This is a genomic window from Clostridium caldaquaticum, assembly GCF_023806125.1.
GTDB classification, from domain to species: domain Bacteria; phylum Bacillota; class Clostridia; order Clostridiales; family Clostridiaceae; genus Clostridium_AT; species Clostridium_AT caldaquaticum.
The window spans coordinates 1-57671 of record NZ_JAMSKT010000011.1 but is presented as its reverse complement, the minus strand read 5'-3'; the positions used below and the strand labels follow the sequence as shown (position 1 = coordinate 57671).

The window sequence follows — 57671 nt, the reverse complement described above, 5'->3', positions numbered from 1 at the left end:
ATCAGAACAATTCGTTACAGAAACTAAACTATTTAAAGGTGGTTCAGGAACAGGAACAAACTTTTCTTCACTTAGAGCTAAAGGAGAGAAACTTTCAGGAGGCGGTGTATCCTCTGGACTTATGAGCTTTCTGAAAGGACTTGATCGAAATGCAGGCGCAATAAAATCTGGAGGCACAACAAGGCGTGCTGCGAAAATGGTATGCTTAAATGTAAATCATCCTGAGATTTTAGATTTTATAACCTGGAAAGCTAAAGAAGAAGACAAAGTGAGAGCTCTTGGTAAAATGGGCTACGATACAGACATAGACGGAGAAGCTTATGAAACCGTTTCAGGACAAAACAGCAATAATTCTGTACGATTCTCTGACGAATTTATGACAAAAGTTAAAAATCTACATACAAATCCAAACGAAAAGATTGAACTAAAAGGAAGAATTGACAGTAAATTTGACAGCACTATAAAAGTTAGTGAACTTTGGGATGCCTTTAATGATTCTGCATGGAAATGTGCAGATCCTGCACCACAGTTCGATGACACCTTTAATGCATGGCATACCTGCCCAGCTGGAGAAGATGGTATATACAATGCACCTTATAATAGAATTAATTCTACGAACCCTTGCGGAGAATATGCTTTCTTAGACGATTCCTCTTGTAACCTGGCTTCAATAAATATATTTAAATTTTATAATCATAGCGATAAAAGCTTTGACATAGAAGGCTATATTCATTTTATTGGCCTTGTTCAGCTAGCACTGGAAGCTTCTATACATTGGGGACAATATCCAACTGAAGATATAGCAAGAAAAACTTACATGTTTAGAACTACAGGACTTGGAATTTCAAACTTAGCTGCACTATTTATGGTAATGGGCTACCCTTATGATTCAGAAGAAAGCAGAGCTTTAGCTTCTTCTCTTATAGGAATAATGACAGGACACTCCTACTACGTTTCTTCTTTAATGGCAGAGAAGATAGGCGCTTTTAAGAAATACGATATAAATAAAGAGTATATGTTAAGAGTTATAAGAAATCATGCTAGAGTTGCAGGAGCATTAACTACTTCTTATGAAAATTTAAATTATGAACCTGTTAAAATAAACCATGAGCTTCTCCTACAACTAAATTTAGGTTATTTAAGCCAAAGAGTTAAAGCTGTGTGGAAAAATGCTTTAGAGTATGGTGAAAAATACGGCTATAGAAATGCTCAAGTAACAGTAATAGCTCCTACTGGCACCATTTCTTTTGCTATGGATTGTTCTGCTACGTCCATTGAACCATTCTTCAGCCATATAGTATATAAGAAACTTGTGGGCGGCGGTTTTATGACTGTTGTAAATCCTGTTATAGAAATGTCTCTTGAAAATTTAGGATATACAAAAGAACAGATTGAAGATATATTAAGTTACGTACTTAGAAAAGAAAAAGTTGTAGAAAACGGCTATGAGTATGAAAAAATATTAGACGGTAAAATTGAAGGTGCTCCTCACCTTAAAAATGAACATCTTCCTATTTTTGACACAGCAAATAAATGCGGAAGCGGTACAAGATACATCAAGCCAATGGGACATGTGCTTATGGTAGCTGCAATTACGCCTTTAATTTCAGGTGCTGTATCTAAAACTGTGAATTTACCTAAAAATGCAACAGTAAATGATTTTAAAGAAGTAGTATTAACTTCCTGGGAGCTTGGTATAAAAGGAATAACTTTATATAGAGATTCTTCAAAAGCAGCACAGCCTTTAAATACTGCATTAATGTCCGAATCAGATGAAGTAAATCTTGAAAACCTAACTTATGCACAACTTCTTAAAAAAGCAAAAGAGCTTCAAGCAGAAAGACATTATTCAAAACGCGATAAACCTGTTGGAATAAGATATGGTACAACTCACCCTGCTCAAATAGAAGATGTTAAAATTTATACAACAGTTAACAGGCGTGAAAATGGAGAAATATCTGAAATCTATATTACAACAGATAGAGAAGGTACTATTATTACAGGACTTTTAAATTCTCTATCAAAGTCTATATCTGTTATGCTTCAGTACCATGTTCCACCAAAGGATATTGCAAGAATGTTAAGAGGTCAAAAATATGAACCTTATGGTTTCGTACAAAAACATCCTTATATAAAATATGTAACCTCAATTTCTGATTTAATAAGTAAAATTATTGATATAGAACTTGGAGATTATTCCAGATGTCAGGTTAAACCAGAAGATTACGAAAACATAACAAAAGAAAAAAGCCCTTTTTCTCTGCATCCTGCGAACAATGCAATCAGTGAAGCAGCATATACAGAACCTTTAATCCCTCATAAACATGAAACAGAAGGAGAAAAGCTTTATGGAGAGACTTGCCCTAACTGTTCTGGAACAAGAATGATAAGAAATGGTACTTGCAAAGTTTGCCTTGACTGCGGCTCTACTACTGGATGTAGTTAATTTTTTTACTAGTTGTCTAAACAGTAAATAAATGTCTAAAATATAAATAGGGACTATTAATATAGAATGTGTGGTGGCAACAGGCATTTTATATTATCTAATAATATTAAAAACAAGAGTGAAAAGCTTAGTATGCTTTTACACTCTTGTTTTTAATTATTTTTATTTTTAACTCTGTTTGGTTTTGCCTTAGGTTTTATTACTATATCTTTTTTCTTATCTTTCTTCCCATAGCCAGTATATGTACTTGAAGCTGAAGCGTTTTTTCTCGTTTTATTGTTCCATCCGCTCAGGTCTACAAACCATAAGAAAAAAATAATAAATATTCCTGATGAACCATATATCCATACTGGATTATTCTGTACATCTATATTTAAAAATGCTCCTAAGAAATTTGATATAATAAATATAACAAATGCTATTGCAAAAACAATCCATTTGTTAATCTTAATTTTTGATAATAGATAATACTTTAAAATATTATAAACTACCAAAATAATTACAGCAAAGGCTACAAATTGTAAAATTAACTTTATCCAGTTCATTTCATTCCTCCTCTATAAAATACTTCTCTATAATATTATGATATATTTTTATAAATATATCAACTATTTATAAATATGAAGATTATATGGTTTATTTAGAAAGTTTAAATAAATTTAAACTTTCTATTGTTACAAAATTGTCAGAAACTGATTTTACTGATATAATATAAAATATGTTTTTAATACTTTATTTTTATATAGGAGGCTTATTATGGATACGACTAGTAACCTTCAATTAGACGATTTAGATATTCAAATACTTAGTATACTTTTTAATGATTCAAGAACTCCTTATCTTGAAATTGCAAGACATTGTCATGTAAGCGGCGGTACAATCCATGTAAGAATGAAAAAAATGGAGGATATGGGAATAATAAAAGGAACTAAGATTGTTGTGGATAATTCAAAACTTGGCTATGATATATGTTGCTTTGTGGGTATTAATCTGGATAAATCATCCTCTTACCCTTCTGTATTAGAGGAGATAAAAAAAATAAAAGAAGTTGTTGAACTTCATTATACAACAGGGCAGTTTTCCATATTTATTAAAGTTATATGTAAAAATATTTCTCATCTTCAAGATTTGCTTATGAATAAACTTCAAGCTATAGATGGAATTCAAGGAACTAATGTGTTTATATCACTTCTTCAGCCAATAGATAGAAACATCCAATTGTAAAGAATCTCTCAACAATGAGATTCTTTAATACGTTTCTTCTCCTTCCATAACCTTTTCATAGCTTTCGCCGATAGTATTTGTTATTGTAAAATCCCCAATAGTATTTATAATCTTTATTGTAGTATAAGGATAAGTTACTGCTTGACTAACTATACTGCCTGGCTGAGGAGACTTTTCCTCTACTAATATGTTTATTTTTCCCTTATTTTCCTCAACAGATAGGATTCGTACACTATATCCGCCTGTATTTTTCTTTCCTGAAAAAATAGTTATATAATAATATCCGTTCTCATCATATAATATATATCCCTTATTAGCTTTTAAAACATTAATAGAATATCTCATATTTTGCGGAAGTTTATTTTCATCCTTTATTTCTTCAAAATTAATTTTATTTACTGTAATAGTTTTGTCTTTAATGCTATCTTTAGCAGAAACGGAACTATTATCAATTGAGCTTTTATAACTATTGTCTTTATTATCTTTAGTACTGCAGCCAAATAAAAATATAACAAAAAATATTAAAATAAAAAATCTATTTATCTGTTTCATAAAAAATCCCCTTTTAAATTTTTCCATATATATATTATTTTATCCATAACATGTAAAAATTATTAATACATGTATAAATATTCTCATTTACTTAAATTATATACCAAAGGCAAAGTTTTTGTTAATAATTTTAATAAATATGTAAATACTATATTCGTATAAATTAATAAAAAGGAGATGTAAGTATGAGATTCTTAGATACATTGTCGCTTATACTGGTTATAATTGGTGCAGTAAATTGGGGCTTAATAGGATTTTTTGATTTCAATCTAGTATCAGCTCTTTTTGGCGAAATGTCAACATTATCAAAAATTATATACGTTCTAGTTGGCATTGCTGGTTTATACTCCTTATCCTTCTTAGGAAGAGACCGATATGAAAACCAAACTGATGACGCTGTTAGATAGTTATTCTGCATTAAAATTTTTACACTTAAAATAAAGCTGCAGATTTTATTTATCCGCAGCTTTATTTCTAAAAAGATAAATTGTATCGTTCTTTTTGAAATATATCCTTTAAATTATACTGCTTTACTAAAAGATTTATATATTCAGTTTGTTTTATTTCATTTGACATAATACCTTTTTCTAAGGCTGTAGCCTTATCTTTATATAATTGAATATATTCTATTATAATTTGTTTTTTAATAATAAACAGTTCTTTTGTAACTTCATCACCTTTTTTCCAATTAAAAGAATCATAAAGTTTTTCCAATTCGTTAGCATATTTATAAAGATTAATTATTAATTTTTTTTTACTTATCTCATTTGAATAGTATTTATTAATACTACTATCTACATTGTTCTTTATTTCTTCAAATCTTTTGTCAATTTTGCTTTCATAAACTTTATATGCCTTATAATTTCCTTTATCACTTCCAGGCAGAAACCAAATTAGACAAAACAATAGTATTATAACTAAATATATAACTGTTATCCAACCTAATACACTATTAATATAAATTTTCCCGAACTTGTAGATAGACTTTTGCAAGCAAGTCCACTCCTAAAAATTGTTCATATTAATATTTATAAAGTAAAAATATACAAAAGAACTATTTTATAAAGATTTAATAATTTCAAAAAGCCTTATAGCTGCATTCTTCGGACCTTCTTTCTCTTTTCCTGCAATTCCTAAGCATGTCTTTATTTGTCCCACCTTTACTCCAGTATTAAACATATTATTAAAGTATTTAGTCAAAAGCACATCTGTTTGTTCTTGTCTCTGATGTGATCCAAACGGATTAGCAAAATAGGATTCAACCAATCCTTTTTCGGAAGTAGTACCCTTTGCCATTCTAGCACCAGCTCTAAACACCTTAATAGCTTCTTCAGGGCTACTAAAGTATTCTATTTCAGATTCTCCTTCCTTTACATCTTCATAATTATTTGCATAGAGAAATAAATCTACAGGATAACCTTTTATAATTTCTTTATAAGTTGCTACAGGCATAACAAGTCTTGCATTAATTTTATCAGGATTCATAAATATACTTCTATCTATTTCCTTAAAAGCATAACCTTGATCCAAGTCATCTAAACGTACAAATGCTCCAATTTCTGTTCCATAAGCCAGTGGCTTTCCATTTTCATTAAGTTTAATTGCACCCATATCGTCAAATACAATAGTCATATCGCTTATATAATCCTCACTTAAACCTCTAAAAGCTTCAAGGCTCTCAGATTTACCTGCACCACTGTCTCCCATTATTATTACATTAGCAGATTTTCCATTTTTCATAACCATATTTACCATAGCGCCATGAATAGGAAGATATCCTTTTTTAATCATAAGAAGATTATGAAGTGTCAAAATCATCTTTTTCATGTAACCGAAATAATCAATAGCATCACCATAGTTTACATAGCCAAGCATTATTCCATTTTTATCATCATCGTAAAATAATGTTTTTACTTCTTCGCTACCATCTCTTGCACCAAATACATACACTATATCTGGTTTAACTCCCTCACACTCTTCTTCTCTAGCCATTTCAAAAAGATTGCATAATGTAACTCCATGAGACATAAAGTCCCTATGAAAATATATATAAGCAAGAAAATTTCCAACCTTTGCTGGATAACAGAAAAAATGATCCTTGTTTATATTGCAATTTTTTAATGGGTTTTCAAAGGTTTCCTTAAAGAACCCACTTCTTGTATTTTTTTTAGGATAAGAAATAAAAGGAGGATTAAGAAGTATAGATGTTATAAAAGGAATATTCTTAAGTATTAAATAATCTTCTGGAAGATCCCATTTATTATTATTAACTATTAAAGCTGCATTTCCTCCAGCTGGAAGCTGCCTATATACTGCAGGCTTATAACCTATAACATGTTCTGCTATTCTTCTGTATGTATTTAATATAAGCTTAGAGAAATTTGCATTAGCATCTATAAAACTTACACTTTCGTATCCTTCCCCATCATTAACCTTATTACTGTGTACTACAGTATATCTTTCAAGCTTTCTCCAAAAACCATACAAATCTTCAATTAAATCTAAAAATTCTTCTCTATTTTTAAGTATTTTCTCATACTTTGAGTTAATCTCAATAACTTCTTCTGCTCTTTCTATAGTTAAAAGCTTGAGAAGCCTTATAATATCTGCTGAATACAGTTCATTTTCCTTGCTTCCTAAACTTTCTTCTATAAATCTAAATCTGTTTGTACGTCTCATTTTAATTCTATCTAAATATGCACGTACTACTCTTTTAAATCCGTTGCTGTCGATGAGCTTTTCCATAGTTTCACAGTACTTAACTGTAAAATTTATCATTACCTTATCATTGCTTAAAGAAAATTCTTTTTTCATATTATCATGCAACCCTCCATTATGAAAATTTATAAATGTAAAAACTTCAAAATAATCACTACAAATTATACTTTAACACATATTTTGAATTTTTCATACTAGAAATCATTCATTTTCACAATAATTTTAAATTTATAGCAATTTTATCTTGCAACAACAGGCTGAAGTATTTCGATTGAGCTGTTTTTGCAATTCAACTTGGCTTTTGCTCCAACTGGCAAAGTATATTTAGGATTGTCATGTCCGCACATGAAATTCATTAAAACCGGTTTATTCAAACTTATTACTCTGTTTTCTATAACCTGCTGTAAACTAAAGCTATCTTCTTTTTGCTCTCCTTTACAGTCAGTAAACTGACCTAAAATAAAACCTGAACACTGCTGAAGCTTCCCAGCTAAAAAAAGCTGAGTTAACATTCTATCTATTCTATACGGTGCTTCTCCCACATCTTCAATAAACAGTATTTTATCTTTAGTATCTATTTCATAGGGTGTACCTAAAGTACTGCATATTAAAGTTAAATTCCCCCCTACAATTCTACCCTCTGCATTTTTATTAGAAACACTTATCATTGGATTTTCAGCAGGATTTTCTATGATATAAGGTTCAAATCCTTTTGTAACTGTAAATAAAAAACTCTTTAAAGTATATTCATTATCTAAATCGCTAGTTAGCATTGGTCCATGAAAAGTAATAAGACCTTCTTTTTTACAAAATAGGTTTAAAAGTACAGTTATATCGCTATATCCCATAAAAATTTTAGGATTCCTTCTTATTTTGTTGAAATTTAAATAAGGAAGAATCCTCATAGAGCCATAACCACCTCTTACGCAAAGTATCATATCTACTTTATCATCTTCAAACATATCCATTATATCCTGTGCTCTCTCTTTATCTTCTCCTGCAAAGAACCCCCACTTTTTATATATATTTTTTCCTTCTTTTACCTTGAACCCTAACTTTTTTAATCTCTCAATTCCTATGCTTATTTTTTCAATGCTTTCTATTCCAGCTGGAGCAACTATACCAATAGTATCACCTTTAAATAATCTTTTTCCTATCACATAATCATCCCCCTAATATTAACAATAATTTTTATAAAAAATATTCTTCTATTTTTATTCTATGTCTATATACTTTATAATAAACTATTTATATTTATCCAATAAACTAGTTAATATATATATTTTTATTAGCAAATATTTTAAATACTTATATCAAAACAGATTGCTCTAACATAATATATACAAGAATACTTTTTTATTATAAATACTATGAGGAGGATTTAAATGTATTACAGATTCAACCCTGAGTACTACGATTACATGTACAGAGAAGAACTTTCCAAAAGAGAAAACGTACTTGATTTGATAAAAGAAGCTATGAAAGATGAAAGACATGATAGAATAAAATATAAAAATATGATGGAAATGGCTAATGAGGAAAAAATAAGAAAACAAATAGAATTTGCTTATATAGATGAAGGTAAACATTATAAAATGTTTCAGCAAATCTATTATATGTTAACTGGAAAAACTATTGACGTACCCGCTCCTGAAGTTGAAAGCTACGATAAATTAATAGATGCTGTTGAAACAAGCATAAATGGAGAATTAGAAGCCGTAGAACTTTATAGAAAAATACAATCTATGCTTCCAAATATGAATCTTAGAGATATGCTTTTTGAAATAATAACTGACGAACAGGAACATGCTACAAGATTTGTGTACGTATTCTCAATTATTAATAAGTAATTTCAAATTATAAAACTAAAACGAACCTATCTTATATGGTTCGTTTTTTTATTAATGATTTGTGCATATTATCTTATATATATATAAATACTATTTTATGAGAACTCAAATTTAAGATATAATTCATTTTTAGGAGGAATAGTATGGTAATTGATAGAGCACTAGAAATATTTAATTCAACAGACGAAAATATTACAGTATTATATGCAAATAAGCCTGTATGGATAGAGAGCATAGATAAGTCTAACGGAACTGCTGTCATCACCGTTTTAGGAACAAATCAGACAGAGACAGTGCCTATATCCAGTTTAACAGATACTGGTTCTAAAATGTAGTTTTTTCTGATTGAAGTTAAAAAATTAGATAGAACTTGTAAAACAATAAAAAGAAGGTTTTCTTTAAGAATTCCTTCTTTTTACTTTATGCTATCTCTTAAAACCTCTCATAACTAATGAAAAAGAAGTCTCATTAAATTCTTCTTCACCAAAGTCACCGTAAACCTCTATATCCTTAAAGCCTGATTTTTCAAACATAGATAATAATTCATCCTTTTTTAGCGCTATTAAATCCACAGAGTTTTCAAATCTATCTTCTATATCATTTTTAGAAATTATAAGCTCAGTCTGAAATTCTACTTTTTCTTCATCTTCCTTATAATTATAATTTCTTACAAATTTAACCCCTTTTTCTGGTCTATCAATTGTTGGAAGTGATTTCACATCATATTTGATAATTCTATCATAGTTTACAATTTGCACTACTAAAATACCTTCATCATTCAATGCTTCATAAATGTTTTTTATAAATTCTTCAATCTTTTCTTTACTTTTTAAATGAACAACAGAATTTCCTATACAAAAGGCCAAATCATACCTCTCCATTGGAAAATGTTCTTTAAACTTAGTCATATCTCCAACAACAAAATTTGCATAAAGTCCTCCCTTGGACTTAGCCAATTCTATCATCTCTACACCTAAATCTATAGCATCAACTCTATGACCTCTCAATGCCAAGGCTACAGAATAATTTCCAGTACCGCAGGCTAAATCTAATACCTTTGAATTTCCTTTTAAATCCTTACACAAAAACTTAAAGGTTTTATCATCCTTAGGAAAAACAATATCATACACTTTGCTTAATTCCTTATAAAATTTCATAATTTTCTCCTTTACTCTCTAATCACAAAAATTTAATACTTTAGTCATTCTGTCTTCTCCTAAAATAGTCTCTTTAAAGATTTCTCTAGTTTTATCTATGTATTCATAAGGATTTATTAAAGAAGGGCTATAATGAGTAAGCCACAACTCTTTAACTTTTCCCTTTTTTGCTAAGTTTGCTCCTTCTGAAAAAAGCATATGTTTATAAAGTACAGCCTTAGGCAAATATTTATCATCACCATACATTCCTTCACAAATAAAAAGGTCTGCTTCTTTTATAAAATCTATAAGCTGCTCTACTGGTCTTGAATCAGTACAGTAACTTACCTTTATTCCTTTTCTAGCTTCACCTAGTACTAAATCCTTAGTTAAAACCCTGCCGTTATAATTAATCGTTTCTCCATTTCTAAGCCTATTCCAAAATTTAATAGGTATATTTTCACTTTCTGCTTTTATTCTATCAAACTTTCTTATTCTCTCAACTTCTATTGAATAAGCTAAACATGGCAGTGTATGCTCTACAGGCAGTGTATTAATTGTAAAACCCTGAAATTTAAAACTGTTTATTTCTTTATCGCTTATCTCCATAAGCTTTAATTCATAGGGCAAATTCTGAGCAATTACAGTTAGCCCCTCTACCACTTCCTTAAGACCGGGAGGTCCAATAACTGTTAAAGGCTCTTCTCTTCCAGAATTAGCAATAGTAAGCAGCAATCCAGAAAAACCTACAACATGATCTGCATGATAGTGAGTAAAACATATAATATCGATATATTTAAAGCCCCATTTTAAAAGTTTCAATGAGACCTGGGTGCCCTCACCACAATCTATTAAAATCATTTTACCATTATAAGACGCAAGCATAGAAGTAAGATATCTGTCAGGTATAGGCATACTTCCCCCGCAGCCGAGCAGTGCAATATTTAACATTTTATTCTACCTCATTACTGGAATATATCTATGGCAATTATTCCTATATAATTATAACCATAAAATATAAAATTATTATAAATGTTTTGTTATAAATTACTTTAAATTAAAAAGTCCATCTAGAAAGTAATCATTTTCAAAAATACGACTACTTTCCAAATAGACTTCAAATTATAAAGCTTTAATTTAGTAATAAAAAGCTATTTATAGCATTTACTCCTGTTTTTATAATTTTATACTATTCCTTGTGCTATCATAGCATCAGCAACTTTTAAAAAGCCTGCTATATTTGCACCTGCAAGAAGATTACCTTTAAAGCCGTATTCTTCTGCTGTTTTAGCACTTTGTGTATGTATATTAACCATTATATCTTTTAATTTTTTATCAACTTCTTCGAAAGTCCAAGATAACCTCATACTGTTTTGTGACATTTCAAGTGCGGAAACTGCTACTCCGCCTGCATTGCTTGCCTTAGCTGGAGCAAAAAGCACACCATTATTTAAAAACACATTAATAGCTTCAAGAGTCGAAGGCATGTTAGCTCCTTCCCCTACTGCTTTTACTCCATTCTTAACTAACGTAAGAGCTGATTCTTCATCAATTTCATTTTGTGTTGCACAAGGAAGAGCTATGTCACAAGGTACAGTCCAAACTTCAGAACAATTTTCATGATATTCTGCAGTTGGATGATACTTAACATATTCGCTTATTCTGCCTCTTTCAACTTCTTTAATTTTCTTAACAGTTGCTAAGTTTATTCCATTTTTATCATAAACATAGCCATTAGAATCGCTGCAAGTAAGCACAAGTGCTCCAAGCTGCTGAAGCTTTTCTATTGCATAAATAGCTACATTACCAGAACCTGAAACAGAAACCTTCATACCTTCCATTTTTAAATTTTTGCTCTTAATCATTTCTTCTACAAAATAAACTAAACCATAACCAGTAGCTTCGGTTCTAACAAGGCTTCCGCCATAATTAAGACCTTTACCAGTTAAAACTCCTTCGTATAAACCTTTTATTCTCTTGTACTGACCGTACATATAGCCAATTTCTCTTCCGCCTACTCCTATATCTCCTGCAGGAACATCCGTATCTTGACCAATATGTTTATAAAGCTCAGTCATAAAGCTTTGGCAAAATCTCATGATTTCTCTATCTGACTTGCCTTTTGGATCGAAATTTGAACCTCCTTTACCTCCTCCTATTGGAAGACCTGTTAAAGAATTTTTGAATATCTGCTCAAATCCAAGGAATTTTATAATACTAAGATTAACTGTAGGATGGAATCTAAGGCCTCCTTTGTAAGGACCTATAGCACTGTTAAACTGTACTCTAAATCCCCTGTTTACTTGAACGTTTCCATTATCATCAACCCAAGGTACTCTAAACATTATTTGTCTTTCTGGTTCAATAATACGCTCAAGTATACCTTCCTCCATGTACTTTGGATTTTTGTCAAATACAGGCACTAAAGTTTCTAAAACCTCTTTTACTGCCTGGAGAAATTCAGTCTGCTCAGGATTATTTTTTTTCACCTCAGCCAAAACTTTTTCAACATATTCTTTTCCTGTCAAAATAGCCACCCCTTTTTAATATGCAAATTAACAATATTATTATTGCATTGATTTACCAATTTTGCAATATTATTTATAAAAAAATAAAAGTTATATGCTGTCAACTTATATTATTTCTGCATATAACTTTATTTTATTTTTATTTAAAGTCTTTCTTTTTTTTGTATATTAAATCTATTGTTCCTCCACCTAGACAAATTTCTCCCTGATAAAATACCACTGCCTGGCCTGGAGTTACAGCTCTTTGAGGTTCATCAAAAACTACAATACATCTATTATCTTCCTTTACATTAACTGTTACCCCCTGATCTGGCTGCCTGTATCTAAACTTTGCAGTACACCTGAAAGTACCCTCAGGTTTATTATTACTTACCCAATTTAAATCAGAAGCTTCTAAACCATACGAGAAAAGTGCCGGATGATTTTCACCTTGAACTACATATAAAATATTTTTCTTTAAATCTTTATCTACTACAAACCATGGCTCACCTGTACCTATACCTCCAATACCAAGACCTTTTCTTTGACCAAAAGTATAATACATAAGACCATCATGTTTTCCTACTACTTTGCCCTGAAGAGTTCTTATTTCACCTGGCTGTGATGGCAAATAATTACTTAAAAAGTTACGGAAATTTCTTTCTCCAATAAAACAAATACCTGTGCTGTCTTTTTTATTAGCTGTTTTAAGTCCATGTTTAGCTGCAATTTCCCTAAGCTCAGTTTTTTTCAAATGTCCAACTGGAAAAAGAGTTTTAGACAGCTGATATTGTCCTAGCTGACACAAAAAATAAGTTTGATCTTTATTTGAATCAGCTGCTCTTAAAAGTTTATATTCTCCATCTGTATAATCTACTTGAGCATAGTGACCAGTAGCAATATAATCTGCCCCTATTTTTAATGCGTAATCTAAAAAAGCCTTGAATTTTATTTCTTTATTGCACATAACATCAGGATTAGGAGTTCTTCCTTTTTTATATTCCTCTAAAAAATAAGTAAATACTCTATCCCAATATTGTTTTACAAAGTTTACAGTATAATATCTTATTCCTATTTGATCACATACTCTTCTTACATCTTCATAATCATCAGTTGCAGTACATACCCCATTCTCATCTTTTTCATCCCAATTCTTCATAAAAATTCCTATAACATTGTATCCCTGCTCTTTAAGAAGCAGTGCAGCAACTGATGAGTCTACACCTCCCGACATTCCAATTACAACTGTAATATCCTTTGGTTCCTTTTTCATATATATCAACAATCCTTTCTAATTTCTTTATAGTAATTACAATAAGCAGCTACTGGACATTCTTCACATTTAGGCTTTCTTGCAGTACATGTTCTTCTTCCATGAAAAATAAGAAGATGATGAGCCTTACTCCAACGCTTAACTGGTATAACTTCCATTAACTGTTCTTCTGTTCTAGTAACATCCTCACTGTTTGCTAATCCTATTCTATTTGCTACTCTAAACACATGAGTATCAACAGCAATGGCAGGAACACCAAAAGCATTGCTCACTACTACATTAGCAGTTTTTCTTCCTACTCCCGGTAGCTTAATTAGTTCTTCTTTAGTTGCCGGAACTTCACTATTATACTCACTAATGAGCATTTTGCAAAGTGCTATTATATTTTTAGCTTTATTTTTATATAAACCTATTTCTTTTATTTCTTTTTCAAGTTCCTCTTGATTTAAAACAGCAAAATCTTGTGGAGTTTTATATTTAGCATAAAGCCTCTCAGTAACCTGATTAACTTTTTTATCAGTAGTCTGAGCACTAAGTACTGTGGATATAAGAAGCTCAAAGGAGTTTTTATGAATAAGCTCGCATTCAGCCTCTGGATATCTTTTTTCAAGTATATCTAATATTTCATTTGAATAGTTTTTTATCATCTATCTCTGCTTCACCTCTATCAATATTTAATAAACTATCTATTACAGCCAATATTTTTATTTTACCATATACTTTAAAACAATATAATAAAAATACAGCCAAAAGGCTGTATTTTTATTATTTATATACTCCTCTATATTCTTCAGGAATAAGCACTGCTATAGCTTTCATAATAGTAGTTAAAGCTCTTTCTTCGTAAGAAAGCTTATCTTCTCCCTGATTTTTTTTAGGCAATTCCATCTGCTTACCTATTCTTACTCCTATATCAGCATAATTAAAACTTTCTGAATCCATATTGCCGCTGTTATTTATTGGCAAAAACTTTTCTGTTCCCCATATTCCAATTGGTATAATTGGCGCACCAGTAATCCGTGCAATTAAAAGAAGACCTTTTTTAGCCTCTATCATGCTGCCTGTTCTACTTCTTGTTCCCTCTGGAAAAATCAAAACATTATTGCCATCTTTTATAAGGTTTATGAGTTTAGTAAGTCCTTCCTTATCCGCAGAGTTAGGTTTTACAGTTGTTGTTTTTACAAGCCTCACGCCTAAATTAGTAGTTGCATTTTGGCTTAATTTAATTCCAGCTACATAAGTTACATCCTGTTCTTTTAATACCTTATCAAGTATAAGAGCATCTGAATTACTTAAGTGATTGCAAATAAATATAACTGGTTTTTTTATGCCCTGCAGATTTTCTTCACCTTTGATATCTAAACTAACATATTTTTTTATTATATAGTCTACAACCTTTCTGCAAAAAAAGGTTACAAGCCTCTCTGGAAGGTAATCTAAAAGCTTTGCAACTTTATGAGAAATCACCTTATGTCTCCACCTTTCTTAAATTAATCTAAATATATTATAATTGCAAAGCCTTCAAAAGTCTATGGTAATAATCCTCTACATAAGGTGACTTAATGGATTTAATATCTATATTCATATTTTCAGTTTTTAACGCTTTATAAATCAATGCATTTCTCTGAAGTATATTTTTCCCCCGCCATCCACAGGAGGTGTTTGCATATTTTTCTTTAAATATTTTATTATCTATATTCAAAAGTTCATCTAAACTTACATTTTTCATAAATTCATAAGGTTCAAATTCCTTTATTTGAGAAAGTTCAGCCTCTTTATTATAGGGGCATATATTTTGACAACTATCACAGCCAAACAATCTTCCATCCAGCTTTTTAAGCCAGCTATCTTCAATATGCTTTTTTTGAGTTATATATGAAAGACATACATTAGGACAACTTTCCCCTTTATTTATAGCCTTTGTTGGACAGGTTTTTAAACATAAGGTACATTTCCCGCATTTTTCCATAACAGGTTCATCTGGTTCTATAAATAAATCTGTAATTATTTCACCTAAAAAAACATAAGAACCATATTTTTCTGTAATAATCATATTATTTTTTCCTATGAAACCTATACCACATAAATAAGCTATATATCTTTCCGGTAATTCATTACTATCCACAAAATATATAGCTTTTCCTCCTAAAGTATTTATAAAATCACATATTTTCTTAAGATAATAGGAAACCACCAGATGATAATCTTTTCCCCAAGTATATTTTGAAAAATAAACATTACCGCTTTGGCTTAAATCATAAGCATATGGAAAAGCTATAGAAATAATTGTTTTTCCATCCCTCATTAAAAGCAAAGGATTAATTCTTTTATCTATATCTTTTTCCTCAAATTCATTTTCCAATCCATTTATTTTTCTGTTTTCAAAAAAAGTTTTTAGTTCATAAAAAATTCTGCAGCTGCAAAAACCTATTATATCTAATCCTAGTTCATTACAAAAACTTACAAGTTTACTTTTATAATTCATATTGTTCAATCCCTTATATAATTAGATCATATGACCATTTCGTTGTATATTTTCTGTTTTCTACCCTTATAGTCACTTATTTCTATTATAGTATTAGGCTTTGGTGATATTATTTTAGCAGGTATACCTACAGCTGTTGAATTGCAAGGTACGTCCTTAAGAACTACTGCATTAGCCCCGATTTTAGTTCCGCTGCCTATATAAATTGGACCTAAAACCTTAGCACCTGCTCCTATAACTACATTATCACCTATAGTGGGATGTCTTTTCCCTTTATCTTTGCCAGTTCCCCCTAGGGTAACACCGTGGTAAATAGTTACATTATCGCCAATTTCTGCAGTTTCACCTATAACCACACCCATTCCGTGATCTATAAATAATTTTTTTCCTATTTTTGCACCTGGATGTATCTCAATTCCTGTAATAAATCTGCCAAACTGAGATATAATTCTTGCTGCAAGAAACAATTTTTTCTTATAAAATGCATGTGCCACTCTGTAAATTATAAGCGCATGTACAGAAGGATAAAGAAGAAAAACTTCCAATTTACTCTTTGCTGCCGGATCATTCTCTAGTATATTCTCTAAATCTTGTTTTAAATTCTGAAACATATGATAACCCCCTATTCTTAAAATATTTTAATACTGATAGAAGAACGAAGCTCAAAATTCTTCATTCTTCCTTTAACTGGTTATTCAAATAACCCCATTGATAAATACTTCTCTCCTCCATCTGGAGCCACAGTTACTATTTTCTTGCCCTTTCCAAGTTCTTTAGCAAGTTTAAGCGCTATGGAAACATTAGCACCTGAAGATATACCTATTAATATTCCTTCTTTCTTTGCTACCAATCTTGCAGCTTCAAAAGCTTCTTCTTCGCTAGCTGTAAGCACTCTATCAACTACATCTTTATCATATATATCTGGTATAAAGCCAGCTCCAATTCCTTGAATTTTGTGTGGTCCAGGCTGTCCTCCTGATATAACTGGTGATTTTTCCGGCTCTACAGCAACAACTTGTATATCCTTCTTAAGTTCCTTTAATCTCTTTCCAACACCTGATATAGTACCACCTGTACCTACTCCTGCAACAAACATATCTAAATCACTTATATCTTTAATTATTTCCTCAGCTGTTGTAGCGTAATGCTTATTAGGGTTAGCTTCATTCATAAACTGCTGTGGTATATAAAAACCTTTTTCTTTTTCAGCTATTTCCTGTGCTTTAGCTATAGCACCCTTCATTCCTTTAGCCCCTTCGGTAAGTACTAGCTCAGCTCCGTATGCTTTTATCATATTTCTTCTTTCTACGCTCATTGTTTCAGGCATTACTATTATAACTCTGTAACCTTTTAATTTTCCAATCATAGCCAAGGCAATTCCAGTGTTTCCGCTAGTTGGCTCAACTATTGTGTCTCCTTTTTTTATAAGACCTAATTCCTCAGCTCTTTCTATCATACCAAGAGCTGCTCTATCCTTTATACTTCCTCCTGGATTATACTTTTCAAGTTTTACGTAAACCTCAGCCATATCTTCCTTTACAATGTTGTTAAGCTTAAAAAGCGGTGTATTTCCTATCATTTCTAACGCATTATTAAATATCATTCTTTTTTCCTCCTTGAAAATAATATTTTACTTTATATTAAAATAAAAACTCCGCCTCTTATAACAAATAAGAGACGAAGTATAACTCCGCGGTTCCACTCTAATTGGATATAATAATCCCACCTTAATCAAGCACAATCTTATGCTTTATCACTATAACGGGTGAACCCGATGATTCCTACTTTATAAATGCTGCAAACACCTATATTTCAGTTCACAACTCCGAAGGGCACTTCACATAAACTACTTCATAGAAACCCTCTCAGCTATGGGTATCCTCTCTGTATGTGTCATATATGCTACTTTCCTTCTTCATAGTATTTCCGAGCAATTTACTATGATTTATATATTAATATTATATGATTTTGATAGGATTTGTCAACTATATTTTAAAAATATTTTATTTGCAAAATTTATGCTTTCCTATAACCTTTATAACAGGTCTAGACCAAATCCATTTATTTGTTGTTTTAGCTGGATTATAGTAAAAAACTGCTCCTCCAGAAGGATCCCATCCGTTTAAAGCATCTCTTGCTGCTTTTATGGAACTTGGATACATTTGTGCATGTATCTGTCCATCTACAATAGCTGTAAAAGCACCTGGCTGATATATTACTCCGGCAATTGTATTTGGAAACCTGGGATCTCTAGTTCTATTTATTATTACAGCCCCAACAGCAACTTGACCCTCATAAGGTTCACCTCTTGCTTCTCCATTAATACATCTTGCTAAAAGCTGAACATCTTTTTCATTGCTATTGCTGACCTTTGCTGTAGTTGTATTCCCAGCTGTATTGCCTCCTGTATTCCATTGTCCTGCATTTATACCAAGAGCATTAAGCGTTCTATCTCCTGCTATTCCATCAACTTTCAATCCATTTTTTGCTTGAAAGCTTCTTACAGCTAGATATGTCCTGTACCCGTATACTCCATCTAAACCTCCGTTATAGTATCCCCATGCTTTTAATCTTCTTTGAATTTCAGTAACTATAACCCCTTTAGAGCCCCACCTGTATGCTACAGCTCCAACTGTATTATTTAAAGGTGACAAATAAACAGAACTAATTACATATGTAGTCATAATAACGCACAAGTATAAAGCTACTCTTTTCAGGTTAAATAACCTTTTTATCACATTTCTCCCTCCTATATTTTTTAATGTATACAAATTTAGTTTGTACTTATAATAAAAAATAATACACACAAAAAATAAAGAAACCCTGACAGCAAATGCCATCAGGATCTCTATATTTATTTTTAACTAACCTTTTTTGTTTTTCTTCTCCAAGTTGGAAGAAGCACTTCATCAATAATATCGCTAAGAATTACAATTCCGCAAAGCCTATCTTCCTCGTCTACAACAGGAAGTGAAAGAAGATCATATTTAACTGCAAGCTCTATTGATTCCTCTATTTTCTCGTTATCTCTTATCTTTATAACATTTGTATCCATAATATCTCTAAGCTTGCTGTCTGGAGAAGAAACTACCAAATCTCTAAGAGAAACTATACCTTGAAGCTTTTCATCTTCATCTACAATATATATATAATAGGCTACCTCATTATCAGGCTTAAGTTCTCTTAAAAGCTCTATAGTTTCCTGAGTAGTTATATTTACATTAAAAGCTATAAAGTCTTTATTCATTATACTTCCTACTGTTTCATCCTCATACTGCATTAGTTCTCTAATTTCTTCAGCATCTTCCTTTTCCATACTCATAAGTATTTTTTCAGCAGTTTCTTCATCTACTTCATCAAGAATATCTGCAATCTCATCATTAGGCATACTGTCAAATACTTCTGCAGCCTTCGATTCGCTTATGCTCTCAAGCAAATCTTTTTGAATTTCAGGCTCTATTTCTTCTAATGTATCTGCTGCAAGATTTTCATCAAGGCTTTCAAAAACCTTAGCTCTATAATCATCATCCATTTCTTCTAAAATATCTGCCAAGTCTGCTGGATGAAGCTTTGATAGTTTTTGATATGGAACTGAGAGCATTAAATTATTATTTACCATTTCAAGAGATTCTACATTGTCCCACATTATAAGACTATCTGAAACCTCTTTTTTCATTATAGTACAGAAACCCTTCACTAGCTTTTCCATATGTGTTCTTCTACCTAAAGCAAGTACTCCTGTATCAACTGCAAGCACTCTAAGCTCCCCAGCTATCTCTCCCATCCTTAAATCATTAACCCGCACAAGCTTTTTGCCGTTTATATCTACAATCTGCTTATCTAAAAGATGTTTAGATAAAAGATAAGAAAAACTTCTTGGTATTATTTCTTTAGCATCTTTAACCTTAATTGAAACCTTGCTATTTTCTTCATAGAAATCTATATTTCTAAACTCATAATTAAACATCTCTCCATCTTTTTTAATCTTGTAACCTATAGCCTTAGGATAACTATCCTCAGTTGTTACATATATATCCCAAAGCTTTCCTAAAAAATCTCCATACTCATCGTATACTTTTTTATAAAGTATGCTGCTTAGAAAGAAACTGTTTAACTTTTTCATATACATTCCTCCTTCTTGCAGAGGAATGCTTAAGATAAATTAAGAAGCATGCCTCTGCGTATATTAAGTTTTCTCATAAAATTTGTCCTCTCATATCGAGGGGCACCTTCCATTCATCTCACCACCTGAAAAATTTAAAATTAAAAGAGCCTAAAAAAGGCTCCTAAAATTCAACAACAGCTTTCGTTGAGTTTTAGCACTATACAGCGTATGACTTATGTCCAGCTACATTAGATAAAACCTTAATTCGGTAGTACCTGTTGACCGTATTGGCATCTCTCGATGTTTCACGGCAGTAGCGTATGTCTATATAGGAGCCTCACCTAACAAAGTATATTTTCTTTACACTATAATTATATTATAAAATCTTTAAAATGCAACTATATTAAATATAAATATTTATTATACTACCTTCCTTCTCTAATTGTGTTAATATATAATAGATTTTAATCTACTATCTTAAAAAGGAGCAAACTTAATGAAAAAACAATCTCAGAATATAAATAATAAATTTCTTCCTATCTCTAAAAAAGATATGGAAAAAAGAAACATAGAGCAGCTTGATTTTGTATTTATAAGCGGCGATGCTTATGTAGACCATCCTTCCTTTGGAACTGCAGTTATTTCTAGAATTCTTGAAGATGAGGGATTTACAGTTGGAATTATAGCTCAACCAAACTGGAATAATGTAGAAGACTTTAGAAGACTTGGTAAACCTAAACTTGGTTTTTTAATTAATTCTGGAAACATTGATTCTATGGTAAATCACTATACTGCTGCAAAAAAAAGAAGAAGCGATGATCTTTATTCCCCAGGAGGTAAATCAGGCTTTAGACCAGATAGAGCGGTAATTGTTTATGCCAACAGAGCAAGGGAAGCTTATAAAGATGTACCTATTATTTTAGGAGGCATTGAGGCGAGCTTAAGAAGATTTGCTCACTATGATTATTGGGATGATAAGGTTAGAAGAAGCATACTTATTGATTCCAAAGCGGATCTTATAGTTTATGGAATGGGAGAAAAAACTATAATTGAAATTGCTAACCTATTGAAATATGGAATGCCTGTAAGCAAGATGACAAATATAAGAGGTACAGTTTATGTTTCTAAAAATATAGACTCACTTAAATCTTTTATAAATATTCCATCTTTCGAAGAGGTATCAACAGATAAAAAAGCTTATGCTGAAAGCTTTAAATTAGAATCTTATGAGCAGGATACCATAAGAGGTAAAACCTTAGTGCAAAAACATGGAGACAGATATATAGTACAAAATCCTCCAGCACTCAGCTTATCTCAGGAAGAAATGGATAGAATATATAACCTTCCTTATGCTAGAACCTATCATCCAATCTATGAAGCTGATGGAGGAATTCCTGCCATTAATGAAGTTAAATTTTCTATAACCAGCCATAGAGGCTGCTTTGGAAGCTGTGCCTTCTGTGCTCTTACTTTTCATCAAGGCAGAACTATACAAAACAGAAGCCAGACGTCCATTTTGCAAGAAGCAGAACTTTTAACAAAAGATAAGGATTTTAAAGGTTATATACACGATGTAGGTGGACCAACTGCAAACTTCAGACATAAAGCCTGTAAGATACAAGAAAAAAATGGTGTATGTAAAACCAAACAATGTCTGCACCCATCACCCTGCAAAAACCTTATCGTTGACCATAATGAGTATTTAGAATTGCTTAGAAAAATGAGAAAGCTCCCTGGAGTTAAGAAAGTATTTATTCGTTCAGGAATAAGATATGACTATTTAATTTACGATAAAAACGAGGAATTTTTTATAGAACTATGCAAGCATCACATAAGCGGTCAGCTAAAGGTTGCACCAGAGCACATAAACAAGAAGGTGCTGTTTCAAATGAGAAAACCCACAAGGGATGTTTACGAAAAATTTGTTAACAAATATAACAGCATCAATAAAAAGCTGAATAAAAAACAATATTTAGTACCATATCTAATGTCCAGTCATCCTGGCAGCGATTTGAATGCAGCAATAGAACTGGCCTTATATATAAAAGAAATGGGCTATACTCCAGAACAGGTTCAGGATTTTTATCCCACCCCTGGAAGCCTTTCAACAACTATTTATTATACAGGAATAAATCCTTTTACAGGTGAAAACATATATGTTCCAAAAACTCAAAAGGAAAAAAATATGCAAAGGGCACTGCTGCAGTTTAACCTTCCCGAAAATTATAATATTGTGAAAGAAGCTTTAATAAAAGCAAACAGAAAAGACCTTATTGGCATTGATAAAAAGTGTCTTATACCTCCTACCCCGCCTAAAAAAAAGGTAAATAAGACATTCAGAAAATAATGTAACATTTATTAAAATTTGTTATAATTGTAAATATAAATACCAAGTATTTAGATCATTGAGGTGAAAAGTGGTGAATGCAGCTGGAAACGAATATTTTAATAATGCCAGAAAACTTGCCATAAAAGAATACAATAAATGTGTTTCAAAAGGGGAGATAGGTTATCTCCCTTCTCTTGAAGGGATACTTAAAGATACTGAGATAGTATCTCAGGTAGATTTAGGGCTTATTGAAATTCCCCTAAAAAAAATTATCGGTACTTATACTCACCTTAGAAGCCTTTCCTTCTCTAAAAACTTTATGCCTTTATTAGATATGGAATTTAGAGATAAATGGTCTTCCCTTTGCATAGCTCACATTAATGAAGGTATAAGAGATCCAATCAAAGTTTTCGAATATCTTAATTGGTTTTACGTTATTGAAGGAAATAAGCGAGTTAGTGTTCTTAAATTTTTTGATGCTTACTCAATAAGTGCTAAAGTTACAAGGCTCATACCTAAGTATAATGAGGAAGATAAAGACATCAGACTTTATTATGAATTTCTTAAATTCAATAAAAAAACTGGTATATATTCCATTTGGTTTTCTAAGGAAGGAAATTTTGACAAACTACTAAATCTTTTAGATGAATTTAATTATGAATCCTCCATGTTCTATGACAAATACAGATATTTTGAAATATATATATATAATACCTTTTCAAAAATATATTCTTCAGCTGTTGGTAACAGACTTTCCATAACAACCGGAGATGCTTTCCTTGAATACGCTAATATTTATGGAATGCCGAAAGAAATAGATGAAGAACAGCTAAGTCATAGAATGACTGAGTTTATAAAAGAGCTTGAGTCCCTATCTGAATATGAAAATTTCAGTTTATCTACTGCTCCTGAAGAATTTAACCAAAATAAAGTAATAAATACAATTACTTCTTTCGTAATACCGAAGAGAAAACTTAAAATTGCTTTTGCCTATGCAAGAACCATTAAAAATTCTGGATGGACATATGCTCATGAATTAGGGAGGCTTCACTTAGAAAAAACCTTAGGTGAACAAATAAGTACTTCCTTTGTAGAAAATGTACCAGAAAATACTGATGCATATAAAGTATTTAAAAAATTAGCCAAAGAAGAAAATGATATTATATTCACAACAAGCCCTATTTATCTAAATTCTACATTAAAGTGTGCTTTAGAGTTTCCACAGATTAAATTTTTCAACTGTTCTGAAGCGCATCCTTATAAGCACGTCAGCAACTACTATGGAAGAACCTATGAACCTCGTTTTTTGACTGGTATTATAGGCGGAGCTATGACAAAAAACAATATCATAGGCTATGTAGCTACAAGCCCCACTCCTGAGGTGATAAGTTCAATTAATGCCTTTGCTCTTGGTGCTAAAATGGTAAATCCCTATGCAGTTATAAAAGTTGCCTGGACAAAAGAGTGGAACAGCAGAGTAAAGTTTAGTGATGCAGGAAACAAGCTTATAAAACTTGGAGCCGATATAATATGTAATCGTACCTTGGAGGTTCCTCATCCTGTTTCTACTGATTTTGGAGTATATTCTATGCTTTGCAGCATAAACATGGAAAAAGGAATACCTGATAAATATCTTGCTACTCCAATATGGAATTGGGGCATATTCTATGAAAAAATAGTAAAAAATATTTTAAACGATACTTTTAAGACAATTACAGATATATTCGGTGGAACTTCTAAGCTTATAAACTTTTGGTGGGGCATTGATACTAAAGTTGTAGATATATTCTATTCCAAGGACGCTGTACCAAATGAAACTCAGAAACTGGTTGATCTTATGAAAAAAATGATTATAAATAATTCATATCATCCCTTTACTGGACCTATTTACGATAGAGCCGGAAACTTAAAAATAGAAAGAGATGAAAGTGCCTCCTATGAACAGATTTTATCTATGGATTGGTTTGTAGATAATGTAGAAACTGAAAATATAGAATAAACAAAAACGCTGTAGTGAAATTAAATACACTTCAGCGTTTAAACTTCTACTATGTAATATTGAAAAGCGTTTATTATTTTTGTACTTTTGTATACATTAATTCTAGGTTTTAATCCATAACTTAAATGCACATGTCCATGAAAAAAATATTTCGGGGAATATTTGTCCATTAATTCCTCAAAACATTTGAAGCCTCTATGACAAAAACTCTTTTCATCCCCTATACTATAACTTGGAGCATGAGAAACTAAAATATCAAAACCTTTGTTAAGCCATATCTTAGGTTTTAGTTTGCTTATTCTTTTTCTCATTTGTTTTTCTGTATATTGGTACTTACCTAAACTGTACTTGTGTGTCCCTCCAAGTCCTAGTATTCTCAGGCCTTTATAGCTTACAAGCTTTCCATCTATACAGCTGCATCCCTCTGGAGGATTAATCATATAGTTCGTATCATGATTACCAGGTACATAAAATAAAGGTGCTTTTATCATAGTAACCAAAAATGAAAGATAATCAGCTTTCAAATCTCCACAGGATATAATTAAGTCTATATCTTTAAATTTCGACGGATCAAAATAATCCCATATAAATGAAGTTTCTTCATCAGAAACTAATAGTATTTTCACAATAAATTCCTGCCTTTTCATTTGTATATAAAATCTTTTATTTTTTTAGTTTAAGTAAAGCATAGCCTATAGTTAAAATCCAGAACAAATCACCTAAAATAAATGCTGGAAGTATAAAAAAACCCATAAACTTTAAAATTATTTCACAAATTTGCAGCAAGCTTGAAAACAATACCATACATAAACCTTGTTTATTAACATTCTTCATACCTAAAAACAATATAGATATTAATAAAAATATAGTATTAAATATAATATATATTCCATATATCAAACTTTCATTTGTAAAAGTCATTAAATATCCTAAACTTCCTATAGATTTAATACTAGCTGAATTTTTGACTATTATCAAAATATAAAAAGATAACAATAGTCCGCACACTATTAAACAATAATTATACTTAATTTTATCATTTCTCACAAATATGTATATTGAAATCAAGGCTAACATGGGCAAAACTAATATATTCAAGAAAACTAAAGGTTTTAAAAAATATAAGTATTTTATATTTTTTGATATTAAAAATATCAGTAAAGCTATATACCTTAAACTTCCAATCATAAGTACTAATAAGCTGAACGTTCTTACCTTAATAAAAGGATATTTTAAATTTTCGCTTATTATACTGTAAATAAGCATAAACATAAGTAATAACAATAATAAATAAATACAATATATAATCATACCTTCTCCACATAAATTGTTACTACTTATATTTATTATTTAAATATTTTTTTTATTCTAATTACTAATATTTTATTTATTCTTTAAACCTAAAACCTTAAGTCCTCCTTTAATACATTCAATTGTAAGCGGAAAATCCGGTCCCCTTTCACCATCTATGTCTGTTACAATATCTTCATGACATTCTACATAGAGTTTATCCGTCTTAAAATATAAAAGATTATGTGTATCCTCAAGATGTTCTCCTTTAAGCATTTTTATAAAAAGCGCACTCATTTCAACAATTGTTCCTGCTTTTATTATTATAACATCTAAATATCCATCATCTAATTCCGCTTTATAAGCAAACTTTAAATTACCTGCGGTTCGACCATTAAACACAAGAAGCAGATACATATCCCCATCAAAATTTGCTTCCTTAGATAAAACCTTAACTTTAAGCTTTTTAAAATTAGGGAGAGCTTCAAGTCCTTTAACATAATAAGCCAGCTTACCCATCGTATTTTTTAATGCAACACTTGTCTTTTGAGATATATCTGTAAATAATCCAGTACTAGCCACATTTACGAAATACTTGTCATTAATCTTTCCTATATCTACACTTTTTACTTCGCTGTTTAGAATTTGTTTACAGGCTCTATCTACCTCTTGAGGTATTCCTAAAAATTTAGAAAAGTCATTAGCAGTTCCAACAGGAAGAACAGAAATTGGAAGATCTATGTTTAAATTTTTCATATGGTTAACCACGTTATCTACTGTTCCATCTCCCCCTGCTATTAAAATATAACTATATGTATTATCAATATCTTGAAAAGCCTCTGAAATATCATACTCGAAGCTTATTCTAAAAGGTACAACCAAATATCCATACTTTTGATGTACTGCAATTACTTTATCAATGTCCATAATTATAGTGTTTTCACCAGAATAAGGATTATATATGAACTTAACTTTTTTCATTTTATTTCACCACCGATACTAAAATCTTATATTTAATTATATGCTCTATGAATAAAATCCACAAGAAATTTTATTAATATCTTGTGGATTTTACAATTTATTCAAATTATTTGTTTGATTTATATATTTGGTGAACTTGGCTCTGAAATACTGCTTAAAGCGTTTTCTGCATCATCTCTTAATTTTGAGTCAACAGCTATATCTCCAAGTGCTACTATACCAACAAGGTTATTATTCTCTACAACAGGAATCCTTCTTATCTGTCTTTCACTCATTATTCTTGCTGCATCATGTATATCCATATCTGGACTTGCAGTTACAGGATTAGAACTCATTATATCTCTAACCTTTTGATTTTTCCCGTTCTCACCTTCAGCTACAGAGCGGAGAGTAATATCCCTGTCAGTAATAATTCCTATTACATTTTCTCCTTCACATACAGGAACTGAACCGATATTATATCGTTTCATAAGTTGAGCAGCTCGTTCTACTGAGTCTTCAGCATTTAAAGTAGCTACATCTTTAGTCATTATGTCCTTGACTTTCATATAATCCTCTCCTTCTTATATATAATCATGTTACCATTTAATATTCTTATCATAAAAAGGAGATTTTATTATATGAGTTTTTTTCTTAAATAGTATAAATAAGGTTATAATTTTGTTAAAAATAAGAAAATAACTTTTTAAGTTTTAACTTTGCTATAGGACTTATAAATATAAGAGCTAATTGTAGCTATAGCTATTAATGCTATTATAGGGATTATAAATTTTTTAGATAACATATTAGCCATATTTCCGCCCAAATAAGTATAAGTAATCATTTCCGGCAAAGTTCCCAGCATTGTAGCAATAATAAAATCTCTGTATTTTATCTTAGTTAAGCCGGCTGCATAACTTAAAGGATCATAAGCAAAAACTGAAGCAAGCCTTAGAAGAAGTATAATTTTAAAACCGTGTACTTCTATGTTATCATCTAGTTTTATCAATTTATCTCTAGTAATTCTATAAACGAATGGCTTGCCCAATTTTTTAGCAATACCAAAGGCAAAGGTAGCAGAAGTATAGAGCCCTATGAATGATAAAACAAATCCTTTTGTATGACCAAAAATATTTCCTGCTATAATCATAAGCACTAGTGATGGAAAAACGATAACAATCGGCTTAAAAGAAAAAATGATTATAAACATTATCCAAGCCATGGAACCAAAACTTAAAATATAGTTTCTTAAATTTGTTATACTAATATGTATAAAATATTTTTTATATTTTATAAAAAAATAAATAAAAATAAAAGAAATACTTAATATGAGAACAGCTTTTGTTGTCTTCTTTAAGATTTTATACATTATTTTAACCCTCTCTTGTTTTATATAAAATATAATAACATTTAGTACTAAATTATTCTACTGTAAAATATTATTAATATATATTTATTTATAAAATGAAAATTTAGTATTAATTATTTGTTAAAAATATGCTATAATATATTGTGTTTATTTTTATGTAATTTTATATTGGAATATTTATCTATATTTCACTTACATTGATACCTATGCACTTATATTATTATATTAATTTTTAGGAGTGATTTTTCATGCCAACAAAAAACGCTGTTCCTAATATTTTTACTTTTGCAAATTTAGCCTGTGGCGTTTTATCTTTAATAGCTACATTTAATTCTAATTATAAATGGGCTTCTCTATTTATAATAATTGCAGGTCTGATTGACAGGTATGATGGAAGAGTAGCTCGATTTTTACAAGTATCAAGCGATTTAGGAAAGGAGCTTGACTCTCTTGCTGATTTAGTTTCTTTCGGAGTGGCTCCATCTATACTAATCTTTAATTTATATAATTTTATTGATTTAGGCATTATAGGATATTTACTTGTTTTAATCTTCCCTATAGCCGGGGCATACAGACTTGCTAGGTATAATACTACTCCTTTCAATAATGTTTTTATGGGAGTACCTATAACTATTGCAGGAAGTTTTCTTGCATTATATTCCTTAATAACTCTTAAAAATGCCGAAAATCCAATAATATCTATTTTTCTCGTAATTATTCTATCCTATCTTATGATTAGTAAGTTTCAAATTAAAAAGGTGTGATTTTCACACCCTTATTTTTTATTCATTTTTCAAACTTTAATTCATCATCTATTTCACAATGAATGTGCTGAGAATCCATTTTTCCCTTTATAATTTCTGATTTTATAGAACAATAGTCAAGATAACTATAAGATACTTTCTCTAAAGCTTCTATAATTGCATCAATAACTTCTCCTAATTCATCAGCTCTCTTTAGCGCTTTTTTTACATCTTTTCTTTTAGATAATGCTATCTTGTTAAGTTCATCCGCTCCTCCAATCAGCGTTCTATAAGAATTTACTAATTTAAAAAGTAAATCTGCCAAATTATTTATGTCTATATAATAAGTTTCAATTAATTTTCTATGGCTCAACAAATCACCTAATCTTTATTAATGTCATATTATTTATATTAAATTATACATTAATTTATTACTTTAAATTTAATATGTAAGTTTGACAGTAACAATTTATCTGAATATGAATAGTCTAATAGAGAAACTAATAAAAATAAGGTGCAGTTTATATGAAAAAAATCTACATTTTTACCATCGTAGCTTTTTTATTAACATTTATCAAAAGTTCATCTGATATAATAAATGTTATTATATGTTCTACCGCTGTAATACCTGTTGCCATTTTGTTAGGTGATTTTACTTCAGACATATCAGAATATATTGGCGAAAAAAAAGGCGGTCTTTTGGCAGCTACTTTAGGAAACCTTCCAGAACTTATGATGGGTATTTGGTCTATTCAGTACGGAATGCTTCCCATGGTAAAATCTGCACTAATAGGCTCAATTATTGGGAATATGCTTTTAGTTTTAGGTATTTCTATATTCTTTGGGGGTATAAAATATAAAGATCAAAAATTCAATAAAATGGCTGCCAGAACGAATTTCAATATGCTGCTTCTTGCAATGTCAGCAATAATAGTTATCGCATCAATTAATAAATATGGTATGCTTACTAAGGTAATACTTACTTCCATAAGTGTTAAAGTAGCTGTAGTACTTATAACTGTGTATATGCTAGGGCTTGTATTTTCTATGTACACTCACTGTAACCTATTTGTAATCAGCGATGAAAAGGAAGAAATGAAAAATACTTCTCTGCATGATATAAAAATAATAATTGCAGGAATTTGTTTAAGTTCAATACTTCTTTATATAATAAGCGAAAAATTAATATATAACATTAAAAGTATAGTTAACACTCACAATATTTCTCAGGAATTTTTAGGCATAATGCTTATCCCAATACTAGGAAATGTAGGAGAAAATATTTCTGCAATAATGAGTGCTCTTAAGAACAAAATAAACTTAAGTTTGGAAATAGCAATAGGTTCCAGCATACAAATATCCCTTTTTGTAGCTCCACTGCTTATTCTCTTCGCTTATTTTACAACAGCACCTATGACACTAATATTCAGCACCTTTCAAATTATAATATGTCTCATTGCAGTAGGTATGTCTTATTTTGTATTTCAAGATGGTAAAACTTATTGGCTAGAAGGTGCTATTTTAATAGCTATTTATATTATGATAGCTCTCGGGTATTACTATGTTGCGTAAGATGGATAAAGGACGAAACGGAATTTACAATTAAAATTTCGTTCGTCCTAAATTGAAATTTCACCTTACCCTCCAAGTATCTTCTTTCTTAACTCTATACCTGAAGGTGTTGCTGCAAGCCCTCCTAAAGCGGTTTCTCGAAGTTCACAGGGTATTTGCCTGCCTACTTTATACATAGCAAGTACAGTATCATCAAAGGGAATTATGCTTTTTACTCCGCTCATGACTAAATCTGCAGTAGTTAAAGCCGACACCGCTCCAGATACATTTCTTTTTGCACAAGGTGCTTCTACAAGACCAGCTATAGGATCACAAACAAGACCTAAAATATTTTTAATAACTATAGCACCAGCGTTTAAAGCCATCTCAGGAGTACCGCCCATCATTTCAACAACTGCCGCAGCTCCCATGGCAGCAGCTGAGCCGCATTCTGCTTGGCATCCTCCTTCTGCTCCTGATAATGTAGCATTTTTAGCTATAATTATACCTACACCTGAGGCTGTAAACAGAGCGTTAACTAATTCCTCTTCTGATTTTTTTAATCTTTCTCCTGCTGTTATTATAGCAGCTGGAAGTATTCCACAGGAGCCTGCTGTCGGTGCTGCAATAATTCTTCCCATAGCAGCATTAACTTCTGATGATGAAAGAGCTCTTGCCATAGCTTTTAATATAAACTCACCACATAGAGTATCCCCTCTTTCAATATACTTTTGTATTTTAATAGCATCTCCTCCAATAAGTCCGCTTACAGATATAACTTTATTTTTAAGACCGTACTCAGCTGCCTCCTTCATCACTTCCAAATTTTTCATCATTTTTTCTAAAACAGCTTCTCTTGAAATTCCAGTTTCTCTTACTTCTTCTCTTATAGTATATTCTGCAATAGATATATTTTCGTTTTTACATATCTCTATAAGCTCAGCTCCACTATTTACAAACATAATTTTCCTACCTTTCTGAAATAGTACTTATAACTCTTATACCTTTAATATTTCCTATTTCTGAAATCTTTTCAACTAAATTTTCCGACACAAGAGAATCCGTTTCAAATATCATTGTTGCCTCTGCACCGCGGCTGCTTCTAAATACACTCATAGTTGCTATATTAATTTGAGCCTCATAAATAACAGCTGTTACTTTCGATATAACTCCCGGAACATCAACATGCTTAATAATCAAAGTCGGATACTCTCCTGTAAATTTTATCTTCTGTCCGTCAACTTCACTTATAATAATGTTTCCACCGCCTATGGAGGAACCCATTACTTCAATAACTTTATCTTCACAGTCTTTTATAATAAATTTAACTGTGTTAGGATGTTCCTCTCCTAAATCCGCTTCAACAAATGCCACTTTAAGATTAAGTTTTTTAGCAATATCAAGTGAATCTTTCAGTCTCTCATCCCAAGGGTCCATGCCTAATATGCCGGCAACCAAAGCTCTGTCAGTTCCGTGACCTTTATATGTTTTAGCAAAAGAACCATGAAGTAAAAACTTTACCTCTTTAATATCTTTTCCTGCAATTAATTTTGCTACTTTACCTAATCTTGCAGCTCCTGCTGTATGAGAGCTGGAAGGCCCTATCATCACAGGTCCTAGTATATCAAAAGCACTATAATTTCTCATCAAACTCTCCACCTTTATTAAAAACTTCATTATAATAATTTTTCTACAATACAATTTACAGTATTCATACTAAAAACGCAAATAAAAAACAGCTTAGAGATAACCCCTAAGCTATAAAATTTCATTTAATATTTATAAAACACACTGCCTCCAACAAACTCTCTCAATATAGAATTTTCTGGTACATATTTCATATCTAACTCCTTGAAAAAATTTAAAAAACTCTTTAACCTTAAAGCCTCATAATAAACAGAACTTTCTTCATCTATTTTTTTAAGCTCTTCTAAAGCATATTTTTTAAGAACACATAGTTCATATACAAGGGTTGAATTAAACATCACATCAGCTTCTTCTTGGAAAACAAATATATTTTTCTCTTCCCCTCTTCTTATTGATGGCCACATTTTAAGAGTCTGTTCTGCACCATATCCTCTGGATAAATAATCTCTTACTATTCTCCTTATCATTCTAACATCAGTAGTAGCTATTCTATTGTGATTATCCAAATTCAGCTGAGTTAGAGCACTTATATATATTTTAAATTTATTTTCTTTTGCTATAGAAGAAGTTAACATTTCATTTAAACCATGAATACCTTCAACTATAAGAATTCCATTTTCAGGAAGTCTAATTTTTTCACCATTCCATTCTCTTACACCTTTTTTAAAGTTAAATGTAGGTACTTCAACCTCTTCTCCTTTTAAAAGAGCCTCAAGCTGCTCATTAAAAAGCTCTAAATCAAGAGCATATATGGATTCAAAATCATACTCTCCTTTTTCATCTCTTGGAGTATGCTCTCTGTCTATAAAATAATCATCTAAAGATATAGGAATTGGTAAAAAACCATTTACTCTAAGCTGTATTGCAAGCCTTCTTGCAAAGGTTGTTTTTCCTGAAGAAGAAGGACCCGCTATTAAAACAAGCTTAGTACCTTTTCTTTCATGAATCATATCAGCAATATAGGCAATTTTCTTTTCATGGAGTGCTTCAGCTACATGAATTATGTTAATAATGTCCATATTGTCTACCTTATCATTTAAAGAGCCTACATCTCCTACTCCTAAAATGTTTCCCCATTGCTCTGTCTCATAAAACACTTTAGCTAACTTCTTATATTCAACAAACTCTGGAATAACTGAAGGATTATTTTGAGAAGGATGTCTTAATATAAAACCTTGTCCATAGCATATTAAATCAAAATATTTTAATACTCCAGTTGAATAAGCCATAGAACCATAAAAATAGTCGTATCTTCCATCTAATTCATAAAGCTTTACAGTTTCTGTTTCTACATGCTTAAGCAATCTTAGCTTATCCTCCATTTTATATTTTGTAAATATTTTTACAGCTTTTTCCTTAGATAGAGATACTTTTTTTATAGGTAAATCCTTATCAATAATTTCTTTCATCTTAATTTTTATACTTTCAATATCACTACAGTTTAAAGGAGTATTTTTATGGATTTCTCCAAATAATCCTTTACTTAAAGAATGCTCAATTGTTATCACAGCTTCTGGATAAAGTTCTAAAACTGCTTTTATAAGAACAAACTGCAAAGTTCTTATATAAGTTCTCATGCCTAAATCATCCCTAATATCTACAGCTTCAAAACTTCCTCCTTCCTCAAGCTTGCATGTTAGCTCCTTATATCTTCCGTTAATTTTAGCAAGCACTATAGGCAGCTTTTCCTCTTTGTAATTATCTTCTACTATTTTCTGCAAAACCGTTCCCTTCTCAACCTGGATTTCCTTTTTCATAGAAGATAAATTTAAAATTAATTTTTCCATTCACTTACCCCCTCACGCTTTTTAATTTTTGTAAGTACTATTATTATACTTCTACTTTAAACAATTGTTATACTCCTAATCATAATTTTTAATATTTCTGCAAAAAATATACTTGTTAATCTTATTTTGACTTTACTGTTAAGGAAGTGATTTTTTGTTTATTTCCATGTTTAGAACTATAATACTGTATTTTGTAGTTGTATTTACTATGCGGATAATGGGCAAAAGACAAATCGGTGAAATGCAGCCCTTTGAGCTTGTAATCGCCATAATGATTTCAGAGCTAGCTTCACTGCCAATGCAGGATACAAGGATTCCTTTAGTTCATGGACTTATCCCTATAATAACCTTGCTTCTGCTTCAAGCATTAATATCACTAGCTGAACTTAAAAGCGAATTTGCCAGAATAATATTCAGCGGAAAACCAAGTATAATAATAAAGGAAGGTAAACTAAACATTAAAGAGCTAAAAAATAATAGATTTAACATTAATGACCTACTTGAAGAATTAAGACTTCAAGGATACTATAACATAGAAGATATAGAATACGCCATACTGGAAACCAGCGGCCAGATGTCAGTAATACCTAAAACTAATCTGGAGCCAGCTACAAAAGAAGACTTGAAAATAAAGTCCACTCAAGATAAGCTTCCAATCACATTAATTCTTGATGGTAAAATAAATCATCATAATTTAAAAATTATAGAGAAAAATAAATCATGGCTGCAAAATCAATTAAATAAAAATAATATTTCTTCTGCTGATAAAGTTTTTATAGCATTACTGGACTCAAAAGGAAAATTCTTCTACCAGCTAAAGGAAGGAGGAAAAAATTAATTGTGAAAAATGTTATACTCTCTATTATAATATTCTTGATCATGGTAATTGCCATGTGTTTATCAATAAATTACCTGAATAAGATATCTTTAAATATACAAAATCTAAATGATAAACTTGAAGAATATATTATGAATGAAGATTGGAATAAAGCTTACGAAACTTCTATGGACTATACTCAAAAGTGGGAGAAACATGCTAAACTTATAAAAATTTTTGTAAATCATCAAGAAATTGACAATGTTGAAATGGAACTTTGGAAACTTCCTCAATATGTAAAAGAACAAACCAAGGATGAAGCGTTAGCAAGCGTACATCTTTTAAAATTTCTTATAAAACACATATCCAGTCTAGAAAAAATTACTATACAGAATATTTTTTAAATAAAGATATAAAAATAATATATGTTAATAACTAAATATGCGATATAATTATATTTATATTTATTCTGCAGGTTTATTAAAAATACTTATAATAATTTATAATTAAACTATGGAAAATCTATCATTATTCAATTATAATAAATATGGGTAATTTAAGTCCCACTGGGTCAATCAAAGTCCCTAATACATAATGAAAGGTGGAATAGCAATGGCTTTAGTAACAACTAAAGAAATGTTTAAGAAAGCTTACGAAGGTGGTTACTCAATAGGTGCATTTAACATCAATGATATGGAAATTATTCAAGGTGTAGTTAATGGTGCAAAGGCACAAAACTCCCCTGTTATACTTCAGGTTTCATCAAGTGCAATAAAATTTGCTGGAGCTAAGTATTTAGTAAAAATGGTAGAAGCTGCTGTAGAAGAAACTGGGTTAGATATAGCTCTTCACCTTGACCATGGTGCAAGCATTGATGTTTGCAAAGAAGTTATAGAAGCTGGATTTACTTCTGTTATGTTTGACGGTTCACACTATGATTACGAAGAAAATGTAAGATTAACTAAGGAAGTTGTTGATTACGCTCACGCAAGAGGAGTTGTAGTTGAAGCTGAACTTGGTCAGTTAGCTGGAGTTGAAGATGAAGTATCAGTTGAAAAGGGAGTTTATACTGACCCTGCTCAAGCTGAAGATTTCGTAAAAAGAACTGGTGTTGATTCTTTAGCTATTGCTATAGGAACAAGCCACGGGGCATTTAAGTTTACTGGTGAAGCTAAACTAAGATTCGATATACTTGAAGATATTCAAAAGAGATTACCTGGTTTCCCAATAGTTCTTCACGGGGCATCTGCCGTTGACCAAAAATATGTTGAAATGTGCAACGAATATGGCGGACAAATCGATGGTGCTAAAGGAGTTCCAGCAGACATGCTTAGAAAGGCTTCCTCCATGGCAGTATGTAAAATAAACATGGATACAGATTTAAGACTTGCAATGACTGCAACTTTAAGAAAGTTCTTTGCAGAAAATCCAAAGGAAATAGATCCAAGAAAATATATGGGAGCTGCAAGAACTGCTATTCAAGAGTTAGTAGAAGATAAGATTAAAAACGTACTTGGTTCTTCAAATGCACTATAATAATTAGGGGATGTAGATTCATCCCCTAACTTATTTTTCAATATAATTCATTACATGCTTTATAACTATATTTATAGAGCCATCACCATTTTTTTGTATTTCAAAGCGGCTTTCATCATTATAGGTTTCTTCATTTATATAAAGATCAATATCTTTATCTATTTTAAGTCTTACTCTCTTTAATTTTTTAGAAACCCATTCTTTATCTACAGACACTTTTTCTTCTACTCCTGAAGCTGATACAAACTGTATAAAATCCTGCTGAGCTTCAAACTGGTCTTTAAACAAATCCTCTGACAGTGCTTTTACATCTATATGTTCTTCTTCCTTCAGCACCTTTTTTATAGCACTTCTAACAGCTTCTTGAGAAGCTGCATCTTCCTTTAGGTTATTTCTGGTCCAATTTTCTGCAGCACTAACAAAAGCTTTAGTCATATCTCTTTCATTTAATATTATGCTGCAGCCTAAATAATCATTTATAAAATAATTTGAGCCATATTCATCTTTTTCTTTATTATTGCTTTTATCTATAACCATAAGATTAAATTTCTGCTCTTTTTTTAAAGGCTTGATAAAAGCACACTTTTGAATTCTCTGACTGCTTGCAGGAAGTCCTGTAAATTGAGGCACTATATTTATTCCTATTTTATCATCTATAAAATCAATGCTATGAGTATAATTTTTAATATAATCCATTTTCATAATTCCAAGCATCGGACCATGCTCTGTTGATATTGATACAACCATCAAATCACAGGAGGGTATATTCCCTCTAGATTTCATCAGCTTAAACATCTGCCTGGCAAGTTCTTTTGAAACATCTAAAATATTGTTTTCTCCATTTAAATATTCCTGAGACAAATCTTTTACAATATTTCTTTCCTCGTTAAACACTGCATATTTTAATTCCTCATCCTTAATACAGCGTTCTATATGTCTTAACAAAAATTTATATATTTCCTCATTTAGCTCTAAAGTATATTCATTAAGTACAGGCTCTTCTGAATTATTATCTAAAATATGCAGCACCGCTTCATTTATTTGTATTTCTTTTATATATTCCAATCAAATCACCTCAATAGGAAACTTCATATATTAATGTAAATATAAACTCACCTTATGTCAATAAAAAAACATGGATTGATATTGAATTAAAATACCCTCCATGTTTACTCTTTATTAGTATTTTTTAACTGCCCTTGGATTATATTTGTAGCATAGATTTACAAATTCTTCATCTGGTACAAATCTTAGCTGAACTCTTTCAGTACCTCCAGTTATCATAGCCACGTATACTTTTTTATCACTAGTTTTAGGATAAAGTGTTAAAATCTTTGACGGTTTATTAGCAAAGTCTTTTACATACTGACTTTCTTCAAGAGCCAGAAGCTCAACACTTTTTATATCAAAAGTAAAAACTCTTTTTCTTTTATTCATTTCTACAATCTTGTCTATGTCTATTTCTCCATTTGTAAAAACATACTCATATTCAACATAAAGACTTTTCTTAAGAAAAAATGCCCCTATTGCTAAAATTAAGAATACAGCAAACAGTAATAAATTAACTGATAATGTTACAAGTGCCAGTACTCCAAAAACATAAAAAGCAGCATTAGCTGATTTATAAGCCCCTGTTTTATATGTAGTTACAAGTTGTTCATAAAAATTATCCACTTATGTATCCCCCTTATGTTCAATATTAGTTTAAACATATTATAACATATTTGAAATAAATAGAAAAACTATTTTAAGCAGTTACTGATAAATTAATTTGAACTATTTAGATAAAATAAAGAAACACCTTAAATTTTATATTATGTTCATAATAAAATACTTCATTTAACATAATATATTATGTTATAATTTTTTTAACAAACTACCATACATCTTAAGGAAGTGAGAAATTGAAAGAATTAGAAACTAGAATATTAGATATAGATGTAGACCAAATAAGAAATAAACTTCATTCCTTAGAAGCAGAAAAAGTTAAAATGGAAAATCAGATAAATAGAATTTATGATTTTGAAGATAGAAGGCTTCTAAATAAAAAAGGCTATGCACGAATTAGAACAATTGAAGATATGCTTAATAATAAAACAGTTCACTACATGACTATTAAAGAAATGATAAGTCAGGAAAAATATAAAATAATGAATGAGCATGAAACTATAATAGACAGCAGTGAAGAAGGTGAAAATATATTCAAAGCCCTAGGTCTTCAATTGGTACAATCTATAAAAAAATACAGAGAAAGCTATAAGTATAAAAATACTCTTGTAGAAATAGATATAAATGAAAAAAGCTTCTGCCCTTTCCCCTACATAGAAATAGAAACTTTTTATGAAGATGAATTAAAAGAAATAGTAGAACTTTTAGGCTATTCAATGGAGGACACTACCTCTAAAACTATATATGAAATTCTGTCTAATAGAGGAGTTAAAGGCTTATAATGTTTGGGTATGTAACTCCTTGTAAGATGGAACTAAAAATAAAGGACTTTGAAAAATTTAAAGCTTATTACTGTGGTCTTTGCAGAGAAATTAAGAAAAGCTTTGGAAATGTGCCAAGGCTTGCACTTAATTATGATATGGCTTTTTTAGCTGTTCTTTTAGACTCCCTAGAAGACAGCAGAAATAAACTAACCAAAGTTTTCTGCTGCTTTCATCCAACAGAAAAAAGATTAGTTTTTATTGAAAACTCAGCATTAAAATATGCTGCTTTTTGTAACGTAATACTTACATATTACAAACTTTTAGATAATATTAATGATGATAACTCAAAACTTAGCAAAATCTATTCTTCTATATTAAATATATATTTAAAAAAAGCTCCTGAGCATTATAGATTAAATTCTGCATTTATAGAGCAGTGTTTATCTAGACTATATAGTGCTGAAAAAAGTGCATCCGGTAAAACTCTCGATGAGTTAAGCCATCATTTTGCAGATTTAACCGGCTTAATACTTTCTTCTTATAATATAAAGCATGAAAATAGCAAAGCTTTATATTGGCTCGGTTATAATCTTGGAAAGTGGATATATATAATAGATGCCTATGATGATTTAAAAAAGGATATGGAAAAGAAAAAATTTAATGCTATAAATGCCGCATTTAATAGTGAAAACTTAACTTATAGTGATTTTGTAAATTCTTATAGTAGTAGAATTGATTTTATTCTTACAAGCTGTGCTCAAAGCTGCCTGGAATACCTTAATAATATATCAGTAAAGAAAAACTACGACTTACTTCATAATATACTGCAATTTGGTTTAATGGAGAAAATGGACAAAGTTTTTAAAAGAGATTTAGGAGGAATTGTAAATGAGAAATCCTTATGAAGTATTAGAAATTAAAGAAGGTGCCTCAAAAGAAGAAATAAAAAAAGCTTATAAAGAATTAGTTAAAAAATATCATCCTGACCAATACGGAAATAATCCTTTAAGAGACTTAGCAGAAGAAAAACTTAGAGAAATAAACGAAGCTTATGATACACTTATGAACAATTCCAATTATTCTTCTAGCAGTTATGGCAGCAGCTATAATAACAATAGTTCAAATTACGGAATATACAGCGAAATTCGAATGGATTTACAAAATGGCAATTTAAGAGCTGCTGAGGAAAAATTAAACAGAATTTCTGTAAGAGATGCAGAGTGGAACTATTTAGTGGGTATACTGTATTTAAGAAAAGGCTGGTATGACAATGCCTATAATTATATAGTAAATGCCTGCAATCTTGATCCTAATAATTTTGAATACAGACAGACACTAAATAATCTTCAAAACAGAAATACTGCCTACAGACAAACCTACTACGGAAGAAACGGAAGAGATAGTGATATGTGCGATATCTGTGCAACTTTATGGTGTGCAGATACCTGCTGTGAATGTATGGGTGGAGATTTAATAAACTGCTGCTAAAACAAGCTTAAATGTATAAGGAGGAAGCTATGAAAAAAACTTTAAATATTGCAAGAGGCGGTTTATTCACTGCTTTAGGTGTATTTTTAATATATTTAAGTTCTATAATTCCAACAAGCAAGCTGTATATTCTTGGAATAGCCTCTGCTATTATTCCTCTTTCTATCTTAACTACCAGCTTAAACACTAGTTTTGTAGTATATACAGCTACAAGCCTTTTAAGCCTGCTTATTATAGGCTTAAAAGGTACAGTTTTTGTATATATATTGCTTTTAGGCTTATACGGCTTTATAAAATACTATACAGAAAAACTCAGAAACATGCCTGTTGAAATAATTCTGAAGCTTTTATATTTTAATACAGCAGCAGGAATACTTTATTATCTTTATATAACTTTCTTTATTAGGGAACTTAAAATAAATATTTCTTTATACGCTGCTGCAATAATGCTTCAATTTATATTCATAATTTTTGATTATGCTCTTACCATTTTTATAGCCTATGTAAACAAACATTTTGTAAAAATATCTTGACATACTGTTTTTTAATGCTATAATATAATTGTTGTTAATGCCCAATCGCCAAATGGTAAGGCACCAGACTCTGACTCTGGCACTGTGTTGGTTCGAGTCCAGCTTGGGCAGCCAAAAAAGACTCTGTAAGTTTACAGAGTCTTTTTATATTTACTAAACTTAAATTCTACCTAAACTCTAAACCTGTATCCAACACCCCAAAGCGTCTCAATATATTGTGGCTCAGATGGATTTGTTTCAATTTTTTCTCTAATTTTTCTAATATGTACAGTAATTGTAGCATTATCTCCTATAGCATCTAATCCCCAAATTCTTTCAAAAAGCTCTTCTCTTCCAAATACTCTATTAGGGTTTTCTGCTAAATACAAGAGCAAATCATATTCCTTTTGTGCTAAAACTACTTCCCTGCCATTTACAAATACTTGTCTTGAAGCTTTTTTAATTTCAAGTCCTCTAATTATAATACTATCGTTTTCTACTTTTGCGTTAAATTTATTTTTTAATCTCTCATAATTTTGAATGTGAGATTTAACCCTTGCAACTAATTCTCCCGGACTAAAGGGCTTTGTTATATAATCATCTGCCCCTAAGCTTAACCCCTTTATCTTGTCGATCTCTTCCTTCTTTGCTGAAACAAGTAAAATAGGAATATCCTTATGCTCACTTACTATTCTTAAAATATCAAATCCATCTATTTTAGGAAGCATAACATCTAATATTATCAAATCATATTTATTTTCTTTTATTTCATTTAATCCATTTACTCCATCAGTACATATTTTAACTTGAAAGCCTGAAAGCTCTAAATAATCTTTTTCAAGCTCTGCAATACTTAAATCATCTTCAACTATCAATATATTCTTCATAATTCCCCCTGCTCTCGGTTATCTTAGTTAATGATATAATAATGCTTATCCCTTCGTTTTCGTGGCTGACAGCCCAAATTTTACCCTTATGTCCTTCCACAATCTGCTTAGCAATAGCAAGTCCTAATCCGCTTCCTTTTGCTCCGCTTCTTGCAGAATCTGCTCTATAAAATCTGTCGAATATTTTATTTACTTCACTTTCTTTAATTCCTTTCCCATTGTCTCTTATTTCAGCAATAATACTTGTACTTGTTTCCCTGAGCTTTATAACAATTTCTCCCTGTTCTTTATCCATATATTTACAGGAATTATCAATAATATTCATTATAACTCTTCTCATCCTATCTCTATCCAGCATAACAAACTTAGAGTGTTCAAGATTATTTTCAAGCTTTATTTTTATATTTGCTTTTAAAAGCTCAGGCTCAGTTTCTTCAATACAAAAACTAAAATATTCAATTATATTTGTCTTCTCAAAATTAAAGGGGAGCTGATTTAAATCCAGTTTTGAATATAAAAGCAGATCATCAATCATCAAATCAACCTGTTCAGCTTTTGAATAAATTGTTTTTAAATAGCTTTCCATTTTTTGTTTAGTATTTGCAACACCATCTAAAATTCCCTCCACATAGCCCTTTATAGAAGTTATAGGTGTCTTTAAATCATGAGATATACTTGAAACCAGCATCTTTCTGTTATCATCATACTTCATTTTCATATTTATAGAGTCTTTAAGCTGTATTCTCATAAGCTCAAAATCATGACAAAGCTCTTTTATTTCTTCGTCACCTTCTTCGATAACTTCACAATTTAAATTCCCGCTGCTTATTTCAGAAGCAGCCTTTTTAAGAGAATTTATAGGCTTTAATATTTTCATTGAAATCTCATAAGACATAACTATATTTATACATATAAAAGATACAATAAAAACTAAAATAGTTATTAATAAAAACCAATTGAACATATCTATTTTTTCAGTTGGTGCCATCAAAATTACTTTTGATTTAGCACCATCTTTTAGTGTAATATCTGCATACTCAATAACATAAGTTAAACCATTAATATCAACGCCTTTTTCAAGTGAGCTGTCTTTTATTCTTTCTATAATTTTTTCTACATCAATTTTGCTGAATTCCTGTGGAAAAACTGTAACAGTATATCCATCAGTTATTATATACTTTCCATTAATGCTTGAAAGACTAACAGACAGATATTTCTGAAAATTATCATCTAAAGCAACCTCATTTTGTTTTAATATGCTGCTTCTTACATTTAAGAGCTCAGCTCTTATGTTTGCAAGTTTTTTAAGATTATTATAGCGTATATCTTTATCTAAAAATGTCGAAGAGATAAAAAATAAAGAATAAGCAAAAATAAAAGTAATAACAAATGGAATTATAACCATAACAGTATTAGAAATAAGCAGCCGCTTTTTTATTTTCATCTAATCACCTTAAAAATCTTTTTTATCAAAGAAATAATAACCTGCTGTAAAAAATATTATACCATAACTCAAAATCATCATAAACCTTCTAATAATCTTAAGAATTGGTAAGGAATTCATAATCCAAAGTTTATACCAATCTAACATTGAAGTGAAAAATATGCCTGAATATTTAGATAAAACTACTTCAAGCACCTTAAAAGCTATAAAAACCAGCACTGCTGCAAAAAACACACCTGTTCCGCTTTTAATTAAATTAGCTAGTATTATAATAACTAAAGCTAGTATTACCATTGGCAATAATGTTACAGTATAAGAAACTATTATATTGAAAATTCCTCTTAAAGTAAAAGAATTTGAATTAAACATAAAACCTGTAAGTACTGAAAGAAGCATTATAAAATATAAATTAAATAATATGTAAATAATTATTGCTGTTAATTTTGCTGTGAAAAACTTAAGCCTGGTTATTGGTCTTGTAAGTGCAATTTTCATTATATTTTGCGAAAACTCTCCTGAAAAACTGTCAATTGTAATAAGTGCTGTAAATAAAGGTAAAATAGAATTAACAATAACAGAAAGCACAAGTATAGGAAAATCCATACTGGAAGCTCCACGAATTCCAAATCCACTTCTGACACCTAGTATCGTAACTTGTCCCATTATGATAAAAATAACAGATATAATTACTGCTACCAAGAGCTTTTTCTTTTTATATAATTTCTCAATTTCATTAATTAAAGCTGTTTTAAATCCTTCCATTTCTTTCTACCTCGCTGACAAAATAGTTTTCAAGTGAAGCATAATTTTTCAAAATGTTTTTAGTAGTATCCACATTTAACATTTTTCCATTATATAAAACCCCGATTTTATTGCATGTAAGCTCCACATCGTGAATTAGATGGCTTGATATGAAAAAAGTTGTCTCCTCTTTCTCAGCAAGATTTTTTATTATATTTCTCATATCAATCATTCCCTCAACATCAAGTCCATTTAAAGGCTCGTCTAATATAACTACTTTAGGTTTAGACAAAATTGCTGCTGCAATTCCAAGACGCTGCTTCATTCCAAGAGAAAACTTTCTTGGCTTTTCATTTTTATATTTAATCAAGGAAGTCATCTCTAACACTTCATCTATTCTTTTATCATCTATATTTTTATAATACCTTGAAAACTGCTTTAAATTTTCATAGGCTGTTAAAAAAGGATAAGACTCTGCTGTTTCAATAATGCAACCTACATCCTGCATAGCCTTTTCATAGTCTTCTAAAACACTATAACCATTAATTTTTACCTCACCACTGTCTGGTTTTATAAGTCCGGTCATAATTTTCATGGCAGTAGTTTTTCCTGCCCCATTAGGCCCTAAAAAACCAAAAATATCCCCTTTGTATATATCTAAATTTATATCTTTAATGCCTCTGCCGTTTTTATATAGCTTTGTTAAGTTTTTTATTTCAATAACCTTTTCCATTGCTGCCTCCTTATGCATTAATAGTTTCAGCAAGGGGCGGTTTTAACCTCCCCCTCACTATTAGCTCAAAATTAATTAAAAACTCTGTCAAATACACTATTATATACTTCATAACTTTGCATAAAGGTAAAGTTTATACAAGCTGAGTAAGGAACTAATCCAAAATAACCAGATGTGCTTTTATCTGAAGAGCCTACTTTATTAAATTCAGCACTATAAGGAAAATCTTTAAACTTAGCCTCAAACTTAAAGTCCTTTGCGCTTGCCGCATACTCTTCATAGCCTTTCAAATACTCTTCATGATATCTTCCTGATGCAGTATTTTTATCTATTTTTTCAATATCTACAATTCTTTCTCCAATCTTCTGAAACTTTCCATCTTTTTCTATTACTATATTATTTTTATAGGTACCAACATAAAGTTCAGGTTTTGTGTTTTTGTAAGACTCACCATAATCTGCACTTTTTTGGACTTTCTTACCTGAAATATCTGGTTTGTTAACCGTAGTCGAATTAACATTAGACAATTTACTTAAAAAATCAAAAGTTAAATCATGTTCCTTACCCTGATCATCTTTACCATGTAACACTCCAGTAGCAAGAACACTTTGAATTAAACCATTCTTATCTACAACCGCATTACCTTTAACTTCCTTAACAAACACATCTTGAGTAATTTGAGGTACAGCACTCTTGTTATTTGAATTATTTTCATACCATGAATATCGGCTCTTGAATTGATAAGAAACCACTGCATTAATTAAACTTGGAATTTGTGTTTCACTTAAAGAACCTGATATTATTTTACTGCCATCACTGTTTTCAGAAACTACAACAGAATCCTTAAGGCTTCCCACAAGAGCATCTGCTATCTTTTCTAAGTCTGCTGCTTCCTTTTCTTTAAATGGATTTTTAAGCCAAGTTTCTTCCTTGCTCATATCCTTTTCTATTACATGATAAACACCATCATTACTATTGTAGTTTATATATCCGCTTTTGTCTCTATAAAAAACACTCTCTGTTTTAGTACTTCCTTCTGTAGTGGTTGTTGTATTTATGCAGGAATTATTCTTTAAGTCATATTTATTAACGGAATTAGACGAAGAAACCTCCTTTCCATTATCCTTTAACACATAAGAAATGTCTACTGTATAGCTTGAAACCATGCTAGTACTTGTAATAACATCAGCTGAATACTTTATAGAATCCTTAAACTGATCATATCCGCTTTTTGAAACAGCTTCAGCAAAAGCAGTTGTAGCAAACAGCATAGTACCAACTGCAAAGCTTATAATCATAGCTGTGTTTTTTCTCATCTTCATATTAATTCACGTCTCCTTCTTTAATCTTCTTTAGGAAAGCTTTCCATATTTTAATTCTATAGTCAATATCTCTAATTTTCATAAATTAATTATTAATAAAATCTAAATTCTGCACATTAATATATACAAAAATAAAACTGCAGCATAGCTTTTACTTTTAATAATTATTGACAACAACCAAAACTTAGCATATAATATTAGCAAATATCAGGCTTTGAACAGGAGTAGTAGCATTAAATTCAAACTCAGAGAGCTGTTGGTTGGTGCAAAACAGTGTTTGGCACAATGTGAACTCGCCTGGGAGCATATCTGCAGAAAAGCAGGTACGGTTAATCCGTTATCTTTAATGAGTGAGATTTATGTTAAAAATATTATTTTTATACATAAGTCTAATTAGAGTGGTACCGCGAATTTACATCTTTCGTCTCTTTTTTGAGATGAAAGTTTTTTTATTTTAAAGCAACAAGGAGGAAAAATAATGGCTAACTATGGTACACATATTGATAAAAAGTGGCAGCAAAAATGGGAAGAAACAAACCTTTATAAGTTTGATGAGAACAATTTAGATAAGAAACTGTATGTTCTTGAAATGTTTTCCTACCCATCGGGAAGCAATCTTCATGCTGGACACTGGTTTAACTACGGCCCGGTAGATTCCTGGGCTAGAATGAAAAGAATGCAGGGTTATAACGTATTTCAGCCAATGGGCTTTGATGCTTTTGGTCTTCCTGCTGAAAACTATGCTATAAAGACAGGAATACATCCTAAAGACTCAACTCTTAAAAATATAGATACAATGGAAAAGCAGCTTAGAGCTATGGGAGCAATGTTCAACTGGGAAAACGAAGTTATTACCTGTCTTCCTGATTACTATAAATGGACACAATGGGTGTTTTTAAAGCTGTATGAAAAAGGCTTGGCTTACAGAAAAAAAGCTCCTGTAAACTGGTGTCCTAGCTGTAACACAGTTCTTGCAAACGAACAGGTAGTTGACGGTCACTGTGAACGCTGCGATACAGAAGTTACTAAAAAAGATCTGACTCAATGGTTCTTAAAAATAACAGATTACGCTGATGAACTTTTAGAAAAATTAGATACTTTGGATTGGCCTGAGAAGACAAAATCAATGCAAAGACACTGGATAGGCAGATCCACTGGTTCAGAAGTTACCTTCAAGGTTGATAATTCTGACTTAAGCTTTGATGTATTTACTACAAGAGTAGATACTCTATTTGGTGTTACTTATGTAGTACTTGCACCTGAAAATGAGCTTGTTGATAAACTTACAACAGAAGAATATAAAGCAGCTGTTGAAGAATACAAAGAAAATGCAAAAAAACAATCAGACATAGAAAGACAATCTTTAACTAGAGAAAAGACAGGAGTATTTACTGGTTCTTATGCTATAAATCCTATAAACGGTAAAAAAGTTCCTATATGGGTTGCTGATTATGTGCTTGCTACCTATGGAACAGGAGCAGTAATGGCAGTTCCTGCTCATGATGACAGAGACTTTGCTTTTGCCACTAAATATAATCTTCCAATTGAAAGAGTTATTGAAGGAGGAACTGAGCTTCCATATACTGAATACGGAAAGCTTATAAACAGTGAAGAATTCAACGGACTTACAACTGAAGAAGCTAAGGAGGCTATAACTTCTAAGCTTGAGAAAGCAGGACTTGGCTTAAAGAAAGTAAATTACAGACTTAGAGACTGGCTTGTATCAAGACAAAGATACTGGGGAGCACCAATTCCAATGATACACTGCGAACACTGCGGAGTTGTTCCTGTACCAGAAAACAACCTTCCTGTAGAGCTTCCATATAATGTTGAATTTGCTCCAGATGGTAAGTCTCCTCTTGCTAAATCAGAGGAATTTATGCATACAACCTGTCCAAAATGCGGTAACAAAGCTTTAAGAGACCCTGATACTCTTGATACTTTTGTTGATTCATCCTGGTACTTCTTAAGATATGCAGACAATAAAAATGATAAAGAAGCCTTTGATACAGATAAAATTAACAAAATACTCCCTGTGGATAAGTATGTAGGAGGACCTGAACATGCCTGCATGCATCTTCTATATGCCAGATTTGTTACTAAGGCACTTAGAGACATGGGATATTTAAACTTTGACGAACCATTTTTATCCTTGACACACCAAGGATTAATACTTGGTCCAGACGGACAAAAAATGAGTAAATCTAAAGGAAATACCATTACTCCTGATGACTATATCAAAGAATATGGTTCTGACGTATTTAGAATGTATCTGATGTTTGGTTTTGGATATACAGAAGGCGGAGCCTGGAGCGATGATGGAATTAAGTCTATTGCAAGATTTATAGATAGAGTTGAAAGAATTTTTGAAAACTCCAGAGCTGAAATCAATTCTTCAAGCAGTAAAAATACTATAGATAGAGCAGAAAAAGAACTAAACTACTGGAGACATTTTGCTATAAAAGGGGTAACTTCTGACGCTGAAATACTTCAGTTCAATACTGCAATAGCCAGAATGATGGAGCTTACTAATGCCTTATCAAAGTATTTAAATGAAGGAAATATAAATGCTACTTTCTTAAAGGAAGTTGTTATAGATTTCATTAAGTTACTTGCTCCATTTGCGCCGCACTTTGCAGAAGAGCAATGGGAGCTTTTAGGAATGAACTATTCAGTATTTAATGAAAAATGGCCTAAATTCGATGCTTCAGCTTTAATCAAAGATGAAGTAGAAATAGCAATTCAGGTTAATGGTAAAATAAAAGCTAGAATCAATGTTTCATCAGATTTAAATGAGGAAAGCATAAAAGAAGCTTCTCTTAATAATGATGATGTAAAGAAAGCTCTTGAAGGTAAAACTGTAGTGAAAGTTATAGTAATTAAAGGAAGACTTGTAAATATTGTTGTAAAATAAAGGTATGCTGTGATGCATACCTTTATTTGTATTTATCTAAAGTTTTTTCTGTAGCTTGAAGAAGATTGTTTAAATCATAAACTTCTCCTTCTTCTATAAGCTTATTAAGCTGCATTTGAAACCTTGTTGACTCATTCACCTTGCCTATGGAAGACAGAGTCAAAATGTTATTCATTATATTGGAAATCAAACTTGATTTCACTTCAAATAACTTTTGAGCATCTTTAATTTCATCTTTAATTTCAAGCATTAACTGGTCAAGCTTAAAGGCAGCATCTGCAGCATGCTTAAGTTTTTGCTTTATGTATTCTGGTATTTCGTGCTTATATTTATAGTTCAGAGAATGCTCAATAGTAGCCCAGAAATTCATTGCTAAAGTTCTTATCTGAAATTCTGCCAAAATATTTTTCTGCCCTTCTGCTAAGTTCACAGGATACTTTATAACTACATGATAGCTTCTGTACCCGCTTTCCTTATAATTTGTTACATAATCCTTCTCATATATAAGCTGCATATCTTTTCTGTTTCTTATTAACTCAACAACACGCTCAACATCATCAACAAATTGACACATAACTCTTATACCAGCAATGTCTTCCATCTCATATTCTATTCTATCTAAAGGCATATTAAACTTATTGGCTTTTTCTAAAATACTTGAAATTTCTTTAACTCTTCCAGTAACAAACTCTATAGGAGAGTATTCATTTTTTCTCCTATATTCAGTCCTTATACTTCTAAACTTTATTTTAAGTTCTTCTACAGCCTGCTCATAAGGTATTAAAAAAGTTTTCCATTCCTTAATTGCCATTGCATTCATCCTTTACCTTTACTTTTTATATCTATAATATTAACAATAAAACAAATATTGTCAACAATTAACTTGCGTTAATTTTATTAAACCAATGGAAAATTAAGTTGTATCTGTTATAATATATTATAAGCGAAAGTTTGAATTAAAGGTGATGCTATGAATGATAATATATTCTCAGGATTAGAAGGACTAGGATTTGATGATGTTCAAAATATAAAACTTTTTAACGAAAAAGAAAACGAAGTTAAGAAAATCTCTAAAGATAAAAAAGAAGACAATCCTAAAGAACTCCTTTACGATATAAAATTAACCTGCCCTGTATGTGGAAATATATTTTATGCACGTGCCGTAAAAAGTTCTGCTATTAGAAGGCAAAAAAGTGATAGTGATTTCTTTATTAGATATACCTCAATTAACCCCTATTTTTATGAAGTCTATCTTTGTAACGCCTGTGGGTATGCAGCTTTAAAACAGGATTTTGAAAAAATAAGGGATTTTCAAATTGAAATTATTCAACAAAAAATTTCTCCTAAATGGCAAGGCAGACGTTATCCTGAAGTTTATGATGCTGAAATTGCCATTGAAAGATTCAAATTAGCTTTGCTAAACAATGTACTCATAGGCTCAAAATCCAGCAAAAAAGCCTTAAATTGTCTTAGAATAGCTTGGATGTATAGATTACTTAATGATGATAAAAACGAACTATTATTTTTAAACCAAGCACTAGAAGGTTTCAATGATGCCTACATGAATGAAGATTTTCCTATTTGCGGTATGGATAAATTCACAACTACCTATTTAATTGGGGAACTTTACAGAAGAACAGGAAGTCAAAATGAAGCTCTTCTTTGGTTTAGTAAAGTTATAACTACCCCCAATGTACCTCAAAAATTAAAAAATATCGCTAGAGATCAAAGAGATTTAATAAAAGAAGAAACTGAAAACTTGGAAAGTCCAGAAATTTCCTCAGATAATTATAAAAAGCCCGGTTTTTTTTCTAAATTTTTTAAATAGTAATTTTTTCTTTAATATAATTAAATATTTTCATTAAATAACCGAAAATTAATATATAATGTTAAATCATAAACTTTAAGGGGGAAGCTTTTAAATGCTAAATTTTATTAAAAATAAATCTAAATCAGCAGCAAAAGCTGAAGAACAAAATATTAATTCTATGCAAGAAACAACAGAATTAAATAAACCAGCTGAAATGTATGAACAATTAAATAGCAAGGTTGTAAAAATACTGGATACTTCAAATAATATAATTAAATCAAATAATGATATAAACGAAGCAATAAATAAAATTACCTCTGAAAATATGAGACAAAATGATGAAATTGCAAGTGCACTAAATATATTAAAAAATTTCAGTACAGATATGGAAAATATGGCATATGGTATAACTAATGTTCAGATTAAGGTTTTAGATACTACTTCCATGGCTGATCAAGGATTAAGCACTATTGAAAGCTTAGATTCATCATTAAATGGACTTCAATCTGCTTTTCAGACCTCCTCTGCCACTGTAAATGACTTAGTATCAAAAATAGAATCTGTTAACATGATTACTGATTCTATAAGCCAGATTGCAAGCCAAACAAACTTGCTTGCCCTTAATGCAGCAATTGAGGCTGCCCGTGCTAGTGAGGCTGGAAGAGGTTTTTCTGTAGTAGCTGATGAAGTTAGAAAACTTGCTGAAAATTCAAAACTGGCAGTTTTAAATATAACAAAAATACTTGAAGAAATAAAAATAGATATAATGAATACTTCCTCTGCTATGGAAAAAGGTAGCACTGCATTAGCCTCTCAAAACGAAACTTTAAAGAGTACTAAAGATATTTTCTTAAATATAAAGAATTCCATAGATGAAGCTGCAGCAGAAATTGATAATAGTATTGTAACACTTGTAGCTACTTCCGATAAAAAGAATACTGTGATTTCAAAAATTCAAGAGTTATCCTCTGTGGCAGAAGCTACTTCTTCACTTTCACAAGAAATTGCAGCAACTATAGAATCACAGACTCCTTACTTTAAGCAATTTGAAAATAACATTCATGATTTAAAAAATACCATTGATAATCTTAATTCAAAATAAACTATAAAAAGGTAGCAGGCTGATTAAAGCCTGCTACCTTTTTATACTAAATAAATAAGTTTATATTTGATTCTTCTGCTTCTCCTAAATAATAGCCAACTCCGCCTATCTTTACACCATCAATAAGCTCTTCTTTTTTAAGTCCCATAACATCCATAGACATTTGACAAGCTACTATTTCTATTCCGTTATCTATGGCAGCTTGAATAAGTTCTTCCAGGGAGGAAACATTTTTATCCTTCATAACCTTTCTTATCATCATTCCACCCATACCCATCATGTTCATTTTTGAAAGCTTAAGTTTCTTGCTTCCTCTTGGCATCATAAGACCAAACATCTTATCCATAAAACCTTTTTCTACACTAACCTTTTCATGTTTTCTCAAAATATTTAATCCCCAGAATGTAAAGAACATTGTTACCTTTTTGCCCATAGAAGCAGCACCATTAGCAATTATAAAGGAAGCTATAGCCTTATCTAAATCTCCGCTGAAAACTACAATAGTTTTATTATCTTTAACTGCTGTTTCTATTGCTTGATTATTAATATTTATTGCTTTTAAAGAGTTTTTTTTAATAAAAGCGGTTATTGTTCCACCCTTTTTCTCTATATCTAATAATTCATTATTTGTCCTTTTGCACCAAGCCTTTATATCTTCATAAAACCCTGGATCAGAAGCAGTTACTTTTAGTATTTCGCCTTCTTTTAAATCATCAACACACATTTTAACCTGCATTAAAGGTCCTGGGCAGCAAAGTCCACAGGCATCTAAACTTCTATCAAAAGCACCTTTTTGCCACTCATCTTTTTTTACAGTTTGTGTTTCAGTATCAATAACCAAGTTTCCACCTTTATCTCCATTATTTTTTTTATCTATTTTTACAGGCTTAAAGTTAAGAGCAGAATAAGATTTGTACCCTCCAGTTAAATTTTTCACTTTAAAACCATTTTGAGTTAATATTCTATCTGCAATATAACCTCTTAAACCAACTTGACAGTATTCAAGAATTTCCTTATTCTTATCAAGCTCACCTAATCTGTTTCTTAATTCATCTACCGGAATATTAACTGCTCCATCAATATGACCATTATTATATTCCATTTCAGTTCTTACGTCTAAAAGTATAGTATTATTCTTATTTAAGTTTTCCAATTCATCAAAGTTAGCTGGATGCATTTTTCCTTCAAGAACGTTTTGTGCAACATATCCTGCCATATTTACTGGATCCTTAGCAGATGAAAATGGTGGTGCATAACAAAGTTCTAATTCAGTTAAATCATAAACTGTTCCACCTAATCTGATAACTGTAGCAATAACATCTATTCTCTTTTCAACTCCATCATAGCCAATTGCCTGTGCTCCAAGGATTTTACCTTCATCATTAAATATAAGCTTAATAGTCATCTGTGTAGCACCAGGATAATAGGACGCATGAGAATTTGGATGAACAAAAATAACTTTATATGGTATATTTAATCTCTTTAAATTTCTTTCATTATTTCCTGTACTTGCAGCTGTTAAATCAAACACCTTGATTACAGCTGTACCTTGTGTTCCTTTATAAGTAGAATTTAACCCTGCAATGTTATCTGCAGCAATTCTTCCTTGCTTGTTAGCAGGTCCAGCAAGGGGAATAGCAGTTTTCTGTTTAGTTATAAAGTCAACAACTTCAACTGCATCTCCTACAGCATATACATCCTTAGCACTTGTTTGCATTTTTTCATTAACAATTACATGACCTTTTGGTCCAACTTTTATTCCTGCCTCCTTTATAAAAGCTGTATCAGGAACTACACCTATAGAAAGTATAACCATATCAGTTAAAATCTTTCTGCCGCTGTTTAAAGTAACTTCTACTTTTCCTGAGTCATCCCTGAAAGACTTAACTCCATCGCCTAAAATTAATTCTGTTCCATGGTCAACAAGTTCCTTTTCAGCCAAAACTGCCATATCTGAATCGAATGGAGTTAATATATGTGGAGCAGCTTCAACAAGAGTAACTTCAAGTCCTCTTTCTATCAAGTTCTCAGCCATCTCAACACCGACATAACCCCCTCCTATAACTACAGCAGATTTTGTATCATTTCTATCAACATATTCTTTTATTTTATCAGTATCGGGGATGTTTCTTAATGTGAAAATTTTCTCATTATTTATTCCTTCTATATTTGGTCTAAGAGCCTTAGCACCAGGTGAAAGAATTAAATAATCATAAGATTCTTCATAAGTTCCCTTTTCCTTGCTGTTAACCTGTACAGTTTTTTTATCTGTATCAATTTTAACTACTTCACTATTAACTCTTACATCAATATTAAACCTAGATTTCATAGCTTCTGGAGTTTGTACTAAAAGCTTACTTCTATCTTTGATTGTCTCTCCAATGTAATATGGCAAACCGCAGTTTGCAAAAGAAATATACTCATCTCTCTCAAACATAATTATTTCTACATTTTCATCTAGTCTTCTAAGCCTTGCTGCAGCAGAAGCTCCACCTGCAACACCACCAACTATAACAACTTTTTTTGCCATTTTAATAACCTCCTCTATTCTTCACCTAATAAAACTTTAATTAAACTTTCTACTCTGTCATCACAAACTTTGTAGTTTATCTCCAGACCATTTCTTTCTCCCTCAATTATCCCTGCTGCACGAAGCTTTTGAAGATGCTGTGAAACAGTTGATTGAGGCATATCCAGACATTCCTGCATATAGGTAACATTACAATTTCCTTTTTTTAAAAGCCCTCTTACTATACAAAGCCTTACTGGATGTGCCAGTACTTTTAAAAGTTCTGAGACTTCGTTATACTTTTTGTAGTTGCTCTCCATGACTCCCTCCTGTATTCCTAATACTGCACAAAATAATTATCAATTATTTTGCCTCCTACATAAAATTATCTATATACTATTCTCTCCTTATATTTTACTTATTTGTACTTTTATATAATCACTATATCTATATATTACGATATTGTGATTATTTTGTCAAGAGGACCTAAGTCCAACTTTATAAAATTTTAACAGGATTAAAATTAATATAATCTGCTGAAGTTAAAATATATTCCACGCCATCTATTTTTCCTGTAAAAACTTTATTTAAAGAAGGTCCGTGCAAATGTCCATAAATTACTTTCTCTACATTATAATCCTTTAAAATTCTTATAAATTCTGTTTCTATAAATTTCTCATTAGTTGGAGGATAATGCAGCATAACTATAAATTTATTATAACCGGCTTTAACTGCACTATCTAAGGAAAGCTTCAATCTTATTTGCTCTCTTTCATATATTTTTTTATCATGACTGATAAAATTTTCACCACCAGGACATATCCATCCTCTAGTACCGCATATAGCATAATTCTCGTAGCTGTAATAATTATTTTGAATGAAATTCATATCTTCATAAAGCTTATTAAGCTTTGTTATGCTCTGCCACCAGTAATCATGGTTTCCTTTTATTAAAATCTTCCTTCCTGGGAGGTTGTGAATCCACTCTAATTCTTTCAGACCTTCTTCCATCTTCATAGACCAGGAGATATCTCCTGCTATTAAAACAGTATCATCTTCTCTAATTTTACTAACCCAATTATTTTTTATTTTCTCATCATGTTTATACCAATGCTCTCCAAATACATCCATTGGCTTTTCCATGCTCAAAGCTAAATGTAAGTCTGATATTGCATAAAGACTCATAATAACTTCTCCCTTTATTTTTTATTTTTATCTGCATCCATAACGTAAACTATTATTTTAGCTACAGCCTCATATAACTCTGAAGGAATATATTCTCCTACATCAACATTAGATAAAAGTTCCGCAAGCTCTTTATTATACACAACAGGCACATCATTTTCTTCTGCTTTTTCTATGATTTTATCAGCTATATACCCCATACCTGCTGCAGTAACAATAGGTGCCTCATATCCTTTATCATATTTAAGTGCAGCCGCTTTTTTAATATTTTTCATAAAGCCTCCATAAATATTGTTACACTCTAATATTAATATTATTTAAAGTACTATCTTCAAAAAAATTACTACAATTTACCAAATTAGCTTCTGTTACTCTTTTATCTATATTTAAAAACACATTATATTTTAGCATAGAAAGTTCATTTAACAATTTATATTTTCCTAAATTAAATATTTTAATCCATTCTTCATCACATTTAATATCTACGTTCATATTCTGCTCTCTAACTTTTATATAGGCATCTACAACCCCAATATTGACTGTTTTAACACTTAAAACCAAACTTACATTTTTAGAATCAATCTTCTTTCCTGATTTTCTGTTATCTTTTATTAAAAGCTTGCATTCATATTCATCTTTATTAATATTTACAGGTATATCTAAATAGTAATAATTATTATTTACAGAATTAAATACCTTAAAATCATTACAAAATTCTTTAAGACTTTGAATAACCTTATCATATGTTTCCAGTGTTAAATCTCCTTCTATTTCCATAAGATTTTTTATAATATTTTTCATTTCCTCTGTTTTATTTTTCAGCTGCTCCTTTATAACAACTTCTACATCATTATTATCTAGCATTTGTTCTATACTTTTTTCTAAGCTGATGTCTTTAGATGCTATTTTAAGTTCCCTGTAAATTGTTGCATCTTCTTTGAATACCTTAACAAAACTTTTAATATTTTCTTCAGTTAAATCTATATTATTTTCAAGCATTGTAAGTATATCATCTGTAGAAATACTCTTTAATGCATTAAAAAATCCTTTTAGTACTTCTTCAATTTTCTTACCCTTAGTACTATCTATATCTATCCCTTTGCTATTAACATATTTACCTATAAAAATTTCTTCTTCATTTATATCTACCGTTATCCTATGTTTAAAATCAAGTATAGTTTTTACTCTGGATATATTTTCTTTTGTTAGAGGCATATTATGTTTAACCATCTTTTTCAATATATCAATATCATCTTTGCTGACTTCTATATTGTTTTCTAAAATTAGGTCTTCTATGGAACTGTCCTTAGACTTTACATCCTCTTTTGTATCATTTACTATTCTAAGCTGAATCTTCCCATCTTTAAACCCTTCTACTTGAAATTTGATTAAGCCTTCAGGTATAAAATCCATTGATTTTAGAAGACTGGCAGGAAATTGCCATCCATCTGAAAGCCTCAGTACAATATCCTTATTAAATTCGCTTGCAGAAATTATTTTTGCCTGAAAAATCTGCCCAATTTCAAAAGAAAGCTTACTTGAAACTCTCTTAGGATTTATATTGTAAGATCCTATAATACTGCCTATACCTGCCATACTTATATCACCCTGATTAAACTTTTATTATTTAATTATCGTATAATTAAGATTTAAACTTAATATAAGAATAAGCGAAGAAATTTATTATAAAAAATGCACTGTAATTTGCTTATTGGTGTTAGTATATAGTGTAGACACAAAAAGTAGAATGCCTTAAAATATAATAAGAGAATAAAGTGTATACAATTGCAAAAGGGTAAAAGTATTATACAGAAGAATTGGTAAGAAAAAATACTTAAGATTTATAAAAATAGAAAAAGTCATTATGTTGCTCCCAAAATACATTAAGTACTACGAGAAGAAAGAAGACACGCTATACGTCTTAAGAGAATCCAAAGGATTATGAAAAAACTAAATATAAAATCTATATTTATCAAAAAATTCAAACCTCTCTCTTCAAAAAGTAGACTAGAGAAAAGAGGAAATGTTTTCAAAAAAGATTTTTCAACAACTAAAATAAATGAAAAATGGGTTACTGATATAACTTATATCTACACAATTAAAGATGGTTGGTGCTATCTTGCTTCAGTTTTGCATCTTCATACAAAGAAGATTATTGGCTATGCTTTTTCAAAGACTATGGATACAGAACTAGCTATAAAGGCTGTAGAAAATGCCTACATAACTCAAAAACCAAAGAATACTGTTATACTCCATAGTGATTTAGGC

The 57671-nt window shown here is 30.7% G+C and carries 58 protein-coding genes, 1 tRNA gene, 1 riboswitch and 2 other annotated features (1 of these 62 running past the window's edge); of the genes, 21 read left to right on the top strand and 38 right to left on the bottom strand.

Features of this window, described 5'->3' with window-relative positions; all coding sequences use genetic code 11:
- Positions 1–2446, top strand: the 3' portion of a protein-coding gene (locus M2651_RS08815) for a vitamin B12-dependent ribonucleotide reductase (RefSeq protein ID WP_252131982.1). It extends 584 nt beyond the left edge of the window; 2446 of the gene's 3030 nt are visible here — the last part of the coding sequence; its start codon lies off the left edge, out of view; its stop codon occupies positions 2444–2446.
- A 152-nt stretch (positions 2447–2598) separates the two neighbouring features.
- On the opposite strand, the gene M2651_RS08810 is transcribed toward M2651_RS08815, so the two are convergent.
- Positions 2599–2991 (bottom strand): hypothetical protein, encoded by a 393-nt coding sequence (locus tag M2651_RS08810; RefSeq protein ID WP_252131981.1) that lies wholly within the window; start codon positions 2989–2991, stop codon positions 2599–2601.
- Between the two features lie 211 nt (positions 2992–3202).
- Here M2651_RS08810 and M2651_RS08805 point away from each other — a divergent pair, with 211 nt between their 5' ends.
- Positions 3203–3670, top strand: coding sequence for an Lrp/AsnC ligand binding domain-containing protein (locus M2651_RS08805; protein ID WP_252131980.1), 468 nt, complete (start codon positions 3203–3205; stop codon positions 3668–3670).
- A gap of 24 nt (positions 3671–3694) precedes the next feature.
- Here M2651_RS08805 and M2651_RS08800 read toward each other — a convergent pair whose 3' ends face one another.
- Positions 3695–4222: a protease complex subunit PrcB family protein gene (locus M2651_RS08800; RefSeq protein ID WP_252131979.1), complete on the bottom strand. Its 528-nt coding sequence runs from the start codon at positions 4220–4222 to the stop codon at positions 3695–3697.
- A 185-nt stretch (positions 4223–4407) separates the two neighbouring features.
- On the opposite strand from M2651_RS08800, the gene M2651_RS08795 reads away from it, so the two are divergent.
- On the top strand, positions 4408–4629 hold the full coding sequence (locus M2651_RS08795; protein WP_252131978.1) for a DUF378 domain-containing protein: 222 nt from the start codon (positions 4408–4410) through the stop codon (positions 4627–4629).
- 67 nt (positions 4630–4696) lie between these two features.
- On the opposite strand, the gene M2651_RS08790 is transcribed toward M2651_RS08795, so the two are convergent.
- The 3 genes from M2651_RS08790 to M2651_RS08780 form a co-directional block, all read right to left on the bottom strand.
- Positions 4697–5215, bottom strand: a complete 519-nt coding sequence (locus M2651_RS08790; RefSeq protein ID WP_252131977.1) for a hypothetical protein — start codon at positions 5213–5215, stop codon at positions 4697–4699.
- Positions 5216–5281: 66 nt separating this feature from the next.
- Positions 5282–7036 carry a phosphoenolpyruvate carboxykinase gene (locus tag M2651_RS08785; RefSeq protein ID WP_252131976.1) on the bottom strand — a complete coding sequence of 585 codons (1755 nt, stop codon included), beginning with the start codon at positions 7034–7036 and terminating at the stop codon, positions 5282–5284.
- A gap of 143 nt (positions 7037–7179) precedes the next feature.
- Positions 7180–8100 (bottom strand): S66 peptidase family protein, encoded by a 921-nt coding sequence (locus tag M2651_RS08780; RefSeq protein WP_252131975.1) that lies wholly within the window; start codon positions 8098–8100, stop codon positions 7180–7182.
- Between the two features lie 225 nt (positions 8101–8325).
- On the opposite strand from M2651_RS08780, the gene M2651_RS08775 reads away from it, so the two are divergent.
- The gene (locus tag M2651_RS08775; RefSeq protein WP_252131974.1) at positions 8326–8790 is read left to right on the top strand and encodes a ferritin-like domain-containing protein; all 465 of its coding nucleotides are present in this window, start codon (positions 8326–8328) and stop codon (positions 8788–8790) included.
- A 143-nt stretch (positions 8791–8933) separates the two neighbouring features.
- Positions 8934–9125 carry an H-type small acid-soluble spore protein gene (locus tag M2651_RS08770; RefSeq protein WP_252131973.1) on the top strand — a complete coding sequence of 64 codons (192 nt, stop codon included), beginning with the start codon at positions 8934–8936 and terminating at the stop codon, positions 9123–9125.
- Between the two features lie 90 nt (positions 9126–9215).
- Here M2651_RS08770 and M2651_RS08765 read toward each other — a convergent pair whose 3' ends face one another.
- From M2651_RS08765 to M2651_RS08715, 11 genes are all read right to left on the bottom strand, one after another.
- Entirely contained in the window at positions 9216–9947 is a 732-nt protein-coding gene (locus M2651_RS08765; RefSeq protein ID WP_252131972.1) for a class I SAM-dependent methyltransferase, read from the bottom strand.
- 18 nt (positions 9948–9965) lie between these two features.
- The gene (locus tag M2651_RS08760; protein WP_252131971.1) at positions 9966–10877 is read right to left on the bottom strand and encodes a ribonuclease Z; all 912 of its coding nucleotides are present in this window, start codon (positions 10875–10877) and stop codon (positions 9966–9968) included.
- A 233-nt stretch (positions 10878–11110) separates the two neighbouring features.
- On the bottom strand, positions 11111–12454 hold the full coding sequence (gdhA, locus tag M2651_RS08755) for an NADP-specific glutamate dehydrogenase (RefSeq protein WP_252131970.1): 1344 nt from the start codon (positions 12452–12454) through the stop codon (positions 11111–11113).
- A 139-nt stretch (positions 12455–12593) separates the two neighbouring features.
- Positions 12594–13706, bottom strand: a complete 1113-nt coding sequence (mnmA, locus tag M2651_RS08750; RefSeq protein WP_252131969.1) for a tRNA 2-thiouridine(34) synthase MnmA — start codon at positions 13704–13706, stop codon at positions 12594–12596.
- A gap of 5 nt (positions 13707–13711) precedes the next feature.
- Positions 13712–14353, bottom strand: a complete 642-nt coding sequence (gene nth, locus M2651_RS08745; RefSeq protein ID WP_252131968.1) for an endonuclease III — start codon at positions 14351–14353, stop codon at positions 13712–13714.
- Between the two features lie 118 nt (positions 14354–14471).
- Complete coding sequence (locus tag M2651_RS08740; protein WP_252131967.1) at positions 14472–15173, bottom strand: lysophospholipid acyltransferase family protein; 702 nt, start codon at positions 15171–15173, stop codon at positions 14472–14474.
- Positions 15174–15210: 37 nt separating this feature from the next.
- Positions 15211–16191: a tRNA epoxyqueuosine(34) reductase QueG gene (gene queG / locus M2651_RS08735; RefSeq protein WP_252131966.1), complete on the bottom strand. Its 981-nt coding sequence runs from the start codon at positions 16189–16191 to the stop codon at positions 15211–15213.
- Positions 16192–16217: 26 nt separating this feature from the next.
- Entirely contained in the window at positions 16218–16802 is a 585-nt protein-coding gene (epsC, locus tag M2651_RS08730) for a serine O-acetyltransferase EpsC (RefSeq protein ID WP_252131965.1), read from the bottom strand.
- Positions 16803–16882: 80 nt separating this feature from the next.
- Complete coding sequence (gene cysK / locus M2651_RS08725; RefSeq protein ID WP_252131964.1) at positions 16883–17794, bottom strand: cysteine synthase A; 912 nt, start codon at positions 17792–17794, stop codon at positions 16883–16885.
- 67 nt (positions 17795–17861) lie between these two features.
- Positions 17862–18119, bottom strand: a binding site (T-box leader).
- A 75-nt stretch (positions 18120–18194) separates the two neighbouring features.
- Positions 18195–18926 carry a spore cortex-lytic enzyme gene (sleB, locus tag M2651_RS08720; RefSeq protein WP_252132029.1) on the bottom strand — a complete coding sequence of 244 codons (732 nt, stop codon included), beginning with the start codon at positions 18924–18926 and terminating at the stop codon, positions 18195–18197.
- A 125-nt stretch (positions 18927–19051) separates the two neighbouring features.
- A complete protein-coding gene (locus M2651_RS08715; protein ID WP_252131963.1) occupies positions 19052–20314 on the bottom strand; it encodes a magnesium transporter in 1263 nt (420 codons plus the stop codon).
- A gap of 171 nt (positions 20315–20485) precedes the next feature.
- A riboswitch (M-box (ykoK) riboswitch) is annotated at positions 20486–20652 on the bottom strand.
- Positions 20653–20792: 140 nt separating this feature from the next.
- On the opposite strand from M2651_RS08715, the gene M2651_RS08710 reads away from it, so the two are divergent.
- Together M2651_RS08710 and M2651_RS14445 are read left to right on the top strand one after the other, a co-directional pair.
- Positions 20793–22643 carry a YgiQ family radical SAM protein gene (locus M2651_RS08710; protein WP_252131962.1) on the top strand — a complete coding sequence of 617 codons (1851 nt, stop codon included), beginning with the start codon at positions 20793–20795 and terminating at the stop codon, positions 22641–22643.
- 70 nt (positions 22644–22713) lie between these two features.
- Complete coding sequence (locus M2651_RS14445; RefSeq protein ID WP_252131961.1) at positions 22714–24624, top strand: BMP family ABC transporter substrate-binding protein; 1911 nt, start codon at positions 22714–22716, stop codon at positions 24622–24624.
- 38 nt (positions 24625–24662) lie between these two features.
- Here M2651_RS14445 and M2651_RS08700 read toward each other — a convergent pair whose 3' ends face one another.
- The 5 genes from M2651_RS08700 to M2651_RS08680 all read right to left on the bottom strand — a co-directional run bounded on the left by M2651_RS08700 (position 24663) and on the right by M2651_RS08680 (position 28243).
- Complete coding sequence (locus M2651_RS08700; protein ID WP_252131960.1) at positions 24663–25250, bottom strand: metallophosphoesterase family protein; 588 nt, start codon at positions 25248–25250, stop codon at positions 24663–24665.
- Positions 25251–25287: 37 nt separating this feature from the next.
- Positions 25288–25545 (bottom strand): hypothetical protein, encoded by a 258-nt coding sequence (locus M2651_RS08695; protein WP_252131959.1) that lies wholly within the window; start codon positions 25543–25545, stop codon positions 25288–25290.
- Between the two features lie 462 nt (positions 25546–26007).
- Positions 26008–26895: a YegS/Rv2252/BmrU family lipid kinase gene (locus tag M2651_RS08690; RefSeq protein ID WP_252131958.1), complete on the bottom strand. Its 888-nt coding sequence runs from the start codon at positions 26893–26895 to the stop codon at positions 26008–26010.
- A 119-nt stretch (positions 26896–27014) separates the two neighbouring features.
- Positions 27015–27443, bottom strand: coding sequence for a CBS domain-containing protein (locus tag M2651_RS08685; RefSeq protein WP_252131957.1), 429 nt, complete (start codon positions 27441–27443; stop codon positions 27015–27017).
- Positions 27444–27580: 137 nt separating this feature from the next.
- Positions 27581–28243 carry a TVP38/TMEM64 family protein gene (locus M2651_RS08680; protein ID WP_252131956.1) on the bottom strand — a complete coding sequence of 221 codons (663 nt, stop codon included), beginning with the start codon at positions 28241–28243 and terminating at the stop codon, positions 27581–27583.
- A 248-nt stretch (positions 28244–28491) separates the two neighbouring features.
- Between M2651_RS08680 and pssA the strand changes: the two genes are divergently transcribed.
- Positions 28492–29007 carry a CDP-diacylglycerol--serine O-phosphatidyltransferase gene (pssA, locus tag M2651_RS08675; protein WP_252131955.1) on the top strand — a complete coding sequence of 172 codons (516 nt, stop codon included), beginning with the start codon at positions 28492–28494 and terminating at the stop codon, positions 29005–29007.
- Between the two features lie 22 nt (positions 29008–29029).
- Here pssA and M2651_RS08670 read toward each other — a convergent pair whose 3' ends face one another.
- Positions 29030–29359 (bottom strand): hypothetical protein, encoded by a 330-nt coding sequence (locus tag M2651_RS08670; protein ID WP_252131954.1) that lies wholly within the window; start codon positions 29357–29359, stop codon positions 29030–29032.
- A 152-nt stretch (positions 29360–29511) separates the two neighbouring features.
- Between M2651_RS08670 and cax the strand changes: the two genes are divergently transcribed.
- A complete protein-coding gene (gene cax / locus M2651_RS08665) occupies positions 29512–30558 on the top strand; it encodes a calcium/proton exchanger (protein ID WP_252131953.1) in 1047 nt (348 codons plus the stop codon).
- Positions 30559–30623: 65 nt separating this feature from the next.
- Here cax and sdaAA read toward each other — a convergent pair whose 3' ends face one another.
- From sdaAA to M2651_RS08650, 3 genes are all read right to left on the bottom strand, one after another.
- Complete coding sequence (gene sdaAA, locus M2651_RS08660; protein WP_252131952.1) at positions 30624–31499, bottom strand: L-serine ammonia-lyase, iron-sulfur-dependent, subunit alpha; 876 nt, start codon at positions 31497–31499, stop codon at positions 30624–30626.
- Positions 31500–31506: 7 nt separating this feature from the next.
- Entirely contained in the window at positions 31507–32184 is a 678-nt protein-coding gene (gene sdaAB / locus M2651_RS08655) for an L-serine ammonia-lyase, iron-sulfur-dependent subunit beta (RefSeq protein ID WP_252131951.1), read from the bottom strand.
- Positions 32185–32309: 125 nt separating this feature from the next.
- Positions 32310–33971 (bottom strand): nucleoside kinase, encoded by a 1662-nt coding sequence (locus tag M2651_RS08650; RefSeq protein ID WP_434062142.1) that lies wholly within the window; start codon positions 33969–33971, stop codon positions 32310–32312.
- A gap of 154 nt (positions 33972–34125) precedes the next feature.
- Between M2651_RS08650 and M2651_RS08645 the strand changes: the two genes are divergently transcribed.
- From M2651_RS08645 to fba, 3 genes are all read left to right on the top strand, one after another.
- Positions 34126–34809 carry a DUF421 domain-containing protein gene (locus M2651_RS08645; RefSeq protein WP_252131950.1) on the top strand — a complete coding sequence of 228 codons (684 nt, stop codon included), beginning with the start codon at positions 34126–34128 and terminating at the stop codon, positions 34807–34809.
- 2 nt (positions 34810–34811) lie between these two features.
- Positions 34812–35192: a DUF4363 family protein gene (locus M2651_RS08640; RefSeq protein ID WP_252131949.1), complete on the top strand. Its 381-nt coding sequence runs from the start codon at positions 34812–34814 to the stop codon at positions 35190–35192.
- A gap of 208 nt (positions 35193–35400) precedes the next feature.
- Positions 35401–36324, top strand: coding sequence for a class II fructose-1,6-bisphosphate aldolase (fba, locus tag M2651_RS08635; protein WP_252131948.1), 924 nt, complete (start codon positions 35401–35403; stop codon positions 36322–36324).
- Between the two features lie 30 nt (positions 36325–36354).
- On the opposite strand, the gene M2651_RS08630 is transcribed toward fba, so the two are convergent.
- Together M2651_RS08630 and M2651_RS08625 are read right to left on the bottom strand one after the other, a co-directional pair.
- Entirely contained in the window at positions 36355–37389 is a 1035-nt protein-coding gene (locus M2651_RS08630; RefSeq protein WP_252131947.1) for a nucleoid-associated protein, read from the bottom strand.
- Between the two features lie 114 nt (positions 37390–37503).
- Complete coding sequence (locus M2651_RS08625) at positions 37504–37998, bottom strand: DUF6106 family protein (RefSeq protein ID WP_252131946.1); 495 nt, start codon at positions 37996–37998, stop codon at positions 37504–37506.
- A gap of 230 nt (positions 37999–38228) precedes the next feature.
- Between M2651_RS08625 and M2651_RS08620 the strand changes: the two genes are divergently transcribed.
- The 5 genes from M2651_RS08620 (at position 38229) to M2651_RS08600 (ending at position 40891) form a co-directional block, all read left to right on the top strand.
- Entirely contained in the window at positions 38229–38774 is a 546-nt protein-coding gene (locus tag M2651_RS08620; RefSeq protein WP_252131945.1) for a class IV adenylate cyclase, read from the top strand.
- The gene (locus M2651_RS08615) at positions 38774–39661 is read left to right on the top strand and encodes a DUF5685 family protein (protein ID WP_252131944.1); all 888 of its coding nucleotides are present in this window, start codon (positions 38774–38776) and stop codon (positions 39659–39661) included. The genes M2651_RS08620 and M2651_RS08615 overlap by 1 nt, the downstream gene beginning before the upstream one ends.
- A complete protein-coding gene (locus M2651_RS08610; protein ID WP_252131943.1) occupies positions 39645–40244 on the top strand; it encodes a J domain-containing protein in 600 nt (199 codons plus the stop codon). The genes M2651_RS08615 and M2651_RS08610 overlap by 17 nt, the downstream gene beginning before the upstream one ends.
- 29 nt (positions 40245–40273) lie before the next feature.
- Positions 40274–40777: a hypothetical protein gene (locus M2651_RS08605; RefSeq protein WP_252131942.1), complete on the top strand. Its 504-nt coding sequence runs from the start codon at positions 40274–40276 to the stop codon at positions 40775–40777.
- A 38-nt stretch (positions 40778–40815) separates the two neighbouring features.
- Positions 40816–40891, top strand: a tRNA-Gln gene (locus M2651_RS08600).
- 56 nt (positions 40892–40947) lie between these two features.
- Here the strand turns inward: M2651_RS08600 and M2651_RS08595 are convergent.
- The 5 genes from M2651_RS08595 to M2651_RS08575 all read right to left on the bottom strand — a co-directional run bounded on the left by M2651_RS08595 (position 40948) and on the right by M2651_RS08575 (position 45883).
- Positions 40948–41643, bottom strand: a complete 696-nt coding sequence (locus tag M2651_RS08595) for a response regulator transcription factor (protein WP_252131941.1) — start codon at positions 41641–41643, stop codon at positions 40948–40950.
- A complete protein-coding gene (locus tag M2651_RS08590) occupies positions 41621–43087 on the bottom strand; it encodes a sensor histidine kinase (protein WP_252131940.1) in 1467 nt (488 codons plus the stop codon). The genes M2651_RS08595 and M2651_RS08590 overlap by 23 nt, the downstream gene beginning before the upstream one ends.
- Before the next feature lie 9 nt (positions 43088–43096).
- A complete protein-coding gene (locus M2651_RS08585; RefSeq protein WP_252131939.1) occupies positions 43097–43849 on the bottom strand; it encodes a DUF2705 family protein in 753 nt (250 codons plus the stop codon).
- Entirely contained in the window at positions 43836–44561 is a 726-nt protein-coding gene (locus tag M2651_RS08580; RefSeq protein ID WP_252131938.1) for an ABC transporter ATP-binding protein, read from the bottom strand. Before M2651_RS08580 ends, M2651_RS08585 begins: the two co-directional genes overlap by 14 nt.
- A gap of 71 nt (positions 44562–44632) precedes the next feature.
- Positions 44633–45883 carry a hypothetical protein gene (locus M2651_RS08575; protein ID WP_252131937.1) on the bottom strand — a complete coding sequence of 417 codons (1251 nt, stop codon included), beginning with the start codon at positions 45881–45883 and terminating at the stop codon, positions 44633–44635.
- 205 nt (positions 45884–46088) lie between these two features.
- Positions 46089–46315 (top strand) — a binding site (T-box leader).
- Between the two features lie 46 nt (positions 46316–46361).
- Between M2651_RS08575 and leuS the strand changes: the two genes are divergently transcribed.
- Positions 46362–48797: a leucine--tRNA ligase gene (gene leuS, locus M2651_RS08570; RefSeq protein WP_252131936.1), complete on the top strand. Its 2436-nt coding sequence runs from the start codon at positions 46362–46364 to the stop codon at positions 48795–48797.
- A gap of 22 nt (positions 48798–48819) precedes the next feature.
- Here the strand turns inward: leuS and yjbM are convergent, their stop codons facing one another.
- Complete coding sequence (yjbM, locus tag M2651_RS08565; RefSeq protein ID WP_252131935.1) at positions 48820–49608, bottom strand: GTP diphosphokinase; 789 nt, start codon at positions 49606–49608, stop codon at positions 48820–48822.
- Between the two features lie 159 nt (positions 49609–49767).
- Between yjbM and M2651_RS08560 the strand changes: the two genes are divergently transcribed.
- Positions 49768–50625, top strand: a complete 858-nt coding sequence (locus tag M2651_RS08560; protein WP_252131934.1) for a DUF2225 domain-containing protein — start codon at positions 49768–49770, stop codon at positions 50623–50625.
- A 94-nt stretch (positions 50626–50719) separates the two neighbouring features.
- Complete coding sequence (locus M2651_RS08555) at positions 50720–51709, top strand: methyl-accepting chemotaxis protein (RefSeq protein ID WP_252131933.1); 990 nt, start codon at positions 50720–50722, stop codon at positions 51707–51709.
- A gap of 46 nt (positions 51710–51755) precedes the next feature.
- Here M2651_RS08555 and M2651_RS08550 read toward each other — a convergent pair whose 3' ends face one another.
- From M2651_RS08550 to M2651_RS08530, 5 genes are all read right to left on the bottom strand, one after another.
- Complete coding sequence (locus M2651_RS08550) at positions 51756–54239, bottom strand: CoA-disulfide reductase (protein WP_252131932.1); 2484 nt, start codon at positions 54237–54239, stop codon at positions 51756–51758.
- A 14-nt stretch (positions 54240–54253) separates the two neighbouring features.
- A complete protein-coding gene (locus tag M2651_RS08545; protein WP_252131931.1) occupies positions 54254–54538 on the bottom strand; it encodes an ArsR/SmtB family transcription factor in 285 nt (94 codons plus the stop codon).
- A gap of 178 nt (positions 54539–54716) precedes the next feature.
- Positions 54717–55403 carry a metallophosphoesterase gene (locus M2651_RS08540; protein WP_252131930.1) on the bottom strand — a complete coding sequence of 229 codons (687 nt, stop codon included), beginning with the start codon at positions 55401–55403 and terminating at the stop codon, positions 54717–54719.
- A 14-nt stretch (positions 55404–55417) separates the two neighbouring features.
- On the bottom strand, positions 55418–55678 hold the full coding sequence (locus tag M2651_RS08535; protein ID WP_252131929.1) for an EscU/YscU/HrcU family type III secretion system export apparatus switch protein: 261 nt from the start codon (positions 55676–55678) through the stop codon (positions 55418–55420).
- 19 nt (positions 55679–55697) lie between these two features.
- Positions 55698–56999: a hypothetical protein gene (locus tag M2651_RS08530; RefSeq protein ID WP_252131928.1), complete on the bottom strand. Its 1302-nt coding sequence runs from the start codon at positions 56997–56999 to the stop codon at positions 55698–55700.
- A 345-nt stretch (positions 57000–57344) separates the two neighbouring features.
- Here M2651_RS08530 and M2651_RS08525 point away from each other — a divergent pair.
- A partial coding sequence (locus tag M2651_RS08525) for a DDE-type integrase/transposase/recombinase (RefSeq protein ID WP_252131927.1) occupies positions 57345–57671 on the top strand: 327 nt, incomplete at its 3' end.

Coding starts and splice junctions, on each gene's coding strand:
- M2651_RS08810 (WP_252131981.1), bottom strand. CDS start 2,991: ATGAACTGGATAAAGTTAATTTTACAATTTGTAGCCTTTGCTGTAATT.
- M2651_RS08805 (WP_252131980.1), top strand. CDS start 3,203: ATGGATACGACTAGTAACCTTCAATTAGACGATTTAGATATTCAAATA.
- M2651_RS08800 (WP_252131979.1), bottom strand. CDS start 4,222: ATGAAACAGATAAATAGATTTTTTATTTTAATATTTTTTGTTATATTT.
- M2651_RS08795 (WP_252131978.1), top strand. CDS start 4,408: ATGAGATTCTTAGATACATTGTCGCTTATACTGGTTATAATTGGTGCA.
- M2651_RS08785 (WP_252131976.1), bottom strand. CDS start 7,036: ATGAAAAAAGAATTTTCTTTAAGCAATGATAAGGTAATGATAAATTTT.
- M2651_RS08775 (WP_252131974.1), top strand. CDS start 8,326: ATGTATTACAGATTCAACCCTGAGTACTACGATTACATGTACAGAGAA.
- M2651_RS08770 (WP_252131973.1), top strand. CDS start 8,934: ATGGTAATTGATAGAGCACTAGAAATATTTAATTCAACAGACGAAAAT.
- M2651_RS08765 (WP_252131972.1), bottom strand. CDS start 9,947: ATGAAATTTTATAAGGAATTAAGCAAAGTGTATGATATTGTTTTTCCT.
- M2651_RS08760 (WP_252131971.1), bottom strand. CDS start 10,877: ATGTTAAATATTGCACTGCTCGGCTGCGGGGGAAGTATGCCTATACCT.
- mnmA (WP_252131969.1), bottom strand. CDS start 13,706: ATGAAAAAGGAACCAAAGGATATTACAGTTGTAATTGGAATGTCGGGA.
- nth (WP_252131968.1), bottom strand. CDS start 14,353: ATGATAAAAAACTATTCAAATGAAATATTAGATATACTTGAAAAAAGA.
- queG (WP_252131966.1), bottom strand. CDS start 16,191: ATGAATTATAAAAGTAAACTTGTAAGTTTTTGTAATGAACTAGGATTA.
- epsC (WP_252131965.1), bottom strand. CDS start 16,802: ATGTTTCAGAATTTAAAACAAGATTTAGAGAATATACTAGAGAATGAT.
- cysK (WP_252131964.1), bottom strand. CDS start 17,794: ATGATATTTAATAATGCGTTAGAAATGATAGGAAATACACCGCTTTTT.
- M2651_RS08715 (WP_252131963.1), bottom strand. CDS start 20,314: ATGAAAAAGTTAAACAGTTTCTTTCTAAGCAGCATACTTTATAAAAAA.
- M2651_RS08710 (WP_252131962.1), top strand. CDS start 20,793: ATGAAAAAACAATCTCAGAATATAAATAATAAATTTCTTCCTATCTCT.
- M2651_RS08695 (WP_252131959.1), bottom strand. CDS start 25,545: ATGACTTTTACAAATGAAAGTTTGATATATGGAATATATATTATATTT.
- M2651_RS08690 (WP_252131958.1), bottom strand. CDS start 26,895: ATGAAAAAAGTTAAGTTCATATATAATCCTTATTCTGGTGAAAACACT.
- M2651_RS08685 (WP_252131957.1), bottom strand. CDS start 27,443: ATGAAAGTCAAGGACATAATGACTAAAGATGTAGCTACTTTAAATGCT.
- M2651_RS08680 (WP_252131956.1), bottom strand. CDS start 28,243: ATGTATAAAATCTTAAAGAAGACAACAAAAGCTGTTCTCATATTAAGT.
- pssA (WP_252131955.1), top strand. CDS start 28,492: ATGCCAACAAAAAACGCTGTTCCTAATATTTTTACTTTTGCAAATTTA.
- cax (WP_252131953.1), top strand. CDS start 29,512: ATGAAAAAAATCTACATTTTTACCATCGTAGCTTTTTTATTAACATTT.
- sdaAA (WP_252131952.1), bottom strand. CDS start 31,499: ATGTTTGTAAATAGTGGAGCTGAGCTTATAGAGATATGTAAAAACGAA.
- sdaAB (WP_252131951.1), bottom strand. CDS start 32,184: ATGAGAAATTATAGTGCTTTTGATATACTAGGACCTGTGATGATAGGG.
- M2651_RS08650 (WP_434062142.1), bottom strand. CDS start 33,971: ATGGAAAAATTAATTTTAAATTTATCTTCTATGAAAAAGGAAATCCAG.
- fba (WP_252131948.1), top strand. CDS start 35,401: ATGGCTTTAGTAACAACTAAAGAAATGTTTAAGAAAGCTTACGAAGGT.
- M2651_RS08615 (WP_252131944.1), top strand. CDS start 38,774: ATGTTTGGGTATGTAACTCCTTGTAAGATGGAACTAAAAATAAAGGAC.
- M2651_RS08610 (WP_252131943.1), top strand. CDS start 39,645: ATGAGAAATCCTTATGAAGTATTAGAAATTAAAGAAGGTGCCTCAAAA.
- M2651_RS08605 (WP_252131942.1), top strand. CDS start 40,274: ATGAAAAAAACTTTAAATATTGCAAGAGGCGGTTTATTCACTGCTTTA.
- M2651_RS08595 (WP_252131941.1), bottom strand. CDS start 41,643: ATGAAGAATATATTGATAGTTGAAGATGATTTAAGTATTGCAGAGCTT.
- M2651_RS08590 (WP_252131940.1), bottom strand. CDS start 43,087: ATGAAAATAAAAAAGCGGCTGCTTATTTCTAATACTGTTATGGTTATA.
- M2651_RS08585 (WP_252131939.1), bottom strand. CDS start 43,849: ATGGAAGGATTTAAAACAGCTTTAATTAATGAAATTGAGAAATTATAT.
- M2651_RS08580 (WP_252131938.1), bottom strand. CDS start 44,561: ATGGAAAAGGTTATTGAAATAAAAAACTTAACAAAGCTATATAAAAAC.
- M2651_RS08575 (WP_252131937.1), bottom strand. CDS start 45,883: ATGAAGATGAGAAAAAACACAGCTATGATTATAAGCTTTGCAGTTGGT.
- leuS (WP_252131936.1), top strand. CDS start 46,362: ATGGCTAACTATGGTACACATATTGATAAAAAGTGGCAGCAAAAATGG.
- yjbM (WP_252131935.1), bottom strand. CDS start 49,608: ATGGCAATTAAGGAATGGAAAACTTTTTTAATACCTTATGAGCAGGCT.
- M2651_RS08560 (WP_252131934.1), top strand. CDS start 49,768: ATGAATGATAATATATTCTCAGGATTAGAAGGACTAGGATTTGATGAT.
- M2651_RS08555 (WP_252131933.1), top strand. CDS start 50,720: ATGCTAAATTTTATTAAAAATAAATCTAAATCAGCAGCAAAAGCTGAA.
- M2651_RS08550 (WP_252131932.1), bottom strand. CDS start 54,239: ATGGCAAAAAAAGTTGTTATAGTTGGTGGTGTTGCAGGTGGAGCTTCT.
- M2651_RS08545 (WP_252131931.1), bottom strand. CDS start 54,538: ATGGAGAGCAACTACAAAAAGTATAACGAAGTCTCAGAACTTTTAAAA.
- M2651_RS08540 (WP_252131930.1), bottom strand. CDS start 55,403: ATGAGTCTTTATGCAATATCAGACTTACATTTAGCTTTGAGCATGGAA.
- M2651_RS08535 (WP_252131929.1), bottom strand. CDS start 55,678: ATGAAAAATATTAAAAAAGCGGCTGCACTTAAATATGATAAAGGATAT.
- M2651_RS08530 (WP_252131928.1), bottom strand. CDS start 56,999: ATGGCAGGTATAGGCAGTATTATAGGATCTTACAATATAAATCCTAAG.